Raw genomic sequence first — 57,406 nt, 5'->3', positions numbered from 1 at the left:
GGCCGGCCACGACACCACGAAGAACCTCATCTCCAATGGAATGCTCGCGCTCCTCGAGCACCCCGACCAGCGCCGGCGCCTGCTCGACGATCCCTCGCTCCTCCCGACCGCCATCGAGGAGATGCTGCGCTTCACGCCGCCGGTCTATTACTTCCGGCGCTCCGCGGTGCGGGACACCGAGATAGGCGGGCAGCGGATCGCGGCCGGGGACAAGGTGGTGCTGTGGTACGTCTCGGCCAACCGCGATGAGGCGGTCTTCAGCGATCCGCACAAATTCGATGTCGGCCGGACGCCCAACGAGCACCTCTCCTTCGGCATCGGCCCCCACGTGTGCCTGGGCCTCGTGCTCGCGCGCCTGGAAGCGCGGGTCGCCTTCGAGGAGCTCCTGCGCAGGCTCCCCGATCTCGAGCTCGCCGGCCCGGCGGTGCGGCTCCGCTCGAACTGGGTGAGCGGCGTGAAAGCGATGCCGGTCCGGTGCGCGCGCCCCGCCAGGTAGCGCGCGGCGGCGAGAAATAGGCGTCCCGTGCTGGGAATGGGCGCGAGCGACGGCGAACGAGCACGTCTCCGCGATCGGTGCGTCGGGGAATGCCAGGGCCGGCGGTCGGCCGAATGCCGTAGCCGGCACCCGTTGCGCCGGACGCCGAATGGAGAGGCTTCCTTGCTTGTGCGGCGCGGCCGCCGCATCGAAAAAGCCCCCGGGCCAGCGATGAGGAGAAGGCCATGGGAGACCAGGTGTACCCGCTGCAATCGAAGGAGACCTCGCAGAAACGGCACGATCTGGCGCCCGAGCCGGACGAGGCCTTCCGCGAGTTCAGCAAGCGCGTATTCGCCGAGGGCGCCCTGCCGGCGAAGGTGAAGCAGCTCATCGCCGTCGCCGTGGCGCACGTCACGCAGTGCCCGTATTGCATCCGTGGCCACACCCAGGGCGCGCTTCGACACGGAGCGAGTGAGCAGGAGATCATGGAGGCCATCTGGGTCGCAGCCGAGATGCGCGCGGGCGGCGCGTTCGCGCACTCGGTCATCGCGATCGCCGCGATGGGGGAGCCGCCGACCCGATAGGCCGGCGTCCAGGCCCATGTTCGAAGGAGGAGGGCCATGAGCACCGGGAAGGCGGAGTCCACGAATCACCGGCAGATTGGCCGGGAGTCCGTCGTGCAGCGCGAGGGCTTGGAGGATCTTACGCTCGTCGTGGTCAAAGCGCGCCTCGCCTCGTAGGGTTTGCAACGAGAAGGGAAGAAGGGGGCGTGGCCAACGTGAGGCGACGAACGGCGACGGGGAGGGCGCGGACTGCGCGCGTCGGTGCCGAGACGGCGGACGCGGTGCTCCTCAAGAGGGCTTACGAGCAGCCCGAAGCGGCCGACGGGTACCGTGTGCTCGTGGACCGGCTGTGGCCGCGAGGCGTGCGCAAGGACACGCTCGCGATCGACGCCTGGATGAAGGAGGTCGGGCCGAGCGACGAGCTCCGCCGCTCGTTCGGTCACGACGCTGCCCGATGGGAGGAGTTCGCGGCGCGCTATCGCGAGGAGCTCCGCCGCCAGCCGGCCTCGGGGCTCGTGGACGAGCTCGTCGCGCAGGCGAAGCGCGGGACGCTCACGCTCGTGTACGGAGCAAAGGACGAGCTCCACAACCAGGCTGTCGTCCTCCGCGAAAGGATCGAGCAGCGGTTGCGCAGGGCTCGCATCCGTGCACCGGCCGCCCACGTCCCGGCAGAGGCCGCCCCCTGGGCGCGAGATCGAGCCCTCGCGGCGCAACACCCTATCTCGTCGAGGGGGCGGGCCCTGGGCGCGACGAAGGCGCGTACGTCGCCCGCGCGGCGCACCGGCCCACGCGTGCGCTCGCATTGAGCTCGGCACGATGTCGCACCGAACCGCGGCCCGAACGATGAGGATCACCGTTCAAGTGAGGACGCCCTTCCGCCTCGCGCTCACCGTTGCCGCGCTTCAGAGGCGCCCCGAGAACCCGGTCGACACGTGGTCCGCGGATCGCCGCTACCTGCGGGCGTTCGACACCGCGCGCGGCCCGGTGGCCTGGGCGGTGACCGAGGAGGCAGGCGGGACGCGGCTCCGCGTCGAGCTCTTCGGGGACGTCCACGATCCGAGGAGGTGGCGCGGCCTGGTTACCCGGCTGCTCGGGACCGACATCGATCTGGTGCCATTCTACGCGCGAGCGGAGTCCGGGCCATCCCGCCTGGCCAGCCGGATGGCCCGCCCGACGTCGCAGTAGACCGGCCGCGCGCCAGGTGATGACCCGCAGGCCAGGTGCAGAAGAGCGAGGTAGGGAAAGAGCGTCTTCGAGAACGTCCCGGAGAACCGCCGGATACTCGCTCTCGCCCGCGAATGGATCGGTGAGCGAGACGGTGGATGAAGCTTACAGCTCGCCTCGATCCGCCTGACGCCGGCCCCGCCCGCCGCCGCGTCCCGCGCAACCCTGGATCCGCGCCCTGGCGACGCGGTACGGTCACCCGTGACCGAGACCGTCCTGCTCATCGACGACGATCCGGGGTTCCGCGACGCCTACCGCGAGCTCCTCGCGCTGGAGGGCTACGCCGTCGCCGAGGCCGGGGCCGCCCCGAAGGCGCTCTCGGAGCTCCGCCGCACGAGCGCGCGCCTCGTCGTGCTCGACCTGATGCTCCCGCCGTCGGGCCGCCCCGAGGAGGGCGCGGCGCTCGCGGACAGGCTCCTCGCCGAGCGGCCCGCGGCCAAGGTGATCGTCGTCTCGGGCGCGGGCGAGACCCCGCTCGCCCTGCGCCTCGTCGAGCGCGGAGCATACGACTTCCTGGCCAAGCCCGTCGACCCGGACGTGCTGCTCTCCGTGGTCGCTCGCGCGGCCGCGCGCCTCGCGCTCGAAGATCGGGTGACGGAGCTCGAGCGCTCGCTCGCCGCCCGCGAGGGCGACGCCTCCGCGATGCTCGGCCAGTCGCCGGCCTTCCTCGAGGCGAGGACGCTGTGCGAGCGCGCGGCGCCGACCGACGTGCCAGTGCTCATCACCGGCGCGTCGGGCACGGGCAAGGAGGTGTTCGCCCGCTACCTGCACGCAAGGAGCCGCCGGAAGGACAAGGCCTTCATCGCCGTCAACTGCGGCGCGCTCGCGCCGACCCTCCTGGAATCGACGCTGTTCGGCCACAGGAAAGGCGCCTTCACGAGCGCGATCAAGGACGCTCCCGGCCTGTTCGTCGAGGCGGACGGAGGGACCCTGTTCCTCGACGAGATCGGCGACATGGAGCCGGCGCTGCAGGTGAAGCTCCTGCGCGTGCTCGAGACGGGCGAGATCCTGCCGGTGGGCGCGGCGCGCCCGCTGACCGTGGACGTCCGTGTCGTGTCCGCCACCCACAGAGCGCTCGAGTCGATGGTGGCGGACAGGACCTTTCGCGACGACCTCTACTGGCGCGTGCGCGGGATCGAGATCGCCTTGCCGCGGCTCGCGGATCGCGTGGGCGATCTGCCGCTCCTCGCGCAGCACTTCCTGAACCTGTCGCGGGCCCTCGTGCCGCGCTCGCCGGTGACCGCGATCTCGCCCGGCGCCATGCGCCGGCTCGAGGCCTGCGACTGGCCCGGCAACCTGCGAGAGCTCCGGCACGAGATGCAGCGCGCGCTCGTGATGGCCGGGGGCAGGGGGGAGATCCTCGAGGAGGACCTCTCGCCGGCCCGGCGAGGCAGCGGTCCCGCGGCGCTGGCAGGCGACGACGAGCCGGCCGAGGGGGCGACGCTGGAAGAGAAGATCGCGGCGCTGGAGCGGCGCGAGATCGCCGCCGCGCTCCGGACGACCCAGGGCAACAGGAGCCAGGCAGCGGCGCGGCTCGGGCTGTCGCGGCAGGGGCTGCTCAACAAGATGGATCGTCATGGGCTGAAGTGACCTCGGTCACTCGTGCGCTGGTGAAGGAAGAATTTGATCGAACGAGAATGATACGGGATCTCACGAGCTGAAGTGGTCTCGACCACTCATGTGTTGATGAAGGAAAAATTCAATCGATCAAGAACGACACCTGACCGGAACGCACCCCCAAAAACATGAGCCGCGCCGAGCGCAGGCCGGCACTGAAGGAACCGAGAGCGCGGCTCCTCATGAGCTGCAGCTGGGGCGGGTGGATCGAGAACCTGGTCCCGCCGGCTCGGGGTCGCCTGTGCACCCCGATCCGGCGCGATGCCCGCCGCCTGGCTCGCGCGATGTCGCTCGCTCCTCGCGAGGAGCGCCCATCGCACGACGCGCAACTTCAGGAGGAATCATGATGCTTGGCAGGTTGATGCTCGTGGGGTGTCTGTCGCTGGTGGGCTCCGCTCTCGTCGCCTGTGGGAACGGCGACGCGGATCGCTTCGGCGAGGGGAGAGGCAACGTGGTCGAGACGCCGCCCGCGTCCGACGGCGACGGCTGTACGCTCACCCAGGGCTACTGGAAGAACCACGAGGAGAGCTGGCCGACATCGACGCTCACCATCGGAGGAGAGGTGTACTCCCAGGCGGAGCTGCTCGAGCTCTTCCAGACGGCGCCGCGGGGCGACACCAGCCTCATCCTGGGCCACCAGCTGATCGCCGCGCTGCTGAACGTGGGCAGCGGCGCGAGCGACGCGGCCCTGGGCGGGGCGCTCGCGGACGCCGAGGCGTGGATGGCCGACAACAAGGACGCCGATGGCCGGCTCCCGTACGGCATCAAGAAAGGCGGCGCGGCCGAGCGTGCCGTCGCGCTGTCCGATGCGCTTGCGGACTTCAACGAGGGCGGCATCGGCCCCGGCCATTGCGACGGCGGCCCCGGCAGCGGCTCCGACGACCCCGGGGACAGCAGCTCCGGCGATCCGGGCGGCAGCGACGACGGCGGGCACGATTGCCCCGGCGATGGGAGCACGGGCGAGAGCGATGGTGGCGGCGGCTCCGATCCCGGCGGCGGCTCCGATAGCGGCGGTTCCGACCCCGGCGGCGGCGAAGGCGGGTCGGCTCCGACGTGCTCGGATCCTTGCAGCGATGGGTGCGCCGACGGCTACATCTGTGTCGCCGGGTGCTGCGCGTTCATCGCCAACTGACCCGACGAAGGGCCCCTGCGCGTCGAACTCCCACGGATAGTTGCCGTGGGAGTCGACGGAGGCGCGGCTGCGGTCGCTGCGCACCGGCCGGGATCGAGGACGGCGTCGCGCCGGTCCATTTTGATTGACGCCGACCATGTGAACGCTCACAGTCGATTCGTCGATCCTTCTTCCGCTTTGCCACGGAGAGGCGCGCCATGCGCACCGGACCTTTCGTCCTTCTGCGCAGCCGCCCTGACGGACTGGCTGGTGCCTCCAGGTGAGGCGTATCATCGCCCGAGATCATCGCGGGATCGGCACGGGGCGAGCGCGGAAAGACGAATCGGGCGATCACGAGAGGGTCTATACGATGCCGAGACCAGGTGCTTATTCCGCTTTCCCCGCAGTCGCCTTGCTGTTCCTCGCTTGCTCGTCCGAGACAGGCTCACCCGGTACGGGAGGTGGCGGAACCGGTCAGGCCACGGGCGGCGAAGGCGGAGCCCACACGTCTGCGAGCGCAGGGGAGACCACCTCGACAGGGGGAACGAGCGATGACGCCAGCGCCTCCAGCGGTGGCACGACCAGCGGCGGCACGACAGGTGGGTCGACCGGGGGCGGACCGCAGGCCGGGGCCGGCGGCACGGGGACCGGCGGCACGGAACCGCCGGCGGGCAACCCGAGCCCAGGCTGCGGCAAGTCGGGGCGGCCCGCGAGCGGAACGGTGAAGGTCGACAATGATCACATCTACACGTTCCCGGACAGCTACGATGGCAACACCCCTCTCCCCCTCCTGGTGGGGTTCCACGCCTGCGGCAACCCGATCGACCAGTTCATCAACCTCACGCGGGGGTCGGATTTCGAGAAGGAGTACGTGCGCGCCGTGGGGAGGTCGTCGGACGGAGGTGGATGCTGGAACTACAACAGCGATATCGCCAAGGTCCTGCGGATCTACGACGACCTCATGGACAACTACTGCATCGACATGGACCGCGTGTTCGCCACCGGCCACAGCTCCGGCGCACAGATGATCGTGCAGATCTTGGCGCACAAGTCCGATGCCGAGCACTTGAACTTCAGGGCGGTCGCGCCTGTCGCGGCCTCCGATTACGGCGCGCTGCAGGTGTCCGTGCCCGTGATGTACATCCAGGGCAAGAACGACACCGTCCGCGGGGGAGACGGGGCGAGCACGGTCGCGAGGTTCCGTACCGCCAACATGTGCGAGATGAGCTCGACGCCGTATTCCCAGGTGATGGGCTGCCAGAGCAGCGGCAAGACGGTGAACCCCGGCTGCGTGTCCTACAGCGGCTGTTCGGAGCCGACGATCTGGTGCTCACACGACGACCCCTCGTACAGCAACACGAGCCACGGCGTGCCGTGTTTTGCCATCAAGGCAATGTACGACTTCTTCACGGGCATGCCGTAAGGACGCCCCGAGCTGCGATCGCGGGCGCCGCCTGCGGGCCGTCGCCCTGGGCTCACAGGGTCGGGGCAAACGCGACGCGGACCGTCACCGTGGCGGTGACACGGAGCTTGCCGGGCTCGACGGCGAAGGCGCCCGCGCCTCCCATTTCAGCCTTCATCTGCTGCGCGTAGGCGAAACGCTCCGGTTGACCGACCGAGATCGACCGCAGCTCGACGATCCTGATGTTCGCCGCCTTGGCCACTGCCTTGGCGCTCGCCTGCGCGTCCTGCACGGCAGCCGCGAGGGCCGCCCGGCGCGCCTCGGTGGGGTTGCTCAGGAAGAACTCGAGCCCGCCGACGTCATTGGCGCCCGAGGTCAGCGCGGCCTGGAGGATCTTCGAGCCCGCGGCCTGCAGCTCGGCCGGCGACGCGCCCCGCAGCGCGACGGAGAGCTGGTTGGAAGCCGAATAACCGATGATCCTGGGCTCGGTTAATTCCACGGGCGCCAGGCTCGACTCGTGGATCGGCGAGAGCGAGATATCGACCGTGCGGATCTCCAGCCCTGGGATGGCGAGGCCGCGCAGGGCGGCGAGCACGGCCTGCGACCTGGACGCGGCCTTGTCGCGCGCGGCCTCGAGCGTCTTTTCGCGGGCCTCGACGCCGATGCTCGTGCGCATCGAATCCGCAGGCCTCGTGACCTCGCCGACGCCGTCGATCGTGATGGTCCGCTTCTCGGCGTTCTCCGTCGCGGCCTCGGGTTCCTCGGCTGCGAGGCTATCCGCTGCGACGCGCTTGGCGACGGGGCGCCCGGCGAGCGCGATCGACGAAATGCATGTCATGAGCCCGAGCGCGAGCCCCGCGATGAGGCTTTGCGTGAGGGTCGGCATAATAGGACGCATCGCGATTCTCCTCCTTCGAGCGGATCGGCTGCGCCCGGCAGCCGAGTTGCTGTCAGCGCACCGAATCTAGGGCCGAGGAGGCTCGACCGCGAGGGGCGGGCTCAAGGGTCCTTCGCGTCTGTAAAGTACGGCGTCTCCCCCCGAGGCGCCCGCGCCGGTCAGGGCAAGGCGGTGGTGATCACCTCCTTCGTGGTCGCGGTGCTCTGGCCGGGGCGGTCGACGCAGGACGGGTAGTACTGGCCTGCCCCGTTGAGGTTCTGGCAGACCCCGCTGCATGGTCCGACGATGTGGATCACCCCGCACTCCACGATCTGGCCCCCCGAGATCAGGTGGCCCGCGGCGCAGTCGCGCTGGTAGGCGCGCGAGTTGTCGACCGTCGCGCTGTTGTAGCAGGCGTTGATGTAGGGCTGCGCCGCGAACAGGTTGCCCCAGAAGGCCCCCTCGACGTCCGCATAATCGATGAGCTCCTGGCTGGAGGAGAGCGTCTTCAGCGGATCCCGCAGCGAGCGGGCGGAGAGGAGGACCGGTACTTGATAGTAGTTCACGCGCGCCGCCACGCAGCTGGAGACCATGCGCTGCCCGATCTCGTCGAGCGGTCCGCTCGCCCAGGTGGGCGCGACGCCGAGCAGCCCGGGGTAGCCCTCGTTGTGGATGGTGCCGCTGGAGTCCGTCCACGAGAAGTTGAACGACGCCGTGCCGTTCAGGGCGCAGCTCGTCGCATAACGCACGAACTCGCGCGCCAGCGCGCCGCTCGGGCCGGGATCCTGGAGCGCGGCGAGGTTTTGCGCGCTGAGGCCGTTGAGGTTCAAGGCGTTGAGGTTCAAGGCGTTGAGGTTCAAGGCGTTGAGGTTCAAGGCGTTCGCGCTGAGCGCGTTGCCGCCCAGGAGGGCCCCCTGGGATTCCCCCACGGCCTCATCCCAAGCACCGATGTCCACCGCCTCGGCGGCGCAGCCCGACAGCACCCCAGCCCAGCCCAGCACGATCAATGTCCGCTCGAAAGACATGGTTCCCCCCCATTTCTGGCGCATGACCCGGCCGCTCCCTGCGCGCGGCGCGCGGCGCGCGGCGCGCGAGCGCGGGCTCACCAGCGATCGCCCATGAATTTGCCATGGGCGCGTTATTCCAAGATTCCCGCATTGTCGCCTCCGTGCAAGGTGATTCAGCGGCGGCGAGGGTGGGTGTCCGGGGCGTCCGGTTCTGTCGGCTTCGACAGCTCCGCGTACCAGCGACGGAGGCGACCGCCCATGACGGTCGGAATGGTGGAGGCGGCCGCGAGGGCGCGCTCGAGCTGCGACCGGGCATCGACGTGCCGGCCGCGAAGGAAGGCGGCGGTCGGGTCGGGGCACCACCCTTCATGTGCCGGAGCGTTCACAGCTCGCTCGCTGGCTCAATCGAGACCGGAACCGGCCGAAATCATCGCGGGGGTGATTGGGCCGTGTGCCTTCGCAGCGCGCTGGGTGCAGCGAATTGTAGTATATGCCGCGTTCGATTGGGTGTAGATCCTCGGCGACGACGAAAGTCGGTGCGCTTTCATGACGTTGCGCGGCAGGTGCGGTCCCAGGGGTAGCGGTCGCATTTGCCCGGAGAGAGCTCACATGAAGGCGGGAAGGGTGCGACCAGGCAAGGCTGGTCCCGAGGGAAAGGAGCGGGCGGTAGCTTCTGAGATCGGGTATGTCGTCCAGCGGGTGCGAATCCCGCCCGGCGAAGGTCACGCCCGACCAGCCGGAAGCCAGCCTTGCGACGGACCCCGTGAGGGGCTCGGCGATGCGTCGCACCACCGCGGGAGGTCGCCCCGAGAAGCGAACCGCCAAGCCGCCAAGGACGCCAAGAGACCAGGGGAATAAGAGGGGGAATGCCGGGACGGCCCTCCCCTTCTTCTCTTGGCGGCGTCGGCGCGTGGGCGGTTTCCTGCTGACCGGGGGCAACTTCCCGCAGTAGTGGTAGGCAGGCGAGCGAGCCGCAGCGAGACCGCGTGAACGACTTGCGCCCTGTGCATGACGTCGCGGCCCAGCGGCCGCGGCCGGTGAACAAGCGGGTCTGGGCGAGCGTGGAGAAGTCATCGCGGGAGGTGATCGCGGCGGCGTTCGCTGAAGGCCTGCGTCGCGATCCGGAACGCCTTCGGCCGTGGGGGGTGCTGGTCGACGGCAACAAGGACCAGAGCACCCTGGTCAGGCGCGCCGCGAAGAAGGCATGCGTCGAGATCGCGATCGTCCTCGAGATCATCCACGTGCTCGAGTATCTCTGGAACGCCGCGCACAGCTTCTTCGGCGACGGGACCAAGGAAGCCGCGCAGTGGGTGACGTCCGGCTGCACGAGCTGCTCGCGTGGCGCACGGCCGGAGCCATTGCCAGCGCCATCCGGCGCCATGCCAGCAGCCGCGTGGTGGACATGGGGACAGAGGTGACGCTCGATGCCTGCATCGGCTACCTCGTGAAGCATGGGACGCTCTTGCGCGGCGATTGCGCGCTCGCAGCGGGGCTGCCCGTCGCAACGGGGGTGATCGAGGGCGCGTGCCGCCATCTCGTCAAGGACCGCATGGACCGCACCGGGGCTCGCTGGTCGCTCCGAGGCGCAGAGGCGGTGCTGCGCCTCCGCTCGCTGCGCTCGAGCGGCGACTTCGAAGCCTGCTGGGCGTTTCACCGGCAGCAGGAGCATGACCGAACGCGCCGTGCACGTTATGCAGGGGGGGCGATGTCCCCCCACGGCCGCCGCCGCCTCGACCCAAGCTGCGCCGGGTGAAACGAGCAAAACGCCCTCGTTCCAGAAGAGCCGCACCCATCAGGCTCGCCCGAGCTCCAGGCTTCGTGCCCATGACCGCGGGCGCGGACCTTGGCGGGCGCCGCGCTCATCGGGCCCCGGGCCGCGTGTTTTCGATGACGACGATCCGATCCGCCGAGCGGATCGTCTCCGGACGGTGCGCCACGATGATGCGCGTGAGCCGGGTGTCGCGGACGGCGGCGTTGACGGCCCGCTCGCGGTCGACGTCGAGGTGGCTCGTCGCCTCGTCGAGGAGCAGGATGCTCGGCTGTCGATAGAGCGCGCGGGCGATGAGCACGCGCTGCTTCTGCCCTCCGGAGAGCACGGTCCCCATGTCCCCTATCAGCGTCGCATACGCCATCGGCATCGCCATGATGTCATCGTGGACCGCCGCCATCCGGGCGCACTGCTCGACGCGACCCAGCTCGGGGCGCTCGGCGAAGAAGCAGATGTTGTCCGCGATGGATCCAGCGAAGAGCTGATCGTCTTGCATGACGACCCCGATCATCGACCGGTAGCGCTCGAGCCCGACGTGGCGAAGCGGCCGCCCGTCCACGAGGAAATCTCCTTCGGACGGCTCGAGCAGGCTCGCCAGCAGCTTGAGCAGCGTGGTCTTGCCGCAGCCCGAGCCGCCCACGAGCGCCACGGATTCGCCCGCCTCGATCCGCAGGTCGAGCCCGTCGATGATCCAAGGATCGTTCGCGCTGTAGCGAAAACGAAGCTTGCGCAGCTCGAGCGACACCGGCCTTGGCTCGCCCGGGCTCGCGAGGCCCGAGAGCGCGTCGCGCCGCTCGGGCTCGGTGAGCGCGATGTCTGCGAGCCGCTCCGCGTGGAGCCGGAGCATCTGCAGGTCCAGCGCCTTGTTGATGAGCGCGCTCACGCGCTCGAGGAACTGGTCCTTGTACGCGATGAACGCGAGCAACATTCCTACCGAGAGCGTGTTGTCCAGGACCCGCTGCGCGCCGAGCCACACCACGGCCACCGACAGGCCGGAGACCAGGGCGGAGTTGACCGTCCGAAGCTGGAGCTGCAGCTTCTGCGTCGTGAGCTGCCGGTTGATGGTCTCGACGAGCAGATGGAGCCAGTGGGCGCGACGCTCCTCCTGCGCGTTGAAGAGCTTGATGGTCTTGATGCCGCGCATCGTCTCGAGGAAGTGCGTGTCGCGCCGCGCTGCCCAGGTGATCGCCTCTGCCGACGCCCGGCGCAGCGGCGCGTAGGACGCCCAGCGCACGAGCCCGTAGAGGAGCGCGCCGGTCAGCGCCACCGCCGCGAGATCCGGCGCGAAGACCACCATGACGACCGCCGTGAGGCCGGCGAGGATCCCGTCCAGCAACGCTTCCACGAGATCGGTGGTGATGGCCTGCAGGATGGTCTCCTGCGAGCCGAAGCGGGACATCACGTCGCCCAAGTGGCGCGCCTCGTAGAACGACGTGGGGAGACGGACCAGGTGCGAGAACAGGTTCGCGCGGCCCTGCACCTTCACGGCGGCGCCGAGCGCGATCAACATCCATCCTCGCATCGCCGACAGCATGATCTTGATGGCGAGGAGCAGCGCGAAGCCCACGGCCAGCGTCGCCAGCAATCCATGGTCCCCCGTGGTCAGAGCGCCGTCCACGACCCCCTGCATGAACAGGGGGCTCGCCGCCGCGCACACCTCGATCCCCAGCGCCAGGAGGAACAGCTCGGCGAGCGACCGATGGACGCCGGCCATCTGGCCGAAGAGGCTGCTCATCCGGATCCGCGTCGGCGAGAGCGCCGGCTCGAACCCGCCGATGGGCGTGAGCTCGAGCGCGACGCCGGTGAACTGCTTGGAGAGCTCGGAGAGAGAGAGCTTGCGAGCGCCGACGCCCGGATCGTGGAGGACGGCGCCGCTCCGGCGAGCGCTCTTCAGGACCACGAAGTGGTTCAGGCCCCAGTGCAGGATGCAGGGTGTCTGGAGCTTGGAGAGCTCCTCCAGCTCGAGCCGTAGAGGACGCGCCGCGAGCCCGAGATGCTCGGCGATGCGCATCAGGTCGGAGAGCGTCGCGCCCCGGAGCGACATCCCGAAGCGGCGCCGAAGGGCGATGAGGTCGGCCTCTCGTCCGTGGTAGTCGGCGATCATCGCGAGGCACGCGAGACCGCACTCGGCCGCTTCGGTCTGGAGCACGACCGGAAGGCGGCGCCTCCAGCCGAGGTTGAGCCGGTCGAGCGGGTTCATCGCCTCCAGGCCCCCGCCAGCGTGTAGAGAGGCTCAAGCACCCACTCGAACAGCCGGCGTGTCTCGATGACCACGTCGGCCTCTACCTCCATGCCCGGTTGCAAGGGGACGAGCTTCCCATACGCAGTCACGTCCTCGCGCGCGAGGCGCACCGTGATCGGATAGACGGGCTCTCCGCCGCCGGTCAGGCCGGTCAGGCCGGCGAGCTCAGGCGGCAACTCCGCGGGGCTCACGGCCGAGCGGGAGACCGTCGCGACCACGCCCTCGTAGTGACCGAACTTCTGGTACGGATACGGCTTGTAGCGGAGCAGCACGCGCTGCCCGCCACGGATGAACCCGATCGCGCGGCCGCTGCCGAACATGCGCGCCTCGAGCCTCGCGCCCGCCGGCACCACGCTCAGCAGAGGCATCCTGAGACCGGGGCGGTCGCCCTGCGCGACCTGCACGGCGGTGACAGTGCCGGCCTCGGGCGCCGTTACGACGACCTCCCGCCGCGCCTCGACCTCCGCGAGCTCCTGCTCCAGCGCCGCCATGCTCCGCTCGACGTCGGCGATGTCGGCCTGGGACTTGAGCGGCAGCTCCTCGAGCGTGCTCTTCAGCTCGATCTGCTCGCGAGCCTTGGCGAGCAGGTCGCGCTCCATCGCCCGGAGCGCCGACGCCTGCTGCAGGCGACTCTCCTCGGCTTCTTGCGCTTGCTCCTGAGACGCGACGCCAGCGAGCTGCATCGCGCGCTTGCGCGCGACCGAGCTGTCCGCGAGCGCGAGGCGCGCCCTTTGAAGCGCGATCTCGCCTTCCAGGCTCGACCGCTCGAGCGCGAGGGCCGAGATGCGCGCGTCGAGCGAGCGGCGCTGCTGGTCGAGGAGCAGCTCGAGCGAGCGCCTCTGCGCCTTCAGGCTGTCGCGCCGCGCCGAGAGCTTCCGGGCGATCTCCTCCAGCGTCCTCCCGAGCGCCGTGCTCTCGAGCTCCGCCGAGAGCGACACGAGGCGATCGCCCTTCCGCACCTCCGAGCCCTCGCGCACGTAGATCCCGGTGATCACGCCAGCCTGAGGAGCGAAGACGCGCACGAGGCCGTCTTCGGGCACGAGCCAGCCTTGGATGCGCGCCTTTCGGGGGTACTCGCCGAAGAAGAAGACCCCAAGGATCGCTGTCGTCGACAGGACGGCGCACGCCGCGAAGACGCGGTGCGAGAGGCGCGGCGCGAGCACGACCGAGCCGAGCCGCTGCGCGCCGCGCTCCGCGAGCGCCTCCTTCCGGAAGAGCGCGGGGGTCGTCATGCCGCGGCGCGCGCTCGCGGGAAGCCTGCGCGGCCCTGCGCCCGCGCGCCGCCGTGATACGGCTTTTCTACCGGGCTCATACGTACTCCAGGTGATCGCGCACCTCGAAGCTCACCTCGACGACGCGCTTCTGCTTGCGGATCCGGAGCACCTTGCGGATCTTCGGGTCGAAGAAGTCCTTCAGGAGGGGCGGTCGAGCGGTGTTGAAATAGAAATCAGGGTTCGCGGACACGCTGGCCTTGGCGGCGATCTCGAGCTCGTCGATGCGGGTCACGGTCTGGATGACGCAGGGGGCGTGGGTCACGCCAAGCGCCTTGAGGGCGCACGCGCGGTGATAACCGTTGTGCAGGACGAGGCGCCCGCCCACCCGAATCGCGTTGAGGAAGCTCGCGCCGAACCCGACGACGATCCCCAAGGCGCCGGCGATGGGTCCGAACGAGCATAAATCACGGGTCTGGCCCGGCGTGAGCAGGACCGCGTCATGGAAGCGGAAATCGCTCGACGCGCATTCGAAGACGTAGCGGCGCGAGCCGGCGCGCCGCATCGCGACGGGCGCGCACGCGCGCCCGAGCGGGAGCGCGAGGCGGAACAGCGCCTCCGCCGAGGGGGCCGGGCCGAGCCTCGACTGGAGCTCTTCGACGAACGGCTTCGTCACCGACTTCTGGAAGACGACGAGCTTGTCGAGCTCGACCATCCCGAAGCTGGTCGGCAGGGTCCTGAACACGCGGCGAAACGAGGGGTCGGACTGGACTTCTTCCACGAGCGGGGCCAGCGCCGGATCCAGGTCGCGGCACTCCACCGTGTCGGCGATGCCGACCTCGCGCTGCTCGAGCTCGTGGTAGTAGTCGTTCGCGGCGCGCCACTCGTCGACGATGGCGGAAGGAGGCATGTCCGCTCCGCCCACCACGGCGTCCCGCACGAAGTCGAGGTAATCCCGCAAGGGCGGCTGGCCCAGAAGCCAGGTCTCCTCGTCGGTGCGCGCGTCGCGTCCTTCCGTGCTCTCGAAACCGTCCTGCCCCATGCTGCCTCCGTATCCGCTCCACTCAAAGCGATCTTGCGAGAGATCGCGCCACCGGACGCCGGCATGTGAACGACAGGCCGGCGCCGGAAAGAAGGGCGCCCCGACTCCCGCGCGGGCGCTCGTGGTCAAAGCTCGTCGTCGTACCCGCAGCGCGGGCTGGATCGGTCCACGGCGTCGCCGCCGGAACGCGCTAGGAGCAGCCGCAGTGGCCGCGTGAGCTGGAGCGGCTGCTGTGCTTGCGCGACCCGTGATGGCTGTTCTTGTGCGAGCCGCAGCGCGAGCTCGAGCCGTGATGGCTCTGCGAGCACGAGCCGCCGCCTTTTTTTCCGCGCGGCGAGCACGAGCCGCCGCAGCCGCCGTACACCTGGATGAGCTCACCCTTCGTCAAATTGCGCATGATGATATCCCCCTTCTTCGTCCTGGCGACTCTTTCGTCCATCGCCAGCGAGCGTGGTTGTCGAGGCCACGCCAGGCCAAAGGTGCGCTGAGCGGTCGCGAGGCTCCCTCGCGCGAATAGCGCGCGTTGAAGGCTCGCGCTCTTTCGCGCGACCTGCCTGCGAAAGGGAGAATTAGCAGGCGAGTTCGGAGAGGCAAGCCCGCATCGCGTCCGGCCCGGTGACGCCTGCGTTCGCGACAGCTCTTCTGATAATCGAGGCGCGTCAGCGCCCCTCCGAGCCCCACGGGCTGCGGTGTTGTCTGCACGGCGGCGTCTCCAGCGTGCACGCACACGTTGACGTGAATGTTCGGGGCGGCCATGGGTCGGTCGTCGATCCGGCGGCGCAGGGCGGAGGCGGCGGCGAGCACGTCCGCCCGCGCGGCGATGTCGCGCGTCGGCGCGCGGGGGAGCAGGGCCACGCCGAGGATCCGCGTGCCGGTCGTGAGGGCGAGGATGACGCCTCGTGCGCGGAGCGTCCCCTCGGCGTGATCGAGGATGGAGCCGTCGCAGATCGCATCGTCCATCTCGTCAGCCTCAGGCGGAATCTTGATCTCCACATAGATGGCCACGCAGCGCGCGGTGCGCGACGGGGGTGCCTGCGCCGCGCGCCGTCCGCGTCTCACACGGCGCGCCGGAGCGCCTCGATGAACTCCGAAGCGGAGCCGTAGCGCCGTTGGGGCCGCTCCTCGAGACAGCGCATGACGATCGCGTCCAGCGCGAAAGGGACCGAGCGGCGCTCGCTCGGACGCGGGGCTGGCTCCTCGATGTGCTGTTGCGCGATCGCCTGGGGGCTGCTCGCTTCGAAGGAGTGCCGCCCCGTGAGGAGGCGGAGGAGCAGCGCGCCGAGGGCATAGCTCTACTGCGGGAAGTAGGACGGGGAAGCGAACCGCCATGACGCCAAGGGCGCCAGGAAACCAGGGAACTGGGAGGGGAAGTGCCGGAACCGCACCTCCTCTCTCCCCTTGGCGACCTTGGCGGTGTGTAACCGTTCACGGCCCGGAGACACCGTTCACCGCGACGATACCCATCTATGTCTTGCCGACGACGTCACCCCTTATCGACGATGTTGGGGTGCCCGAGCAGGTGGACCACGTGCACCTCGCGTGTGAAGCGCTGCACGATGTTGGGCATCGCGGCGAGCCGCTCGTGCAGCACCTTGACCGCCGCGGGGCACTCAGTATGTCGTTGGCAAGCCCAGTAGACCGAGCCGCAGCCGGCGCGCGCCAAGAGTGCGCCGAGCACGTAATCGCCTGCCAGCGTGCCGCGGGGCAGGCTGCTCGTCGCCAACGTCGCATGTCGTTCCGCGAACGCCGACGTCCGAGCATCATCTGCCATATGATCCTCGCCCCCCAGTGGTGATGTTGCCCCGGGCCACTAACAACAATGCGAGGATCGCGACCAGAAAGGCGTATGGGGTTCGGACCTGCGAACACGCGGAGATCGCCCTCTACCACGCGCTCGGGAACCTGCCGGAGCCCGAATGGCTCACCCACGAATTTTTCTGAGGAGGCGAAAAGATCGATGATCTTCCCGTCTTCATGTTCACTCTCGCCGGGCAGATGGGAGCACCGCCTCGCGGCGCGCGTCCTCACCGAGGACAGGGCGGGCCGCGCGGGGTACCGCCACGCCCTCGTGCGCGAGGCGATCGCGCGATCGGTGCCCGAGGCGGTTACCCCGACTCCGACCCTGGCCGAGGTGGCCACGGGCCCGCCGGGGAGGCGCCGATCGGGAGATCGGCGCTTCTGCCTGGACGTCCCTTACCGAGAGCTCGAGGAGGGGCGCGGCGTCACTTCTCGAGCGTGATCAGACCCAGCTTGTACGGCAATCTTTCGTAAGCCCCTCCGGCGTTCGGATCCCTGCCCTGGTAGAGGAACTGCATGTTGCACGCGTTGATGGTCATTCGCTCGTCGCTCCCGGAGCGGACCATCTCACCATGGCTGATGTCGTCGCTCCAGTCCCCGCCTTCGAACGTCACGTTGGCAGGGCCGGCGAAGGGCTTCTGCTTGGTGTCCGCCAGGGGAGCCCAGGGGCCGTCGAGGCTCTCGGAGGTCCACGACCTGAAGAAGCGAGGGCTGTTGTCGAACGCCTCGACCATGAGCAGGTACTTGTTCGTGCCATCCACCTTGTAGACGTTGCTGGCCTCGAACAGGAGCCCCGAGCTGGGGGCCGACATGACGGTTTCGTACCCATCGAAAGCCGGGAATTTATCGATGCTGACCTTGGAGCGGTAGAGCTTCCCGTCGTCCCGCGAGAAGAACAGATGGCAGTTCTTGTCGTCGCAGATGTTCCAGAAGTCCAGCGCGCCAAGGGTGTTCCCCATCTGGCCTGGCTCGCCCTTGAGCAGCGCCTGGGGCCGGCTCCAGCCGTTGACGTTGTTGATGTCGTCGTTGGTCGAGTACCGGCCGTTCCACTGGAAGATGAGGTACCACTTGTTGTGCGGCCGGAAAAAGAAGACCTGGGGCGCGACCGTGCCGCCGGTGGGCCAGTTCGCCATGTGCTGCTGCTGCGCGGAGCTCGCCTGAGCGAAGTCGGTGAAGTTCAAATACACGGAGCTCCACCCCCCGTTGCCCGTCGTGTCGTACACGGTGGCAAATACGTGGTACTTGCCGTCGTGGAACACGATCGTCGGGTCCTTGATGGAGGCGAAGGTGCGACCGGCAGGCGGCTTGGGGCTGATCACCGGAGGCCCCGACTTCCACTTGAACGAGGTGGGCAGGTCGCAGGTCACGGGCGGCGAGCCGCCCGCGCCCGCGCCGCCGCCGCCGTCCCCCGGATCGCCGCCGCTCCCCCCGGCCCCGGACGTCGGGTCGCCGCCCGTGCCCGGGTCGCTTCCGCTGCTCGTGCTCGTGCTCGTGCCGGGGCCTGATCCACCCGTGCCGCTTGTGCTCGTGCTCGCGCCCGCGCCTGTCGTGCTGCTGGCGCTCGTCGTCGGGTTCTCCGAGCCACCCGTACCACCACTGGACGGCTGGTCGTCCCCCGTGTCGCTGGCGCAACCGGCGAGCGCGGCGAGCACACAGCCGAGGGCAGACAAACGAAGGAGGGAACGGGACGGAGTCAAAGATTGGCGAGGCAAATCGAAGGGAGTGATCATGCTGGTCTCCAGAGGGATGCCCGATCGGGCGGCGAGCTCCTCAGAGCCCGACTGTCAAGGTTGGCGCGCACGAGGACGAGGACGAAGGGCCCGGTGCCGCATGGCGGCCTACCCAGGGCAAAGCGGAGGAATCTCCGAGCCAAATTGTGAGCGCTCACATCTGCGGCGTCAATTGAAAACCGGCGCGCGGGACTCGCCAGCCACGATGCCGATCGCCGGAAACTCCTCGGAACGCGCTCCCGGCGTCGCTCTGCCAGGCGTCGACGATCAGGGCGATTGGCTCGCCCGGTCCGTGCACGCCCTGAATCAGGATGCCCTCCACGTCGGTCGTCTTGGATGGCCCCGTACACCTGACCACGTAGGGGTCGCCGCCGAGCGCGGAGATTTCGGCGCAGAGCGAACGGTGGATGTCGGCGCGGCGAACGATCGCCACGTGGATCCAGGGGGCGAGCGCGCTGAGGCGCGTCGAGGTGGTCGCGTCGTCGAGGATGACGGTGCCCGTCTCGGCGATCGCGCCGGCGGCGCGCGTGATGCCGAAGTCATCGGCGTCGATTCGAGCGCGGCGGGGCCGCCGTCATTCACGCTTCCCCTTCGGAGACGACGTGGTTTTCGAGCACGCCGATCTTCTCGATCTCGATCTCGACCCGATCTCCCGGGCGCAGCCAGCGCGGCGGTGTTCGGGCCATGCCGACGCCATGCGGCGTCCCCGTGAGGATCACGGTGCCCGGCAGCAGCGTCGTGCTGCCGCTCAAGAACTCGATGAGCTCGGGCACGCCGAAGATCATGTCGCCGGTCGTCCAGTCTTGCACGCGCTCGCCGTTCAGGAGGGTGGCGATGCGGAGCGCTCCTGGATCTCCGACCTCGTCCGCGGTGACGAGGCGGGGGCCGAGCGGGGCGAACGTGTCGAACGTCTTGCCGCGACACCACTGCCCGCCGCCGCGCCGGAGCTGCCAGTCGCGAGCCGACACGTCGTTCGCGCACGTGTAACCGAGCACGTGCTCGAGCGCGCGCGCGCGGCTCACGTTCTTGCACGCCTTGCCGATGACCACGGCGAGCTCGCACTCGTAATCGACCTCCTCGCTCGCCAGCTGACGCGGAATCACGATCGGCGCGCCAGGATCCTGGACGGCGTTCAGTCCCTTCATGAAGACGATCGGGTGCTCGGGGAGCTTGGCCTTGGTCTCTTCGGCGTGCCGGCGGTAGTTCAGGCCGATGCCGAGGATCTGCGTGGGAGCGATCGGGGCGAGCCGGCGCGCGACCTCCGCACGTTCTTGTGTGACCGTGTAGTGATCGAAGAGGTCGCCTTCGATGCGCAGGGCCGTGCCATCGCCCTGCTCGCTCGCGTAGCGGGCGCGTCCGTTCGTGTCCAGGTAGCGGATGATTTTCATGAGCGCTCCGAGAGGTCCTGCCAGACCTGCCCGCCGGGGAACGTGTGCGCCGCGAGCGAGTCGGCCTTCATGGTGATCGATGTGCCTGGCGCCGTGGGGGCGAGGTAGCGCCCGCCGCGCACCACACAGGGGTCGACGAAGTGCTCGTGCAGGTGACAGTGTTCGCCGCTCGCGACGCCGATGCCGAGCGGCTCGAGCGCTCGAGCGATCGCGGCATGCCCGAGCGGATCTTCTCGTCCGGATAGCCGAGCCAGCCCACGGGTCCGCCTGGCGGCCCGAGCGGCCGCCAGGCTTACCGGGGTGGTAAAACCACAACTGGAGGGGAGCGGAGCTACTTCTGGAGCGTCAACATCCCGAGCCTGTAGGGCAATTTGCCGTAATCACCCCCGACTTTCGGATCTCTGCCCTGGTAGAGGAACCGCAGGTCGCACGGGTCGATGGTCATCTTCTCGTCGTGCCCGGAGCGGATCAGCTCGCCGTGGCTGATGTCGTCGCTCCAGTCCTGGCCTTCGTATGTCACGTTGGCAGGGCCGGCGAAGGGGTTCTGCTTGGTGTCCGCCAGGGGAGCCCAGGGGCCGTCGAGGCTCTCGGACGTCCACGACCTGAAGAAGCGAGGGCTGTTGTCGTACGCCTCCACCATGAGCAGGTACTTGTTCGACCCATCCACCTTGTAGACGTTGCTGGCTTCGAACAGGAGACTCGCGCTGGGGGCCGACATGACGGTCTCGTAACCGTCGTAATTCGGGAACTTGTCGATGCTGACCTTGGAGCGGTAGAGCTTTCCGTCGTCCCGCGAGAAGAAGAGGTAGCAGTTTTTGTCGTCGCAGATGTTCCAGAAGTCCAGCGCGCCGTTCGGCTCGCCTCGGAGCAGCCCTTGGGGCCGACTCCAGCCGTTCATGTTGTTGATGTCATCGTTGGTCGAGTACCGGCCGTTCCACTGGTAGATGAGGTACCACTTTTTGTGCGGCTGGAAATAGAAGACCTGGGGCGCGACCGTGCTGCCGGTGGGCCAGCTCGCCATGTAGTGCTGCTCAGCGGCGTTCGCCTGAGGGATGTCCGTGAAGTTCGAGTACATGGACTGCCATCCGCCGTTGCCCGACGTGGTGTCGAACACGGTGGCAAACACGTGGTACTTGTTCTCGAAGAACACGATCGTCGGGTCCTTGACGGATGCCCAGCTGCGGCCGGCAGGCGGCTTGGGGCTGATCACCGGAGGCCCCGACTTCCACTTGAACGTGGTGGGCAAGTCGCAGGTCGGCGGGGAGCCGCCTGCGCCTCCACCACCGTCCCCTGGATCGCCGCCGCTGCCGCCGGTCCCCGAGGCCGACGTGCTCCCGCCGGTACCCGTCGTACCGCTTCCCCCGCTCCCGACGGAGCTCGACGTACCAGTGCTCCCGCCGGTGCCCGTCGTACTGCTGGCGCCCGTCGTACTGCTGGCGCCCGTCACCGGATCCTCCGAACCACCCGTCCCATCAGGGGAGGGCTGGTCGTCGGTCGTGCCGCCGCTGCAGCCGGCGAGCGCCGCGAGCACACAGCCGAGAGCAGAGAGACGAAGGAGGGAACGGCACGGAGCCAGAGCGTGGCAGGGCAAATCGAGGTGAGTGATCATGCTAGTCTCCAGAGGGATGCCCAATCGGGCCATCGAGCTCCTCAGAGCCCGACCGCCAGGGTGAACGCGCATGAGGACGAGAAGCCGGGGCGCATGACGGCCTACCCAGGGCAAAGCAGAAGGATACCCGGAGACCAAATTGTGAACGTTCACATTGTCGTCGTCAATCAAAAACCGGCGCGCGGTCCATCCTCGATCCCGATGGGGGCGCAGCGGCGGCCGGCGGCGGTGTCACAGGGACGCAGACTGGATTCTTCCCGTCACGCCGCCGCGCCGGCCATGCCGGGGAGCAGCGACGGCCAGCTGCGGGGCGGCTTGAACCGGTAAGTCGGCGCGGGCCCGTCGACGACGTGCTCGACCTCGTCGAGGCGACTGCCAGGGAGCAGCACCCCGCCCAGCGACTCCCGCACGAGCGGTATCCGCGCCGGATCGAAGCCCATCGCCTGCGAGGCGATCGCGTCGACGAGGCCCGGATCGAACCCGCCGATCAGGAGCCCTGCGCGCACCGGCGTCGCCCCGAGCGGCCCTTCGCCCTCGCCGGCGACGATGCCGTCCACGATCGTCAGGTACCGCCGCTGCGGCTCCCCGCGCAGCGCGCCGCCGCGGTCCGCGAAGAACAGGATGCGGTTGAGATCCAGGATGGTCCGCCAGAGCGTGTCGTTCCCCTCCCAGCTGCCGTCGATGACCTTCGGCGGCGCCCCGAGCCGCGGCGCGCGCGCGACGAGCGAGTGATCGCCGGGGAGCGGGAGCCGGCTGAGCTTGTTCTCCACCGCTTCTCCGAGGCCTTGAGGCCGATCGAACTCGTCGCCGCCGATCGATGGATCGCCCTCGGTGAAGTGCGGGAGCCAGTACTTCTCGTTCGTCAGGCCGATCACGCTCTTCAACGACAGCGTGATACCCGTCTTCTTGTGCGTCTTCAGCTTGGGGAGGTTGATGACGACATCCGCGTCGAGGAGCGTCTGGGGAATGCTGTACTCGTGCCGCTGCCCCGTGTGGTGCGGCACCGGCGTCGCGTAATGGCTGCGGTGGAAGCGGAGCGCAGCGCCGCGCGGGGCGCCCGCGCCGGCGAAGAAGCTGCTCGAGCCCAGATCGACGACCCGGTAGCCCCGCGGATCGCCGGGCAGGCGGCGGCGGAGGAGCAGGCCGAGGTTCCACGAGCGGCCGAAGCGGCGCACGTCGTCGAGCGCGAACACAGGCGCGATCCGGAAATACCGCAGGTCGATGAAATCGACGTCGTGCCCCTGGGCCTTCAGGTGATCGATGACGTCGAAGATGCCGAGCGGGCCGGCGACCTTCTCGATCTCGCAGCCCTCGACGGGGGAGTCGACGACGCGCACCCTCCCGCGCGGGCCGGCGGCGCGAAGGGCGTAGTCGAGCACGGGCCGGAGCAGCGAGCCGTGGGTGCTTGAGGCGGCGAGCCGCTCGCCCGTGATCTTCTGGTGAAGGTTCTTCGAGGAGACGAGGTTCGGCTTGACGACGACGCGGTCCCCCGGCGCGATCAGGTCGCCGAGCGGGTTCCACGCGGGCGTGCCGGCGCGGGCCGCGTCGAGGCCGAGCCGGCGGAAGAGCGCCTCGACGGCCTCGTAGACGGCGCCCGGCGGGCCGTAGGGCGCGCTGCCCCCGTAGCTCACGCCCGGCCGAGAGACCGTCACCACGCGGCGGCTCGTCGCTGTCATCGGGGCCCCCGGTCAAGCGCCCGCGCCGTTCGGGCCGGGCGAGAGGATCTCGGCCGGCGCGGCGCGCTGGAAATCGACGTTGAGGCGCGAGACGCTCGCGAGGTGCTTGCCCGTGCGGACGAGCGCGATGTCGTCGGCGAACTCGACGTCGATGCGCATCCGCTCGCCGAGGTGATGGCGGAACGTCGCGAGCACCTCGTCCAGGACCTGCTGCGAGAACCGCCCGCCCTTGACCACGCGGAACGTGATGGCGTCGCGCTCCTCCTGCACCACCTGGAAGCGCTTGATCGCGTAATCGAACTCCTTGAGGTAGTGCGCGAAGAACGTGCCGGGCAGATAGCGCCCGTCCGTCCCCCGGATGATGGACTGGACGCGCCCCTCGATGCGGCCGACGCGCGTCGCCCCCCGGCCGCAGGGGCACGGCGCGGACGGGGACATCGCCTCGGCGAGATCGCCGATGCGGTAGCGGACGAACGGCATGCAGAAGTTGTTGAGATCGGTGATCACGACCTCTCCGATCTCCCCCGGCTCGGCGGGGCGCCCGTCGCGCAGGACCTCGACGATGTACCCCTCGGCCACCACGTGGTGGCCCTCGTGCGCGTCGCACTCGTACGCGATGCCCGAGAACTCGCGGCTGCCGTACTTGTCGAAGACCTTGCAGCCGAATGCCTCCTCGATGAGCCGGCGGCTCGGCAGCGGCAGCGTCTGCGCGCTCGACATGATCGCGCGCGGCCGGGCCGCGACCTTTCCGGTGCTCTTGACGTAATGGGCCAGGAAATCGAGCGCCTCGGCGTAGCCATCCATGAGCACAGGCCGCGCGCCGGCGATCCTCGCGATCATCTCTCCCAGGTTGTCGTCGGAGAGCTCGAAGATCGGGATGAACGTCCGGTTCGACAGGACGGCGTCCGCGCGCTCGCGGGCAGCCTGCCACTTCGTCATGCCGATCGTCTGGTGCCAGAGCCGCACCGTGGGGTCGCCGAAGCGGTAGCCCGTCCACTCCTGGGCCCGGAGCGTCGCCGCCCAGCGGAACTCGAGCTGAGCCCGGTCCGCGTAGCAGACGAAGGGCTCGCCGGTGGAGCCGCTCGTCGTGATCTTGAGGACCTGCGACTTGTCGTGGTTCTCCGACATGATGTCGAAGTAGAGGTGGCGCCGGATATCCGCCTTGGTGAGGAACGGCAGCTTGTGGAGGTCCTCCTGGCCGCGGATGTCCTCGGGCCGGAGCTTGAGCTCCTGCATGCGAGCGCGGTAGTAGGGCACGTTGCGGTAGCAGTGGCGGAGCAGCCGCCTGAGCTTCTCGTCCTGGAGCTCGCGGGTCTGCGCCGGCGTGAGCCACTGCGTCCTGCGCAGCGTCTCGTAGTAGTGCTCGACGTCGCGCGTGATCATCCAGTGGGTGTGGTTGAACGCGGCCAGGTACGCGCGCCACCTCGCCGTGGAGAGCGGATCGCGCTCCGGCGAGCGGTCGACCACCGGATTGCGGCGGAGATACTGCGTGGCCACGTCCGGCGGGATCCGGTCCACGCGGTACTCCCACGCGGCCTTGCCGAGGTCGTAGAACGACTTGACCACGGCGCGCGCCGCCGCCTGATCGAGGAAGGAGACGCCCTGCCGCCGCTGCTCGAAGAGCGTCTCGACCTCCTTGTAGGAGTAGCCCTTGGCGTGGGCGGCGACCAGGATGAACGACTGCCAGTAAAAATAGCTGCCCTTGTACGTCAAGAGATCCTGGAACACCTCCCGGGCGCACATCACGAAGCCGCTCTTGTTGTCGTGGAGCGACATGCCGAAGGTGGTGTTCAAGAGGTGGTTGAGCCCGCGGCTCAGGTGGTACCGGCGGTCCCTGCGGCGCCCGACGGCGCTCCTCCAGCCCTGGACGACATCGACGCTGTGCTCGTAGAGCTCGCGCCGGAGGCGCAGGAGGTCCTCGGGCTGGTACTGGAGATCGGCGTCGATGGTGGCGACGAGCTTGCCGCGCGCGGCGGCGGCGCCGGTGCGCCACGCCGCCGTGATGCCGCGGTTCTGCGGGTGGAAGCACCCCACGACGAGCCCGGGGTGCGCGGCCATGAGCGCGCGGATCGTCGTGGCGGTGCCGTCGGTCGAGCCGTCGTCGACGAGGATGAGCTCGCCCGCGAGCGCCCCCTCGCGGAAGACGCCGAGGACGCGGTCGGTGAGCTCGGGGATGTTCAGCTCCTCGTTGAGGCAGGGCACGAGGACGGAGAGCTCGATCGGCGCGTCCGGAGCGAGCTCGGTTCGGGGTTCGGACATGGTGTGTTCGCCTATCTTGCCTTGAAGGAGACACCGCAGCAGGGCGAGGGGCGGCCCGGGCGCGCGGGAGCGGTCACCGGGGGACGCAGCGGAAGCACGCGCGGATCGGCAGCGCGCCGTGCGGCGCCGCGCGGCGCTCGGTCACGCGGAAATGGCGGTCGAGGAGGCGGACGAACTCGTCGGGAGTCCACTGGTGCAGGTGGTACGCGTCCCCGCCCCACTGGATGCGATCCCGCAGGAGGTAGCCGACGGGCGTGCGGCGGACGATGCCCTTCAGCCGCGCGATGAGCGGGTCGTTCGGCACCGTGATCGCGGCCACGCCGCCGGGGCGCAAGAGGCGCGCGATGGCCGCGAGGACGGCGGCGGGATCCACGGTGTGCTCCAGGACCTCGGTGCAGACGATGCGATCGAAGCTCGCGGCGGGGAGGTCGAGCTTGTCGACCTCGCCCTTGAGGAAGCGGGCGTCGTAGCCCGCGAGGTTATTGCGCGCGGTGCCGAGGAAGACATCGGAGACGTCGATCGCCGTGATGCGGGCCCGCGGGAACATCCGGAGCACGTGCCCGCCGCCCGAGCCGACCTCCGCGAGGTCGAGCCCGGCGCAGTCGCCGAGCATGCCGCGGATGATGGCGAGCCGCTCGCGCTCGATGAGCCGGATCGGCAGCGGGGCGCGGTCGTAGTAGTCGTCGATCGGGTGCTCTCGGGCGAGGCGGTCGTTCAGCGCCTCCACGTCGATGTCGCCGGCGGCGTTCGCCATGGCCGGGCCCATAGCACGGGGGCGGCGGAGCCTCACCCCGGCGACCGCTCGGCGCCCGCCGATGTGACCGCGCGGTCATCCTCCGACGTGAACGTCGAGGCGGCGATCCGCCTGGTCGCCGCCGTGGTGGCTCCCTAGTCGTGTGAGAGGCCGCTGACGGTGCGGTGCAGCGCGCATCGAGCAGGTCCGCCGGGAGACGCTGTTGAGCACCCCCGGACGCCTCGCGTGGTCGCGTGGTCGCGTGCTCGCGCTGGTTGCCGCTGCGGGCGGAAAGAAAAAAGATTGCGGAGACACTCCTTGCTGTTGGTGCCCCAAGGGAGTAGCTTGGGCCCCTCACGACGTCACTGGCTCTCGACACGATGCGTTCTCTCTCCCTCCACGCGAGGGAGATCGTTGCTCGCGCGGATGACTGGACGACGCACCGTGTGCCTGCGCGGGTTCGCTGCGCGGCACGCCTCCGTTCGAACCGCGACGGCTTCATCGAATGGCAGGCGAAGAGCGCTCACGAGCGCAGCTGCAAGCCGTGAAAGTAACGTGTCATGGGTAATCGTCTCTATGTCGGCAATCTCTCGTACAGCACCACCCGCGAGTCCCTCGAGGCCGCGTTCGCCGGCAGCGGCGAGGTCCGCGAGGTCTCGATGCCGACCGATCGGGAGACCGGCCAGCCGCGCGGGTTTGCGTTCGTCACGATGGGCTCGGCCCAGGCGGCGAACAGCGCCATCTCGCAGCTCAACGGCATGATGCTCGATGGGCGCTCGCTCAAGGTGAACGAGGCGCAGGAGCGTCCGGCAGGCGGCGGCGGCGGCGGTCGCGGTCGTTACTGATCGCCCCTTCGTCGCGTCGTAACATCGCGGCGGGCCATGAAGGCCCGCCGCGTTTATTTTGTCTTCGAGACGCCCGGGCCGCACGCCGGTGCGCGCGAGCGCCGCGCCAGGAGAGGGGGCCGCTGGACCATGGGCCGCCGCGCGGCGCCATCGTGAGCTGGTGCGGCCACCGCTGCGGCGACGGTGGCTTCAACGACGACGACGGCTCGCGCGACACGCTGGCCCTCGATAGCGTGATGCTCGGCGAGCTCTCCCAGGACGACCGCCACGAGCCCTCAATGAGCCCGAGCTTGCCGGTGCGTCGCGCGCGCTGGTCCGAGGTCGACCCGAGCTATCAGGCCGCTCGCCTGGAGCCCGCGGCCGCGCCTGCCGCGGGGGCACGGTCGTCTCTGGCCGCTGATACCTGAAGCGCAGGATCGCGAAAAAGCCCCCCATTGACGAGATCGACCTCTGGTTTATCGACTTTCGTGGTGCCGCGGCTCGTTCTCTGGTACATGATGACTCTCGCGCAGTGAAAGCTGATCGCGAAGTCGATAGAGATGCCGCCTGGACCCGTTGGGCTCGAGCGACAGGCTAGGCTGTAAAGAGCGGCTCGAAGCAGCTCCTGCAAGCACATCCGGAAGCACGCGCACGGCGTGCCTCCCGCGTTCGTGCGGCTGAGCGCGAGGAAAGTGGTCGCCATGAAAGCGTGTTTATCGCGGGTCGTGGATGGCGTGGAACAGACGCTCTGCTGGCGCTTCCAGGTGCACGGGAGGAGCGAGGCCAGGTACGAGCCGGCGGACGGCCCTCACGGCCCGTTCGATCGCGACCGCCAGCGGAACCTCAAGCTGGGCGAGACGTTCCAGCGGCTGGACCGCTCGGGATCTCCCCGGAAGTACGATGGACTCTTCTGGCAGCCAAAGAGCTCGCCGAAGAGTTCGGGCGACGGGTTCGGTCCGTGAGAGTGAGAGGCTGGACCGTGGCGGCCGGAAGCGAGGACAGCACCCATCTCCGGCATGACGCGGGACCGTGAACTTGTCGCAGAGCTAGCAACCGAGTCGTGCAACACAGCTATGTATACCTCCCAGAAGCCCGTCACCTCCGCCGCCTTGCTCGCCACCGCTGCCCACCTCAACTTCCGCGCGACGTCCCGCGACCGGAGCGGCTCGACGCTCGGCGTGCTCGTCGACGCGTCCGGCGCTCAGCAGTACCTCGTGATCGCCTCTGGCGGCGCGGAGGGCACGTGGACGATCGCTCGCGAGCTGCCCGTCGGCCTCGCGCCCTTTCTTCTGTACGAGAGCGCCGCCAACGTGCTGCGCGGCGGGAGCTTGAGCGAGGACGGGAGCATCTCCTTCCATGGAGCGCTGTATACGATCGAGTCATCGTTCGACGGCAGCACCCGCGCTGCGAAGGTGAGCGGTAGTGTTTGAGCGCCGTCGCGCTCGGATGCCAATCCGAGGATCCGGCTCAGCGCGGCTGCAGGGCTGAGGCCCGAGCTCGCCTCCCGTCAAGGCTCGACGCGGCACCTCGCGCTGCACCCGTCGCCACCCGCCGTGTTGCCGTCATCGCACGTCTCGAGCCCCGCGACGTCGCCGTCGCCGCAGACGATCGCGGGATCGACCAGCGCGCGTCGCAGCTTCAGATCGCTGCGCAGGGCGCCCACGTGCGCCTTGAACGCGCTCAGGTCGCCTCGGGTCGCGGCGCCGGCGCCGGCGACGGCCTTGCCGAGCACCTGCTCCGCCCGATCGATGGCCGCGAGCACGGCGCCCTCGTCCCACGCCGCGCTCACGACGCGGGCGAGCTCGGCGCGATACCGCTCGTCGAGCGCCGGGATCTCGCGGATCCGGCGCGGGAGCACGGCGACGGGCTCCGTCTCGGTGTCGAAATGCGGGTCGTCCAGGATGCGGTCCATCCCGTGGGCGATGAACACGAAACGCCCGTCGGCCGGGTTCTCGTAGAGATAATAGTTGTTCGCCCGGTAGGCATAGCCGTCCCAGTGGCCGAGCAGCGCCTCGAGGGCGTAGCTCGTGAGGAACCGATCCAGGTCGAGGCGCTCGCTCACCTCCGCGGCGAGCTGCTCGTCCGGCGCGTCCTGGATGGCGGCGGCGAGAGACCGGAGCTCCGCCCCGCCGCCGTCATCGCCGCTGTCGAGCTCCACGGCGTCGACGTCCTCGGCGAAGTCGCCGCAGCACGGGCCCTCGTAGAGCACGCCCTCGTCGTTCACCTCGCCGAAGTGCCGCCGCAGGAACCGCTTGTCGATGGCCTCGGTGACGACGTAGATCCCCTGGTCCACGCCGTTGAGGCTCACCACCGCGTGCGCGGTGCGCGCCGCGGGCACGCCGGCGCGGTCGTGCAGCTCCTCGCCGATCTGCTCGCGCAGGAACGTCGGGTCCTGCTTGGAGTTGTTCAGCAGGAGCTTCTTGAGCCCGTGTAGGTTCGCTTCCTCGTCGAACTCGTCGAGCTTGACGCTGAAGCTCGGCTTCTCGGACAGATCCACGGCCGAGTTGCCCTTCTGCCGGATGCCAGCGCCGCTGACGACCTCGCCGTCGTAGACGATGGTGCACGGGGCGCGGTCGTCGAGGTTCGTGCGGAGCTGCCCCAGGTGGGCCTCATCGACGGTGATCGCGATCTCGTGCAGCGCCGCCCGATCGAAGACGACGTCGCTGCCCGGGTCGAGGGGCACACAGCCGCCCTGGCTCGCCGCGACGAGCGCGAGGACCGCGGACGCATGAAGGGATCTCATCGATCGCGGCCTACTGTTGAGCATCGCTCCTGGACTCCGTAGTCCGGCCAGGGTGGCCCGCCTCGGCGGGGAGCCGGCCGCCCACAGCGTGGCGGAGCTCGCCGACCGCGGTCCAGTAGCGGCGCACGAAGCGCATCAGCCGGAGCTCCAGGCGCACGCGGCGCTCGTCGACCTCGAGCGCCCGCCCCACGTCGACGTTGCGGCCCTCGATCGCCCGCTGCGCCTCGGCGCCCGCGCGCTCGGCGGCGGGGGTCATCCGGCGCCGGAGCTCGGTCACGAGCGCCCGGGTGGCCTGGGCCTCGCTCAGGCTCGTCCGCACCTCGCGCGTCACGAGCTCGACCGCGGCGCCGAGCGCGCGCTGCTCCGCCTTGCGGGCCGTGTCCGCCGCCACGGTGGCCGCGCGGTGCGTGTCGAACACCGGCAGCTCGACGCCGAGCCCGAACGTCCACGCGCGGCCGAGCACGCTCTCGGGCCGGAACTCGTAGCCGACCTCGACGAAGGAGAGCCACGGCCACCGCGCGGCGCGCTCGGCGTGGAGCGCCGCGTCCGCCGCGTCGCCCTGCGCCGCCGCGAGCTCGATCTCGGGCCGGCGCTTGAGCGCGAGCTCGACGGCCTCCGCCTCCGTGGGGAGCTCCGGGGGAGGCCACGCGCCCTTCGGCGCGCCGATGAGGCGCACGGGCACCGCGGGATCGAGCCCCATGCGCGAGAGGAGCGCCGCGAGCGCCGCGCTCCGCTGCGCGCGCAGATCCACGCCGTCCTGCTCCGCGTCGACGGCGGTGAGCTCCGTCATCGCCTCGTCGACCGCCGTCGTCCGCGCGGCGGCGAGCTGCCCCTTCATCCAGGTGGCGAGCGACCGGCGCGCCTCGGCCACCGCGTCGGCGGCCTCGATCTCGGCGTCGAAGAGGAGCACCTCGTCGAACAGCGACCGGACGTCGGCCTCGAGGGCGATCTCGACCTCGCGCGCCTCGGCGAGCGCCTTGGCCTCGTCCACCCGCGCGGCCGCGACGTTCGCGTCGACCTCGCCCGGGCGGGTCACCGGGAAGCGGAGCGCGGTGCTCACCCTCGGCCGGCGCTCGAGGATGCGCTCGAGATCGACGTTCGTGATGCGGAGCTCCGGGTTATCGAAATGGTCCTCCGCGTCGACCTGCGCCGCGGCCGCCTCGGCGCGGGCGCTCTGCGCGGCGAGCTCGGCGCTGTGGTCCCTCGCCCAGGCGACGGCGTCCTCCACGGTCATCGCGAGCGGCGCCGCGCTGGACGGGCCAGGGCGCGCGCCCGGGCCCGCGCGGCCGGGCGCCGGCGGGCCGGCGGACGCGCGGCCCTCGCGGTAGAGGGCGATCGCGCGGTCGGACGCCGCCGGCCTCGGCGGGGCAGAGCAGCCCGAGAGGGCCGCGCAAATCAACATGACGGGGATCGCCGCGCGGCGGCGGCGCTGGCTCACTGGCCCCACGAGAGCTCCTGGAACGAGGGCGTGGCGGCGTCGAACACGATCGTCAGCGCGCCCGGCGTGAGCGACGGCGTGATCCCCTCGGGCTTGAGCCCCGGGAACCGCTGGACGAGGCGCGGCGAGAGGACGCCGCCCTCGGGGCTATCCACGCGCCACAGCGCGCCGGCGTCGCCGTCCGCCGTCGAGGGCGTGGACGTCATGGCGAGCGCGCCGTCCGGCATGAAGACGAGCTCCGAGATGCCGCCCGGCGTGGGCTTCCCGGCGACCTCCACGTCGACGCGCGCGCGCGCCCACAGCGCGACGCGGGCCGCGTCGAAGCGCGCCGCCTCGGCCGCGGTCCGCTCCTTCTTCTTCGCGCTCGCGGCCTCGACCTCCCCGCCGAACAGCGCGCCCGGGGAGCCGACCCGCCAGATCATCGCGTTGCCCTGAGCGTCGAGCGGCGCCTTCAGCCCGAGGTACAGGGCGCCCTGCCGGAAGGCGAGGCCCTCGATGTCGAGCGCCCGCGTCCCCTCGGGGAGGCCGAGCGCCGCGGCGCGCGCGGGATCCGCGTCGAGGACCTCGGCCAGGTGGATCTCGCCGTCGACGCGGAAGCCCTGGCCGTCCTGGCGGACGCGGAGGAGCGCGGTCCGCTCCGGCTTGCGCTTCCCCTTCTTGCTGTAGCTCTGCGACGACAGGAGGTAGATCTCGCCCGCGTCCCCGGCCGCGATCCCCTCGAGGTCGTTCACCTCGTCGACGCCGCTCACCGGCACCGGCTCCGCGGCGACGGCGCCGCTCGCGGACATCGCGAAGAGCCACGGCACGCCCTCGTTCTGCTCGTGGCCCGTGTCGTCGCTGACGATGAGGTACCGCGACTCGCCGGGGCGCGCGAGGACGCCGGACGGCTCGAAGCGCGTCCGGCTTGCCAGGGTCGGGGGCACCTTCATGGGGGACTGCGACGCGACCGCGCCGGCCTTCGGCGCGGCCCCGGCCTTCGGCGCGGTGGAGGTGGGCTTCGGCGGCGGCTGGGCGGGGGCCGCGCCGCGGCGCGCGTCGAACGTGATGTCGAAGGCCTGACCGGGGACGAGCGCCATCGGCGCGTCCAGCGCGATGGTGACGACGCGGCCCCACGCCGGCAGCTCCGGCGTCGGCCAGCAGCGCGGGGGGAGCTGCGCGACGAGCGGCCCCACGGCGACGACCGTGCCCGGGATCGCGTCGCCGAGCTGGCCCCGGATGTAGAGCTCGGCCGTGTCCCCGTCGTTGACGCCGAGGGCGAAGCGCTCGGGGACGCAGGCCAGCGCGCGCGCGCCCGTGCGCGCGCTCAGGAGCTGCACCAGGGGCATCCCGGCCGGGACCACGTCGCCGGGCTGCCTGTCGATGGAGATGACGCGCCCCGCGTTCGCGGCGCGCAGCACGTAGCTCGCGCGCCGCTGCTCGAGCATCGCGATGTTCTCGGTCGCGACGCGCACGTCCGCGTCGAGCTTCGCCGCCAGCCCCGACGTCCGATCCCGGAGGCCGTTCCGCCGCCGCTCGGTCGCCTTGAGCTGCTCTGTGAGCATGCTCAGCGTCCGCGGCTTCTCGCTCGCGATCGCCGTGACCGTCGCCTGCTGCAGATCGAGCTTCGTCAGGTCGTCGAGCACCGCCTGTCGGTTCTCGACGAGCGCCTTCACCCTCGATATCTCGCTGTCCAGCACCTTCGCCTCGGCGACCGCCCGGCGCTGCTCCTCGCGGTGGATGGCGAGGTGGCGCTCGACCGTCTCGCGGTTCGTGTCGAGCTCCTGCTCGAGGACGGCGAACTCCATCTGCAGATCGGCCTCGACCTGGGCCTTCTCCGCCTTGGCGACGGCGATCTCGGCGTCGATCACCGAGGTGTCCAGCGTCGCGATGATCTGCCCGGCCTCGACCTCCTCGCCGACGCTCACCTCGACGGAGGCCACCCGGGCGGTCTCGACCGGCGAGAGCACCTCGGGCAGCGCCTCCGCGAAGCCGAAGACCCGCCCGCGCGGGCCGCTGCCCAGGTGGAGCCACAGGGCGGCTCCGAGCGTGAGCACGAAGGTGATCGCGGGGGTGGCGTCCTGGAGCGCCGAGCGGAGTCGCTGGTAGCTGTACATCGATGATCCTTGCGCGGTGATGACGACGGCGGCTGTGTCAACGAAGCGAGAGGGCCCGCGAGGGCGTGACCGACAGGCATCCTCCGCGATGGACCTCGGCCGCTAGAGATCCAGCGTCGGCTCCTGAAGCATGAGAGAGACGTCCTGCACGCCCGGGATGGCCTGGAGCTTCGCGACGAGCGCCGAGCGCAGATCGGGCGCGAGGACGGTGATCTGGTAAGCATGCTCCATCGCGGTCCCCTGCGCAGCCTCCCGGAGGGTCACCAGCGAGAAGGTCCGGCAGTGCGCGCGGAGCACCTTCGCGAGCGCGTCGTCCACCTCGGGCCCGACGGGCGCGGTGAAGCGGACCAGGCCATCCGGCTGTCGTCGCGAGCCCCAGCCGGAGAAATGGAGGAGCACGCTTCCGGCGGCGAAGATCGCGGTCCCGCCGAGGGCCGCGCCGACCGCCTGGAGCCCGCAGGCGATGCCGACGCCGAGCGCCGCGAAGACGAACATGATGTCGCGGGGATCGCGCATGGTCGTGCGGAACCGGACCGCGCTCAGGCCCACGGCGACGCCGATGCCGGCGGCGATGCTGCTGCCGACGGCGAGCATCAGCATGCAGGTGATGACGCTGCCCATCGCCATGCTGTGCACGGATGAGCGGGAGTAGGAGAGCCCGCGAAATGTGGCCATGTAGACGAGCGCGACCCCCTGGCCGAGCCCGAACGCGAGCAGGAGCGCCACGACCGCCTTGCGGAAGTCCATGGCGCTCCCCTGGGTGACCCATCCGAGCCAGTCTATCACGGCGAGCCGCTCTTTCCCGGGGCGATCGCCGGGCGCGGCGCGCGCCGATCCCCATCCACGCAATCCACGCGCGTCCGCGTCATGGCGCCTCGGAGGCGGCGCCGCGGCCAGGGTAGGGGCGCGCTTGCTTGATGTAGAGCGTCGGCGGCTCGTCGGGGTTCGCGTCGTCGTCGAACTTGAACTCCACGTCCATCGCGTACCAGCCGTCGTTGCCGCTCGCGGGCCCATAAGCGGGGGAGAACCGCTCGTGGATGGCGTCGAGCGCCACGCCGAGCTGATGGACCTGCGCCGTCGAGAGGACGGTCTGGCCCTCCGGCATGAGGCTCGAGTGGGTCAGGTAGGTGACCGGCTGGTTCGGCTGGTTGAAGAAGTAGAGGAACGCGTCGTTCGTCACGCCCGCGGGCGGGGCGACCACCTCCACGTCACCGCCGCTCTGCACGTTGACGTAGAACGCGGGCTGGACCCCTGCCGTGTCGAACGGGTTGTTGGTCACGGCCACGCCGTTCGCCTCCTCGGACGGGAAATTGTGGTGCACGAGCAAGGCCATCCCGATGGTCCGGTGATCGATGCCGTAATAGGTGCGCTCGTCGAAGGTGCGCAGCTTCCAGGCGCTCGCGTAGGTCTTGCGGATGGCGTCGAGGACATCCTCCCAGTCCGTCGGATCGCCGGTGTTCGAGTCGTAGCAGCCGGCGCACGGGAACCCGTCGAGATCCTCGCTGTTCGTGCTGGTGCGGAAGCGCATCGGGTGCCCGGGGTAGTCCGCCTCGATCTTCGCCCTGAGGAGCTCCTGGAACTCGGCGTCGATGGGCGCGCTCTTCATGGCGTCGCGGAGCGCCTTCAGCTGCTCGTCGCGGGCCGCGGCGTCGGTGTTGAACTTCGGGTCGGCGAGCAGCGCGTCGATCTGTTCGTAGAACCCGTTCTGCTTCATGAACTGGTCATAGTAGTACACCGGGATCGCGAAGGCCTTCAGGATGGGGACCTCGGGGAGCCTGGCCAGGATGGAGTAGTGGGCCGCCTTGCCGCCGAAGGCGAGCACGGCCTGCTTGATCGCGTCCCGGAGCGGCTCGCCCTCCGGCGGATCGGGGGTCACCTCCTCGATGTCGCGCAGATCGGTGACCGTCAGATCCAGCTCGGGGAGCGTGACGGGCGTGGGTTTGTGCGCCTCCCAGAACGTCTCGGCCTCCGCCTCGGTGACCTCGCGGACGCTCCAGGACAGCGGCCCCGCGGTGAGCTCGACGAGCTTGTCCTTCAGCGCGAGCAGCTCGGGGCGGCTCATGGCGTTGCGCAGCCCCATGTTGGGGGTGCGCCGGTTCTGGGAGAGCACGTTGACGTGCGAGAGCGGCGTCTGGAACTCCTCGGTGATGATCCCCTGGACGACCGAGATGTCGTTGGGCGCCTCGTCGAGGACGACGATGTCCTGGTGGGACAGGTACTCCGAGTCGAGGTCCGCCGCCTTCGCGAAGTGGAGCCGACCCACCGCCGTGCCCAGCGAGAGCGGCTGGTAGTCGATCCCGGCGTAGAGATCGCCGGTGCTGACCACGGGGATGTCGGAGGGGAGCTTCTTCGCCTCGGCCGCGACGGCCTCCGACGTCGGGTGGAAGGCGAGCTTCGACCCGAAGAAGGAGGCCGCCTTGACCGCCTTGAACAGGGTGGTGATCATGTCCGCGGACGCGGTGTCGTAGGGGGAGAGCTCGAGGGCCCACACGTCTGGACCCTCGTAGTGCGTCACCGCGCCGAGGACGAAGCGGCGATCCGGCGTGAAGTACTCGGTCGCGTTGAACTCGGCGAGGGGCGGGACGAGGGGCAGCGCGTCGCCGGAGAGGTGCGATGACACGAAGTCGTAGTGGATCAGGTAGAGAACGCTGTTCTGGAAATACAGCGCGTTCTTGTCGGCTTGATCCAGCACGACCTTGACCGATCGCGCGCCGGGCAAGGTGGCGTCGATGGGCTGCGACGCGAGGGCCTCGAAGTCCGCGGCGCACCCGATGCGCTTCAGGAACTCCGTCGATTCATCGGCGTTCTTGCGTTCGCAGACCTCTCCGGTCACGCCGGGGTCGTCCGTGCCGCTGCCGCCACACGCGCCCGGGAGCGCCGCGGCGAGCAAGGCGAGCGTGACGATCGACGTGATGCGAGTGCCTTTGTACATGATTCCTCCTGAGACAAGTAAGCTGACCGCGCAGCGGCGCGCGCCGGTCATCCCGCGTCAATCCCGCGTCAAGGTGTCAAGGTGTCAGCGCGAAGCAGTAGAACCCGCCGTAGCCGCCGCCGGACCCGACGGTGACCGCGCCGGGCAGCGGTCCCCCCTGCTCCAGGAGGTTGATGCCCGGCGCGCACCCTGACTCGTCGAGCGACGACATCCAGTTGGCCATGTTGATGTTGCCGCCGGGGCCGGCGCCGGTGCTGCCGCCGCCGGTCGGGAAGCCGCCGCCGGCCGGGGAGCTGCCGCCGGTCGGGAAGCCGCCACCTCCGAAGTTCCTGGGCCACGAGTGACCGACGCGCGGCCGCCCCTCGCTCGAGTCGCCCGACTTGGCCGTCCAGTCCTTGCAGGTCGCTGTCGCGCTGTAGAGCTGTCCCTTGTCGTTCGTCCCCGTCAGCATGTCGTGGTTGTCCACCTCGGACTGGCTCGGATCGGGCTGGTGGTTGGGGACGCCGTCCTCGTTCGGAAAGTCGTCGATGATCGCAGGGTCGGCCGCGGAGGGGCGGTCGTTGAGCAGCTCCTCCTTGTTGTTGGCGAGCAGCCGGCCGAGCCGGTCGTACCAGGGACCGTTGCCGATCCGATCGATCGCGTTGACCTGCTTGCCGTCCTCCCCTGCGACGGCGCTCAGGAAGGCGCGCCACTGCTTGCCCCCCGCGCCGGGCATGCTCTTCTCGGCGATGGTCGCGCAGATCTTGTCCGCGCCGCGGAGCCCGGCGCCGGGGCCCGTCTCTCCGAAGCGGAGATCGCCGCCGAAGCCGTCCTGGGAGCCCGACAGCTCCTGCAAGGCGACGAGGCTGGTCACGAAGAAGCTGAATTTCTCGGTCGTCCCGCCGCCGGAGCTGGAAGAGGTGGCGTTACCGCCGGAGGTCGACGAGGTGGTGTTACCGCCGGAGGTCGACGAGGTGGTGTTGCCACCGGAGCTGGACGAGGAAGTGTTGCCGCCGGAGCTGGACGAGGAAGTGTTGCCGCCGGAGCTGGACGAGGAAGTGTTGCCGCCGGAGCTGGACGAGGTGCTTGTCGAGCTGTCGCCCGAGGAACCCACATCCGAGTCCGAACCGGAGCAGCCGACGCCGACCACAGGGGCGAGCAGAGCGAGGGTAAGGGGCAGCAGCAAGGGACGATAAGTGCGTGTCATGGTCTCTGTGTCCTTTTCCTTGTTAAGCTAGACGGTCGGCCGCGCCGCGGATCGGCGAGGCTCACTTGCAGGTGAGATCGCTCTGGCACGTCTGGCCCTCGGGGCACTGCGAGTCGTCGTTGCACGAGGTGAGCCCGGCGATCGCCACCGCCTGCTCGATCTGGGACGAGACGACCAGATCGACCCGGCCGGGCGGGATCGTCGTGGAGCCCACGGACTTGCGCGTGACGATGATCGTCGGGAAGCCCGCGACGCCGAGGTCAAGGAGCTGCTTGACGAGTGATGCCGGGATATCGAGCGAGCCGGTGTCCTCGACGTTGCACTCGATCATCCCCTTCGTGCCCCCGTGATGGCTGATGTCGAGCTTCACGTGGAGCTTGGCGATGTCGGCCTGCCCCGGCGGGGTCCACGTGAGCTGCAGGGGCTGATCGGGCTCGAGCGCTATCGTCTCGTTCAGGAGATCGAGGGGGCTCACGCCCTTGGCCTCCACCGTGAAGGCGCTGAAGAAATCGCCGCTCGCGTCGAAGCGGACCACCTGGCCCTCGTCGGCGGGCGGGTAGCCGAGCTTCGTGCCGGCGGGAGGCTGGTAGTTGTTCGCCGTGGGGCTCATGACGAGGGACGCCGCGCCCGACTCGAGGTTCAAGCCGGTCACCGTCACGTCGCCGGCGCTGTGCGCGGCCGGGTAGGCCTGGCACGTGTCGTCCTCCACGCAGACGGCGCTGCCTCCGCAGGGTTCGTTGCAGAACGGGACGCGCGGCGTGAGGAGCTGACAGCCCCCCTCCTCGGCCTTCATCTCCCAGACGATCTGCGAGGGCGTGGGGCCGTCGTAGATCTTCCCGATCACCGACGTGCTGCCCGCCGCACCCGGCTCGGCAGCAGGCAGCGAGCGCACCTGGAAGGCGCCGACGAGCTTCGTGGGATCGCCGGTCGGTTCACCCGACCCTGTGGAGCCGCCGGAGCCGCCCGAGCTGCCCGAGCTGCCCGAGCCCCCCGAGCCCGACGTGTCGTTGGTGCCGTCCACGGAGCTCGAGCAGGCGAGCGAGGCGAGGGCCACGACCCCACCAAGGACGCTGGCGCGCCATGCGCTTCGTGAAGGTAATTTTTCAATTCGGCAAAGGTTTTGCGACATCTCGATGGCCAGGTGGCGACGCGGCGGGATCAGGGGTCAATCTTTTTTGAAGAAGCCCCACCGCGCGGACGCCGGCGATCCGGCGTCCCACCGCGCGGACGTCAGCGAGCCGGCGCCCCACCGCGCGGACGCCAGCGAGCCGGCGTCAGGCCCCGGCGCTCAGCCGCCGCCGAGCTCGGACAGGCGCGCGCGCAGCCGCGGCGCGTGGACGCTCTCGCCGTGACGCGCCAGGAAATCGGCGATGGCCGCGCGCTCGTCGGCTGCCCGCCCGAGCCGCCGCAGGCACTGCACCCGGCCGACCCGGGCCTCCGCGGCGAGGGGGCCGCCGGCGCCGGCGAGGTAGCGATCGAAATAGCCGAGCGCCTCCGCCGCCTTGCCCTGGTGGAGCGCGATCTGCCCGAGCGACACCAGGGCCGCGCGCGCCTCGGGGCTCCCCGGGTACTGTGCGAGCAGGGCGCGGTAGGCGGCGTTCGCCTCGGCGCTCTTCCCCTGCCCGAGCTGGGCCTGCGCGCGCAGGAGCAGCGCCTGCGGACCCGTCGCGGGCTCCTCCGCGCGCGGCCTGGGCGGCGGCTGCGCGCGATCCCGGGCCCCGACGGCGCTGGCGGCCGCGGGCTCGCCGGCGCCGGGCGAGGGCTCGGCGGTGGGCGCGCCGGTGTCGGGCGGCGGCTCGGCGCCGGGCGGCGGCTCGGCGGTGGGCGCGCCGGCGCCTGGTGAGAGCGCGCCGGCGCCTGGTGAGGGCTCGGCGGTGGGCGCGCCGGCGCCTGGCGGAGGCGCTTCCGGCACCGAAAGCGTGGGGAGGCTCAGGACCGTGCGCCGCGCGCCGCTCGGATCGAGCGCCTCGTTCCCGCTCGGCGCCGGCGGGGGCGCGTGCGCAGGCTCATCGAACAGCTCCGCGGCGAGCGCGGCCAGGAGCGTCGCCGCGACGGCGACGCCCGCGAGCGACCCGGCGATCCCTCGCCGCAGCATCGGCCGAGGCGCCGTGCGCGGCCTCGCGGTGCTCTCGGGCGCGGACTCGATCCGGGCGCCTCTGGCGTCGACGCGAGCGCCTCGGGGCTCGAGGCGGGCGCCCCCGGGCTCGAGGCGGGCGCGCGCGAGCACCTGCTGCAGCATGGCGGCGTCGCTGAGCTCGCGGCCGTCGTCGCGCGCGTCGCCGAGCCTGCCGATGGCGGCCCAGAGCGGCGCCTCGCTGCGGAGCTCGGGGTCGTCCTGCTCGGCGCGGCGGAGGAGCTCCGCGTCCTCGGGGCGGATCGGCTCGCCGCGCGCCTCCGCGGCGAGGATCGCGGGCACGAGGTCCAGATCGATCTCGGACTTCTGCGTCCCTGTCATGATGCTCTCTTCCGGCCGACGGCGAGGTCCTGTCGCACCTGCTTGCGGAGCGCGCCGATCCCGAGGCGCAGCCTGCTCTTGACCGTATCGGGGCTGACCTCGGTCATTCCGGCGATCTCCTCGATGGAGTGATCGAGCGCGTGGTGCAGGAGGATCGCAGTGCGCTGCGCCTCCGGCAGCTCGTCGAGGTACGCGCGCGCCTCGCGCGGGAGGGCCTCGAACGGGGGTTGATGTGGCGCCAGGGCGATCTCGTCGTCGATAGCGCTCTCCGGGGCCACGGGCGCGCCTTCCCGGCGCTGCTGCCTGGCGTACCGGAGGATGGTCCGGACGGCGACGCGCCTGGCCCAGGCCTCGACGGTGGCCTCGCCGCGGTAGCTCGACGCGCTCTCGAGGATCGCGAGCAGGCCGAGCTGCGCGGCGTCGTCGGCGTCGGCCGCGCTGCGGAGGAACGTCCGCGCGATCCGGCGGACCCGCGAGATCACGTGGGTCATGAGCCAGGCCTGGGCCTCCGGGTCACCCGCGCCGGCGCGGCGCATCCGTTCGAGATCAGACGGCACGGGCACAGAGGGTGACGAGGCAGGCGGCGGGGCGGGGACGGGGCGCGTCATGGCGCTGGCCAGGAGCGGCTCGGGCAGTGGGCCGAGGCGCCTGGAGAGAGCTCGCGCGTGCTCAGCGTCCATCGCTTCGACCTGGTGCGATGCACGGTCCGAAGCGGGTCAATTTTCCTTTCGTGTCGGGTCATGCGGCGCGGATGGTCATTTTCTGACCATGCCCGCGGGGGCCGGCGAGGCCGGCAGGGCGAGGCCGAGCTCCAGCCCGACGCCGGCCAGGATCCGCACCGGATCGGCCGAAAGCGCGAGGGCCGGGTGTACGGCGGCGTCTGGCTTCGTCAGGAGCACGTCCACACCCACCGTCGTCTTGAGGCGGAGCCACCCGGTGAGCGGGACTCCGAGCTCCGCGACCGGCGCGACGCTCACGAGCACGTCGGTCCTGGCCTCCGGCGGCGGCAGTTGCTGCGGAAACATCCGTGGCCACCGCCACGGGGGCGGCGGTGGCGGGCCATGACCGGGAGGCGGAGGGAACGGTGGTGGCTCCGTGAGCGCCTGCTGGGTCGTGCCTTCCTCGGGGACGCGCTCGACGATATCGACGGTGGCGCGCGCGCCGAGCTGCAGGTCGAGGCCGAGGGGGAGCCTGAGCCGGACCTGGCCGGTCGTGATCACCGGGTGGCGCGAGAGCTCGAACGTGGACTGCTCGCCGCCGACGGAGGTGGAGGGCATGAGCTCGTACCCCAGGCCGAGGACGGCGTAGTCCACCGGCGCCCAGGAGGCGCGGACCGCGGCGGCGCTCTGCCACGGCGCTTCGCTGCTGAAGTTCGCGCCGGTGTAGCCGGCGAGGACGGCGAACGTGGGCAGCGGGCTCGCGTCGCGGCGGGCGCGCATGGATGGCGACGGCGGGCCCGCGGGCGTCTGCAGGTCCAGCGCGGCGTCCGTGGGCGCCGCGTTCGCGGGCCCCGCAGGGGACGCGGCAGGCTCGGGGGCAGCGGCGGGCTCGGGTGGAGTCGCCGGGGCCGGTGGGCCCGGGGCGACCTTCACCTCGGCCAGACCGGCGACGTGGCCTTCGCGGAGCTCCTCGGCGACCGCGCCGGCGATGTTGGCGAGCGACTCGAGGGCGGTCGCGCTCTGCCCGGGCAAGATCGGGATGCGGCGGCCGTAGATCTGCTCGCCGTCGCGCTCGACCACGTACAGGGCGAGCTCGTCGCTCGACCCGGCGTCGATCCAGAGCACTCCCCGCGCGTCCCATGTGTCGGCGAGCGCGTTGGCCTCGGGGAGGAGCGTTTGCAGCACGGGTCTCGGCGTGCCGGGGCGGACGATCTGAAGGCGGACGCCGACGGGGCGGATATGGGCGACGACGAGGTCGAGGGCGCGCTTGTCGATGCCGCCGGCGCCCGGGAAGGCGGCGAGGACGAGCACCGGCTCGCCTGCGGCGCGAGGCTCAGCCGCTGCGGCGGGCAGGGCGACGGCGGCCAGCAGCGTGCCGGCGACCGCGCTCGCGGCCGTTCGGGCAGCGCGGAGGGCGAGCGCGAGCGACGCGGCCGGCACGGGCACGGAAAATTATCACCCTTCCCCGCGGGGCACCATCCCCCGTCGTGGTCCGGCGGGATGGCCGCGCCCGCGCCTCAGCGCGCGCCGGTCGACCGCGGGTAGCTCCCGAGCACCTTCACCATCTCGCAGCGCGCGCGGAGCCGCTCGATCGCGTCGGCGACGCGCGGATCGCTCCGGTGGCCCTCCAGATCGACAAGAAAGACGTAGTCCCAGTGCTTCTGCCGGCTGGGCCTCGACTCGATCCGGGTCAGGTTGATGCCCGCGTCGTCGAAGATGGCGAGGACCCGGCGGAGCGCGCCGGGCTCCTCCTGCACGGAGAAGACGATCGAGGTCTTGTCCGCGCCCGTGGCGGGCGCGTCGCCCGCGGCGATGACGATGAAGCGGGTCGCGTTCTCGGCGCGGTCGTGGATGCGCTCCCGCAGGAGCGGCAGCCCGTAGAGCTCGCCCGCCCCGCGGCTGCCGATCGCCGCCGCGGCGGGGTCGCCGAGGGCCTCGTGCGCGGCCGCGGCCGCGGACACGGTCTGGACGATCTGCGCGCCGGGGAGGTGCTTCGCGAGCCAGAGGCGGCACTGCGAGAGCGCGTGCGGGTGCCCGTGGACCCGCGCGACGCCGCTCAGCCCCTCCGCCTTGCTGAACAGGCAATAGGCGACGTCGAGCACGAGCTCCTGCCGGATCTGGAGGTCGCTCTCGATCAGGGCGTCCGCCGTCAGGGTCACCGAGCCGTCGGTCGAGCTCTCGACGGGGACGACGCCGCAGGCCGCCTCGCCCGCGCGCACGGCGTCGAAGACGCCCTCGATGGTGCCCGTCTCTCGGTAGAGCGCGGCCAGCCCGAACAGGTGCCGCGCCGCGACCTCCGCGAAGGCGCCCTCCGTCCCCGGAAAGGCCACCTTCATGGGCTCCTCCAGCGACAGGCAGGCGCTCATCACCTCCCGGAAGAGGACCCGGATGGCGTCGCGCGGGAAGCGGCCCGCGCCCTTCGCCTGCAGGCGGGCGAGCACGCGCCGCTCCCGCTCCGGGTCGTGAAACTGCGTGGCGTTCGCGGCGCGCTTCGCGTGAGCGACCTCGAAGGCCACCTCGGCCCGCTCCGCGAGGAGCTCGAGGATCCGGTCGTCGATGCTGTCGATGCGCTCACGAAGCTCGCCAAGGGTCGCCATGAACTGTTTCACCTCGGAAGGGGCAGGGCGGCCATCAAAGCGCAGGGGGCGCCGCAGCGCAAGGCTCGCCGCGGAGCCGGGAATGCGCGCGGAACGCGCGCGACGGCGACGCACGTCAGGGGCGAAGCGGCACCCGTGCGAGCTCGACGCGTGGAGCGGAAGGGCGAGAGAGGACCGGTGAGGGAGCAGAGGAGAGGAAGAGAGAGCTCTTGGCGCGGGAGCGAGAGGATCGGCCGGCGGAGTGGGAGGATCGGGCGCGGGAGCGGAAGGATCGGCCGGCGGAGTGGGAGGATCGGGCGCGGGAGCGGGAGGATCGGCCGCCGGAGCGAGAGAACGGCGCCCGTAGGAGAACTTATGCTTTCGGGCTCAGCTGCCGAGCTTGTCGAGACGGCTGCCTGCACCGGCCCGCAACAGCATGGACGCGCTCTGGTCCAAGGCGATTGATGCCGGTCCCCGTCAGGATCCAATGATGACGTTGCCTGCGAAGCGGTATACTGTGCGGTGACAATGCGGCACTATCGAAAGGATCACGCGGGAAACGACGATCTCGTCAGCTTTGCCGGCTTCACGCCCCCGAGAGGATGACCCACCGTGGAAACATCGTTTGCTCCCTACAAGATCCAAACGAAACAAATCAAACACCCCCGGGCCTGGGATGGAAAGGACCTGACCAAGGACGAAGTCGCCTTCGATCTCGGGTCCAGACACCTGGAGGCCTTCGACCGCGTGATCCAGGAAGTCCGGAGACGCAGCGTCACGCTCGAGAGCGCTTCGAACGAGGATTTTCAGCTCGAGGACATCCAGGACGATGTGCAGCTCATCGCCGACAGGATCCTGAATGGCCGCGGCGTGGTCATCGTTCGCGGATGGCCGATGGACCGTTATACGGAAGCGGAGAACGCTCTCCTTTACTGGGCATTGGGCAAGCAATGGGGCCAACCCATCGTTCAAAGCTGGAAAGGGGATCGTCTCACGGAGCTGCAGCGCGAGGCGCTCGAATACTTTCATACCGTCGGGGATGAACTGAAATTCACCTTCATGCTGGAAGCGGGCGAGGCGTTGTTCGTCAACAACTACGCCATTCTGCACGACCGCGCTCCCTTCGAGGACTGGCCGGAACAGGAACGCCGCCGTTTTCTCCTGCGGATGTGGCTGAGGACTTCCCAGGAAAAGCAGCCGGTCCATTCGAGCGTCCGTCGGTTTTACGACACGATGGCTGGAAATTTCTCCCCGTCGCCGGCGAAAGTGATCTAGTAGCAATTGGCCCCCTTGCCTGCAACCCTTCACGCGGGAAATCGACATGTCCAACAGCCTTGCAAGGTACACTGGCCATCCCGGGGCCTGGAGAGCCTCGGACCTGACGAAAGAAAAAATCTCCTTCGATCTCGGGCGCCGGCACCTGAGAGCGTTCGAAAAGATCATGGATGAGGCGCGGAAACGCAACCTCACGCTGCGGACCGCTTCCGAGAGCGATTTTCCCCTCGCCGAGATTCATGACGATATCCGCCGGATCGCCGACGAAGTTCTCCACAAGCGCGGCGTCATCGTCATCCGCGGCTGGCCGGTCGAGACCTATACGCCGGAGGAAATCGGGTTGTTGCTCTGGGCCGTGGGCAAGCAGCTCGGAGTGCCAATTGAGCAGAGCCATCACGGCGATCGGCTGAACCAGGTCATCGATCTCGGGGGCGGGCGGGCCTACAACTCCAATATTCCCCTGGACATGCACAGCGACTTCGGCGCGCTGGTCGGCCTTCTGGCGGTCCGCAAGGCCAAGCTGGGCGGCCACAGCGGAATAGCGAGCGCCCTCGCCATTCATGACAAGATCGTCGAGACCCATCCCGAATATCTCGCCCCGCTCTATACCGGTTACTACGTCCACTGGCAGGGAGAGGAGGCGAAGGGCGAGCGGTCGCTGATAACCGATTACCGCGTTCCGGTCTTCAGCGAAGTCGAGGGCCAGCTCAGCGTCTTCATGGTCAAGCCGTTCGTTGAGCAGGCCGCGAGGAACAAGGAAATGACCCAGCTTCAGCGGGACGCGCTCGACTATTTCCAGCAAGTCGCCGACAGCGACGAGTTCGCCTACAAGTTCATGCTGGAACCAGGAGAGGCCTCGTTGATGAGCAACTACACGGTCCTTCATTCGCGCTCCACCTTCGAGGATTGGCCCGAAGTCGAGCGGCGCCGGCTCCTCCTGCGGCTCTGGCTCAAGCTGCATCCCGGGGACCGCCGTCCGCTCCATCCCGATTTGCAACGCTTGCAGACCCATGACGGGTTCTACGTGTCGGCCAAGAACGGCGAAGCGCCGCAGGTATCGGCCGCGTGACGGAACCTCTACCTGGAAGGCATCGATGATCGACCTGGCAATCGTCGGACTTGGGCGGTGGGGCACCTTCCTCGTGGATGCCGTGCAGGGCGTCAGCCCCAAAGTCCGTTTTTCCGCCGCGGTCAGCCGTACTCCCGGACGCATCGAACAGGCGGCCTCCTCGCGGGGAATCAAGGTCCTCGCCTCGCTGGAAGAAGCGCTGACCCAACCGACGATCGCGGGCATCGTACTCGCCACGCCCCATTCCCTCCATGCCGCGCAGATCGAGGCCTGCGTCCGCGCGGGGCGCCCCGTCTTCGTCGAAAAGCCGTTCACGCTCACCTCCTCCAGCGCGGTGCAGGTCTCCGCTGCCGCATCGGCGGCGGGAGTCGTGGTGGCCGCGGGGTTCAACCGTCGGTTTCTTCCCGCGATGCGCAAACTGAAGAGCGTCGTCGGGGAGGGCGGCCTGGGCACCCTTCGTCACATCGAATGCAACTTCACCGCGAACCTCATCGGGCGATTTTCCCCCGGGCAATGGCGCTTGACAGCGGAGGAGAATCCGTCGGGCGGCTTCGCCGGGGGTGGCATTCATATGATCGACGCCATTATCCATCTCGGCGGACCCGTCACCGGCGTGTTCGCGGCGGGCTCCTCGCGCATCCCGGCCCTGGGGCCTCTTGAGGACACCGTCTCCGCCCTCCTCACCCTGGCCTCCGGCGCCACGGCCTCGGTGACGACGATGATGGCCACGGCGCCGAGCTTTCGCCTTCAGGTATTCGGGACCCAGGGTTCCGCGGAGATCCGTGGCCCGGACACGCTCGAGATCGTCGACCTTGCAGGCAAAGGCGGTCCCCTCTCCTTTGAGGCTGTTTCCACGGAGCGCGCCGAGATCGAGGCTTTTGCCGACGCCATCTCCGGAGAGGCCCCGTATCCCATTCCCATGGACGAGGTGCTCAACGGCGTGGCGGCTTTCGAGGCCATTGGCCGATCCCTCTCCACGGGCGGCCCTGTTTCCATTGCTGAGGGTGGGCGCCTTGAAATTGGAGTGAAGCGCCGACACGATCACTACCTGCTCACGCCGGGGCCCCTTACGGTGCCGACGGAGATCCGTGAGACGATGCTGCTCGACCGGAACCCCTACGCGGGCGACTTCGTCGACATGAACGCCGCGATCCGCCGCTATCTGCTCGAGATCGCCAACGGCACGGAGACGCATGCCTGCGTTCCCCTGCAAGGCAGCGCCAGCTACGCCATCGAAGCGGCCATGCAGACCCTGGTTCCGCGTACCGGCACGATCCTGATCGTGCAGAATGGCTTCTACGGAAGCCGGCTCAGGGAAATCGCCGAGGGCATTCGCCTCAAGGTCACGACCCTCGACCTTCCGATGCTGCCGCTGCCAACGCGCGAGGATCTCGAGAGAGCCCTCGACGCCGACCCCGCCATCACGCACATCGCCATGTGCCACGCGGAGACCGGCACGGGCGTGCTCAATCCGATCGAGATGGTAGCGGAGGTGGCCCGGTGCAGGGGCAAGCGCCTCATCATCGATGCCGTCGCTTCCTTCGGCGGCTTTCCCATCGACGTGGCCACGCTCGATCTCGAGGCGCTCATCATCTCTCCCAACAAATGCCTGGAGAGCGTCCCGGGCATCGGCCTCGTCCTCGTCAACAAGGGCGCCCTGGCCGCCTCGGCGGGCAGGGCCATGTCGCCTTCGCTCGATCTCCATGCCCAGTGGAGCACGATGGAAAAGAGCGGCACCTGGCGCTGGACGCCGCCAACCCACGTCGTCGCGGCCCTGGCCAGGGCCTGCGAACGACACCGGCGGGAAGGCGGCGTGGCCGCCCGCGGGGCACGTTACCAGCGCAATTGGCGCATCCTGATCGACGGCTTCCGCCAGTGGGGATTCCGGACCTTGATCCCCGACGAGGTGGCCATCCCCATCATCGCGACCTTCCATGTCCCCGAGCCGTTCGCGCATGACTTCCGACCCTTGTACGAAGCGCTGGAGCGGCGCGGGATCACCATCTTCCCGGGACGGCTGACCGCCGCCGGAACGTTCCGCATCGGGGTCATGGGCGATCTGGTCGAATCGGACATCCGCATGATCATGAACGTCATCCGCGAAGTCCTCGGCGAGATCGATTCGCGCTACAAGGACCTGCCGCGGCTCAGCTAGGACGTATCGCCGCCACGATGGCGTCCGCCAGCGCATTGGCCGACGCGGGGACCATGTCGAGATACAGCGCGGGATCGATGACCTCAATCTCCATCAGGACAAACTGGCCACCGCGCAGGATGCCGTCAATCCGCGCGTAAACGGGACGACCAGGGACATGCCGCAAGATCTCCTCCGCGGCCGCCACATGCTCCTTCTCGGGGACGACGGACACCGGAGCAAGCGGGCGGTAACGCCCGTTCACCCGAAAATCGTCGGGATTGGGACGCTTCCTCACGCCATGGGCGAAGTGTCCGTCGATAAACACGAGCGATAGTTCGCCTTCGCGGATTTCCGGCATGAATTCCTGGAGCAAGAGATCGTTCCGGCCCGTTTCGGCGCGCAGGGCCTTGGCCTGCGCGGCCACCTGGTGGCGCTCAACGAGGGTCACGCCCACGCCGCTCTCCCCGATGCAGGGCTTCAAGACGAGCCGATCTCCAGGAATTTCAGACGCCGTGGTTTCTATCCCTGTATTTTGATCGACGATGCGCGTGACCGGGCAGGGTACTCCGTGGGCGATGAGGTCCAGCAAATACCGCTTGTTCAAGTTCCACAGTAGCACGTCGACGTCATTGATCACGGGAATCGCCTCGTCCCGCAATTCATGGAGCCATCGGGAAAATTTCTCACTCTGTTCCGTGTAGTCCCATACGGAGCGGACCACCACGCCCGCCGCGTGGCCTTTTGCCTCCTGCGGTTCGATCCGGTCCCAGGGACGCAAGACGGTTTCCACGCCCCGCTGTTCCAGGGCCTTCTTGAGCGCCAGATCGCATCCGATTGCCTCGGGAGGGATCTTTGCGCAGGTCGCCAGTAGGAGCTTCACGGCACACCCTGTGTCTGGTCGACGGCGGCAACCACGCCCGCCTCGCTTCCAGCGTGTCGCTCAAGAAGCACGGCGTCATAGACCGCACCGGTATGGATGAGCGGGGTGACGTGCCAGGACCCGGAAAGCTCCTTCTCGAACGGATAATTGCAGAGCGATTTGATGCCGTTGCCGTAGCGAAGGATGATCTTCGCCTGCCCGTGCATCTGGCTGCCTAGTTGCCGAAGAACGGCGGCCTTCTCCTTGACCAGTGCGGCGATGATGAAATGGCTCGCCTGTCCGACCCAAGGGATCGTTTCGAGCGGACGGCAGCTACACCGGATCCGCTCCGCCAGACCCTGATGCATGACAAGCTTTTTTGCGAGGCGGGTCGCTTCAGGATCGATATCGTGACACAGCAACTCCGCCTCACTTTCCCGGGCGAAGAGCAGCGCCGTGACGGGCAGCGCGCCGGCCCCTATGAAGACAATCCTCGATTTCGGGCCTATCCCGGAGGCCGCCAACTCCGCCCGGAACGACGTCCGAAACTCCGTGTAAGTCGCATCCAGATAGGCTTCCAAAGGCAAGGTTCCCTCTGCCGGTCTCTGGCAAAGGTGGCGGGAATGGCCCTTTTCCAGGTCGCAGAGAGCGCGATCCAGGACATCGCGAAGCATCGTGGCCTCGTGAAGAAGCTCGAGATCGCCTTCCCAGCGCCGCCAGCACGAGGCGTTCTCCGCATCCATGACGAACTGGCGAACGGAGCCCAGCTTCTCTTCCAAGGGATCGAAATTGCCGCAACGGCCGGCTTCCTGGCGAAGCTCTTCAAGCTCGGAGCTCAGGGCGCGTAATTCAGTCAAGAAAAAATGCTTGTTTGATTGCATGAGCCTTCTCGCTTGAAACCGTGCTGGGGAGATGTGTCGGAGGCTGGGCATCAACGATGTGGTCTACGACTGGGGCCGCCTCGGCGCCCATGGGCGTTGACCGTGGGGGTCCGGATTAGCTTTGGGTGCGGCTCCTCTGGAACGAGGGCGTTTTGCGTGGTGCACTCGGCGCAGCTTGGGTCGAGGCGGCGGCAGCGGTGAGGGGACATCGCCCCCTGCATAACGCGCGCGGTGCGTTCGGTCATGCTCCTGCTGCAGGTGGAACGCCCAGTAGGCTTCGAAGTCGCCGCTAGAGCGCAGCGAGCGGAGGCGCAGCGCCGGCGCGGCGAGCGCCTCCGGTCCGGGGAGGTGATCGCGCTCGCGGATGGCTCGGCCGGGGAGCCCGGGGTCGCGCCCCCGCCGCTGGACCCCTGTCTCTGTCGAGGAGACACCTGGTCCTCCCGGGGCGACAGCTCGCTCGAGGCGACGGGCTCGCGAGGGGGCCGGAAGAAGCGCCCCTCCCGCCTATGCGCGTCGACGATCCGCCGGGGCGAGCGCCGCCCCGACCCGGCACGTGCGTTGCTGAAGGCTGAAGGCTGAAGAGCTGAAGAGCTGAAGAGCTGAAGAGCGAAGCGTCGCTGACGAGGCCCGCTGAACGCTCTCCGACGACGGAGGGCGCGAGCGCGCGCCAGCGCAAGCGATGCATGTCCCCTTCGCGCGTCACTGCGGCGGGCGAAGCGAAAAGGAGGGTAGCGGAATGAGGATTGAACCGATGACTCAAAAGCATGTTCGCCGACGGCGCTGGCTGTGTCCCTTGCTGGCGTTGCCGCTGGCCGCCTGCGCGGCCGACCCCGGCGAGGCGGGCGACTTCGAGGAGGCGGCCGACGTCGCATTGCCGATCGTCGATCCGACGCCGGCGGGGCCCGGCGATCTGCTCGCGATGGTGAAGGTGTCGACCTCGCAGGGGAGCTGCTCGGGCATGGTCATCGCCGCGGACACGGTCCTCACCGCCGCGCATTGCTTCTGCGAGGAGGGCTACGTCGGCGACAACGCCTGCTCCACGGACGCGACGGTGACCTTTCGCCCCGACCCGGCCACGCCGGGCGCGCGCCCGCGCGTGCTGAGCGGCGTGGCCGAGATCCAGCCGGACTACAACCCGTCCTGGACCGAGAGGCAGATCGAGCATGACGTCGCGGTCATCAAGCTGAATGGCGTCGCGCCGGCACACGTGAAGCCCTTCGTCGTGGCCAACGATTACCCCGCCGAGGGATCGCGCGTCACGATCGCCGGCTTCGGGCGCACGGGCGCCGACTGCAGCACCCCCTTCGGCACGCTGAACTTCGACGCCGCCGTGGTCGGCGGGTACGAGGACGGCCACGACATCCTGCGCTTCAACGACCAGGTCTTTTGCAGCGGCGACTCGGGCGGGGCCGTCTTGAACGTCGAGGCGAGCCGGCTCTACGCCGTCCACTCGATGCACACGTGGACGGTGAGCCATGGCTGGGTCAGCAAGGGGGTCACGACGGGCTCCGAGTTCGACTGGATCAAGTCGCACATGTGCCCGTCGTCATCCTCGAACCAGTGCAGCGGCCACGGCGACACGTGCGACTGCTCGGCCAGCACCAACTTGCTGTGGCGGCACACCAATGGCCAGGTCGCCATCTGGTTCATGGATGGCGGCGACATCGTCGGCGAGGCCTACCCCGGCGGTCAGGACCCGAGCCTCTCCTGGAAGATCCAGGGCTCCGGAGACTTCGACGGCGACGGCCAGAGCGACGTGCTCTGGCGGCACACGAACGGCCAGGTCGCCATCTGGTTCATGGATGGCGGAGCCGTCGTCGGTCAGGCCTACCCCGGTGGCCAGGATCCGAGCCTCTTCTGGAAGGTGGCTGGCGTCGGGGATTTCGACGGCGATGGGCGCTCGGACGTCCTGTGGCGCGACGCCAACGGCCAGCTCGCCATCTGGTTCAAGGGCGACGCCGCCCAGGCCGCCTATCCCGGCTACAACAACCAACCCGCGCCGGTCGACACCTCGTGGAAGGTGCAGGGCGTCGGCGACTTCGACGGCGATGCGCGCTCGGATATCCTGTGGCGAAACACGAACGGTCAGGTCGCCATCTGGTTCATGTCGGGCGGGACGCGGGTGGGCGACGCCTACCCCGGCGGCCAGGACCCGAGCCTCTTCTGGAAGGTGCAGGCCATCGGCGACTTCGACGGCAACCTGCGCTCGGACATCCTGTGGCGGGACGCCAATGGCCAGCTCGCCATCTGGTTCGGCGGCGAGCAGGGCTTCGACTCGCCCTCGTACAACAACGCGCACGGGCCCGGCGACCTCGCATGGCAGGTGCAGGGCGTCGGCGACTTCGATCACGATCGACGGGACGACATCGTCTGGCGGCACACGAACGGCCAGGTCGCCATCTGGCTGATGCACGGCGCGCACTTCGTCGGGGACCTGTACCCGCGCCAGGTCGACAGCGGCTGGGCGATCAAGGGCATGCTCCACGACGCCGGGCGGTGAGCTGTCGAGCAGGGGGCCTCGGCCGCCCGGGGCCCCTCTTACAGGTGGGCGGCGCTGACGAGATCGGCGATCTCGCCGGGCGCAAACCCCACCAGATCCGGCTCGGCCGAGAGCGCCACGCCGAACCGATCGAGCACGCCTCGCCGCACGCGCCGCGCGAGGCCGAGCAGCTCCTCCGCCGTCGCGCCGCCGCGGTTCACAAGCGCGAGCGTGTGGCGCGTCGAGATGCCCGCGGCGCCGTGGCGCGTCCCCTTCGTGAAGCCGGCGCGCTCGATCAGCCAGGCCGCGGACAGCTTCACCCGGCCGCCGTCCGCCGGATACCGCGGGATCGCCTCGCCGGGCGCGAGCACGCCCGCCGCCTCGATGCGCGTGAGGACGGCCGCCGCGGCGTCGGGCGCGAGCGTCGGGTTCATGAAGAACGACCCGGCGCTCCGGCGGTTCTCGTCCGCCGGATCGAGCACCATCGACTTGCCGCGGCGGAGCGCGATCACCGTGCGGCGCACCTCGCCGAGCAGCGGCGCGGCGACCCCCGCGGGCACGGCGAGCGCCCGCTGGAGCTCGGGGTAGCGCACCGTCGCGGCGCCCCCCGGGCGCAGCGCGAACGTGACGGCCGTGATGACGTACCGCCCGCGCCACGCGCGCTTGAACCGGCTGTCGCGGTAGCCGAAGCCGCAGTCCGCACCGGAGAGGACCACGGCCGCCCCCGTCGCGCGATCGATCGCCCGGACCTCGACGATCGTCTCCGCGACCTCCTGGCCGTACGCGCCCACGTTCTGGATCGGCGTCGCGCCGACGTCGCCCGGGATGCCCGACAGGCACTCGATACCCGCCCAACCCTCGGCGACCGAGCGCGCCACGAGGTCGTCCCATGCCTCGCCTGCCCCCGCGCGCACGAGGGCGCGCCCGGCTTCCTCGCCGCCGCCGGTCTCCGCGCCGCCGGCCACCCCGCGCCCGCGCAGCAGCTCGATCCCGCGGACGCGCACGCGCAGCACCAGCGCGTCGACGCCCCGGTCCGCGACCAGCAGGTTCGAGCCGCCGCCCAGCACGAAGAGCGGCACGCCGCGGGCCTCGGCGAAGCGGAACGCGTCGATCACCGCGGCCTCATCCGCGGCCTCGGCGAAGTAGCGCGCAGGCCCGCCCACGCCGAGCGTCGTGAGCGGGGCCAGCGCGACCGACTCGCGGACGTCGAGGCTCACGGCTTCTTCTCCGGCGCCTGCTGTCGCGCCCCGCCGCGGACAGCGCCCGGCCCCTGCGCGCCGCTGGCTTGCCGCGCGGGCGCCGCCGGCCGCGCCACCCGGATGCCGGCCATGAAGCCGCTGTCGACCGCCTGCACCCGCTCGACGAACGCCTTGTACTCGTCGATCGACACGGTCCCCGTCGGCAAGCTCAGCGCGAAGTCCTCCTCGATCGCCGCGCCGTAGCTGCCCTTGCGCGACGCAGCGAGGCCCGCGTGCTCGACGCGCACGCCCTCGGGCGCGCGCGCGACAGCGTAGCCCTCGGGCAGCTCGATCCTGCGGCGCACGTGGTACTGGAGCGCGGTCTCGATCGCGAGCGCGCTCTTCCGGGCCCCCCGCGAGGCGTACGAGGCGCCGAGCGTGCTCGTGTACGCGCGCGGGAACACGAGGTGCACCGGCTCGAGCCCCGGCAGCGTCCACGCCGCGGCGTCCTTGCCCGCCGGCTGCGCGAAGCCGTGGATCGTCACGGCGGCGCGGAGCGCGACCTCCCACGAGCCCTCCGTCGACGAGACGACAACGTCCTCGACGTCGGCCCACGGGAGCCAGCCGAGCACGACGCCCCGGAGCATCTCGCGCCGCGCGGTGCCGACCACGGTCTCGAACGCCTCCGAGAGCGCCTGCGCCGCGCGGCCATGCAGGAGAATCGTGAACGTTCCCGTGGCGTTCCCCTGCGCGTCGACCGTCAGGCGCAGGTCGACCTCGTCGCCGGTCTCGCCGCTCGTCCCGGCCACGGTGACGAGCTCGCCGCTCGGCAGCATGGCGGCGCGGCCGCGCAGCTCGGGGCTGATGCGGCCGGGGGGCAGCGGCGGGCCCTCGACGTCGGCGTCGATCCACACGTCGCCGCCCGGAAGGCGGGCGATCACGAGCGGGTGGCGGAAGCGCCCCGCGTGCGGCGGGAAGTCCGCCGACGAGCTGAACGGCTCGGTCTCGGCGATCGCGAGATCGGCGCGCACGCCGAGCTCGCGCAGCGCGCGGTAGATGACCCACGACCGGCTGCCCTGGCCGAGCTCGATCATCGCGCGCGCCGTCGTGCGCTGCGGGCCGCCGCCGAGGAGCGCCGCCATGTCCGAGAGCTCGGCGCCGCCGGCGACCTTCACCGCCTTGCCCGCGGCCGCGACGACGCGCTCGAGCAGCGCGGGCGACGGCGTCCTGTCGGCGCCCGCGGCCTCCCGCGCCCAGCGGGTCATGGTGGGATCGCGGTCCTCGAGCGCGCGGATGTTCTCGTCGAGCGCCGCGGCCACGTGGTCCCAGGTCTGCGTCCCCAGGCTGACCCCGACGCCCATCTCCACGCGAGGCACGCCGTCCTCCATGCGCCGCGGCGGCTGATCCTTGATGCGCCAGACGCTGACCGTGGAGGCGCCCTCGGCGCGCTGCTCCGCGGCGCCGAGCAGCGGGTGCGACCAGAGCGCGAGCGGGAGCGACGTCGGGCGGCTGACCTCGATCGTCGCCTCGCGGACGCTCGTGCGCTCGGGGAGCAGGTCCCACGTATCGATGACGAGCTGGCCGCCGTCGCCCGGCAGCGCGTAGCCCTCGGTGACCTGCTCGACGTAGTCGCCCTGCTCGAGCTGAGAGAGGTCGCTCTGGTCCTGCGCGGCGTTCGAGGCCGCGTCGGGCGCGAGGATGCGGCCGTCGCGCTTGTGGATGCGGCGGCGCAGGAGGCGCGGCATGGCGCGGCCCTCGATGAGCGGGCCGTACGTGGCCGTGCCCTGGGCGACGTCCGTGGTGCCGGAGACGCGGCGGAGGTCGTACGTGACGTAGTGGACGAGCCCGTCGGGCGAGATCGTGAACCGCTCGACGTGGCGGAGCACCGCTGTCGCGGCGCCGGGGAGGAACGCCTTCTGCTGGTCCTCCAGCACGAGCTTGCGGCCCTCGGCCTCGAGCGCCGGCGCCGGATCCGGCGCGAGGCCGAGGGCGCGGGTGATGGGGCCGATCCCGGCGGGGGTGTCGCGCGCCGTCGTGCGGTCGCGGGCGAGGCGGCCCCGGACGGCGCGGGCGTCGCCGCGGCCGGCGGCGAGGCCGAGCGCCTCGAGCATCGCCCGCTGCCCCGGCGGCATCGCGTCGTAGACGGCGAGCGCGCCGCGCAGGTCGCCGCGGGCGACGCGCTCGCGGAGCTCGACGTCGCGCAGGGCGTCGGGCGCGCGGCGGAGCCGGCGCAGCCGCTTGATCTCGGCGAGGACCGCGTCGCGATCGCTCGCGCCGAGGAGCGCGCCGAGGCACGCGGCGCTCGAGCGATCGAGCCCGCCCTCGCAGGCGGCCTTCACCGCGTCGACGCCGGCGCGGCCGTGGATGCGGTCGTCGACGACGGCGAGCAGCGTCGAGCCTGGCGCTGCGGCGGCGAGCTTCGCGTAGGCGGCCTCGGCGACGTCGGTGACGTTCGCGCGGTGGGCGACCGCCGCGAGCTCCGCGAGGACCATGCGATCGGCGTCGGCGACGGCGGGCGCGCTCGGGCCGGTCGGCCCGGGGGGCGCGACCCGGACGCCGAGCTCGCGGAGGGCGTCCATGGTGCCCTCGCCACGGCCGCCGCGGCGCTCGGCGAGCTCCGCCTTGTAGAGGTGCGCCTCCCACGAGGCGGGCCACGCGGCGAGCACGCGATCGACGGCGGCGCGGATGCGCTCGACGACCTCGGCCTCGGGCAGATCGCCCACGCGGCGGATGGCCCTCGCGTAGAGCAGGTCGAGGCGCGGCGAGCGCGCGTCGCTCTGGTGGAGGCGGCCGTCGCCGTCAGGATCGAGGAGGTGCTCGGCCGCGCGCGCGTCGCCGAGGGCCAGCAGGGCCGTGGCAGCGACCTCGATGCTCGCCGCGCCGGGGCGCTGGCCGGCGGCGCCGCTCGACGCCGCGGCCGGCGCAAGGCTCACGGCGGCGGGCCGGGACGCCGACGCGGTCGCGGCGGCGCCGGGCCGCGGCGCGCGGGCGCGGAGCGGCAGGCCGTTCTCGCCCCACGCGGTGAGCTCGATGGCGTCGCCGTCGCCCTTCTGCGCCACGCGCACGACGACGCGCAGCGTCCCCGGCTGGGCCTCGACCGTCGCGAAGCGCGTGACCTGCGCGCCGCCCGCCGCGTAGTCGCGGTGGAGGGCGGGAACGCCGCCCACCTCGAGCACGGCGGCGGACGACGAGGCGAGCGCGAGGCTCACCCGCTGCGCGATCGGGTTGTGGAGGTCGACGACCACGGCGCGCGTCCCCTGGAGCGCGCTCACCGCGTCGATGTCGATGGCGCACGCGTCGGCGCGGACGACGATGGGCGAGGCGCTCTGCGCGAACGGCGCGAGCCCCGGGTAGGCCCTCGCGAGCGGCGCGCCCGGCGCGGAGCTCACGGGGGACGGCCGGGCGAGGCCGTGGAGGGGCGCCGCGTCGAGCGGGCCGACGATGGCGGCCTCGCCCGCGCAGCCGCGGCGCGCGCTCCAGGTCGCCGCCGCGGCCTCGTCGCCGACGAAGAGAGCGATGCGGTGGAGGGCGCTCGCGAGGGCGCCGCGCACGAACGGCATCTCCGGCGCGCCGCGGCCGGAGACGTCCGCGAACGCCCAGGCGCGCTGGAGCCGCCGGGCGACCTCGGGGAGCGCCTCGCGCGAGCGGAAGGCGATGGCCGCGGCGTCGGGGTCGGGGCCGCCCGCGGTGCCGGCGCCGAAGACGAGCGCGTCGAGGGACGCGATCACGGTGGCGAGGGCGCCCTCGGCGCTCGGCGCGTCGACGGCGCGGTCGAGGGCGTCGAGGTACGGCGCGGCGGCGGCGGAGCTCGTGATCTCGGCCTCCAGCGCGGCGGAGAACGCGGACGGGAGCGGCGCGTCGGCGGGGAGCGGCGACGCGGCGCCCCGAGGGGCACACGCGGCGGGCGCGGCGGCGGCGAGCGCGAGGGTGAGCGCCAGGGCGGCGCGGCGAGCGACGAGGAGGGGGCGGCGGGCGACGAGGGGGCGCTCGGCGGGGCGAGGGCTCCCGGGGCGCTGGCCGGCGCTCGTGGGGCTGCGGGGGTGGGTGGTCACGATCGGCGTCTCCACGGCGCCGCGCGCGCGGTGCCTGTCCGCCGTTCCTTACGGGCCTGGGATTGCCGACGCAAAGGTGAACTTCGGCGGGCCACCGCGATCTCCCCGACCTCGAAGGCCAGCCTCGTGTCCTGGACCTCAGCGCCCGTCGCTTCCCGGGAGCCTCGGCGCTGCGCCCCCGGGGGCGCGCGGCGGCGCTCCGGGCGGCGCCGCGCCGTCCGCTGCCACGCGCCGCATGCAGAGCTTCAGGCCCGCGCGGAGATTTCCGACGGTCGCGATGCCCGACAGATCGAGCCCGAGGGAGACCATCGTCTGCGCCACGTTGGGCCGGATGCCCGTGATGACCCCCTCGGCGCCCAGGAGCCGGATGGCGCGGATGAGCTCGATGAGATAACTCGCTGTCTTCGTGTCGACGACCTCGACGCCGGTGAGGTCCAGGATCGCGAAGCGGGCCCGCTTGTCCACGATGGCGGCCAGGAGGTCGTCCATCACGTCGGCGGCCCTCCTGCTGTCGACGACGCCCATCATCGGGAGGGTCAGCACGCTGTCCCAGACCTCGATGATGGGCGTCGACAGATCGCGGATCACCTGTTGCTGGCGCTCGATGACGTCGAGCCGCGCCTTCAGCTCGTCTTCCCTGACCTTCGCCTCGGTCGCGTCGAGCGTGAAGCTGACCGCGCCGTTGCGCTCCCCGCGCTCGTCGGTCAGCGGGACGAGCCACGTCTCCCAGGCCATCCCGAACGCCTCGACGCGGGTGCGGACGAACTCGCCCCGGACCGCCCTTCGCATCGGCTCCATGTCCATCGGCGCGGGGGGGTCGTCGAACACGTTCAATCCGA

The 57,406-nt window shown here is 70.3% G+C and carries 49 protein-coding genes (2 of these 49 only partly in view); 19 read left to right on the top strand and 30 right to left on the bottom strand.

Going from position 1 to position 57,406, the window contains the following annotated elements; genetic code table 11:
• From WMF19_RS44310 to WMF19_RS44280, 7 genes are all read left to right on the top strand, one after another.
• On the top strand, window positions 1–496 hold the 3' portion of the coding sequence (locus WMF19_RS44310) for a cytochrome P450 (protein WP_437895894.1). The gene continues 713 nt to the left of window position 1, outside the view; only the last 496 of its 1,209 coding nucleotides appear in the window; its start codon lies beyond the left edge, outside the window; it ends in the stop codon at window positions 494–496.
• 224 nt (window positions 497–720) lie between these two features.
• Window positions 721–1,059, top strand: coding sequence for a carboxymuconolactone decarboxylase family protein (locus tag WMF19_RS44305; protein ID WP_272102195.1), 339 nt, complete (start codon window positions 721–723; stop codon window positions 1,057–1,059).
• A 194-nt stretch (window positions 1,060–1,253) separates the two neighbouring features.
• Window positions 1,254–1,844, top strand: a complete 591-nt coding sequence (locus WMF19_RS44300; protein ID WP_437895893.1) for a DUF488 domain-containing protein — start codon at window positions 1,254–1,256, stop codon at window positions 1,842–1,844.
• Window positions 1,845–1,899: 55 nt separating this feature from the next.
• Window positions 1,900–2,223, top strand: coding sequence for a hypothetical protein (locus tag WMF19_RS44295; protein WP_437895892.1), 324 nt, complete (start codon window positions 1,900–1,902; stop codon window positions 2,221–2,223).
• Window positions 2,224–2,463: 240 nt separating this feature from the next.
• Window positions 2,464–3,852: a sigma-54-dependent transcriptional regulator gene (locus tag WMF19_RS44290; protein WP_437895891.1), complete on the top strand. Its 1,389-nt coding sequence runs from the start codon at window positions 2,464–2,466 to the stop codon at window positions 3,850–3,852.
• Window positions 3,853–4,222: 370 nt separating this feature from the next.
• Window positions 4,223–5,011, top strand: a complete 789-nt coding sequence (locus WMF19_RS44285; protein WP_437895890.1) for a hypothetical protein — start codon at window positions 4,223–4,225, stop codon at window positions 5,009–5,011.
• Window positions 5,012–5,402: 391 nt separating this feature from the next.
• Entirely contained in the window at window positions 5,403–6,413 is a 1,011-nt protein-coding gene (locus tag WMF19_RS44280) for an alpha/beta hydrolase family esterase (RefSeq protein ID WP_437895889.1), read from the top strand.
• A 52-nt stretch (window positions 6,414–6,465) separates the two neighbouring features.
• Here the strand turns inward: WMF19_RS44280 and WMF19_RS44275 are convergent, their stop codons facing one another.
• Both WMF19_RS44275 and WMF19_RS44270 read right to left on the bottom strand, forming a co-directional pair.
• Window positions 6,466–7,278: an SIMPL domain-containing protein gene (locus WMF19_RS44275; RefSeq protein ID WP_437895888.1), complete on the bottom strand. Its 813-nt coding sequence runs from the start codon at window positions 7,276–7,278 to the stop codon at window positions 6,466–6,468.
• A gap of 170 nt (window positions 7,279–7,448) precedes the next feature.
• Window positions 7,449–8,294, bottom strand: coding sequence for a hypothetical protein (locus tag WMF19_RS44270; protein ID WP_437895887.1), 846 nt, complete (start codon window positions 8,292–8,294; stop codon window positions 7,449–7,451).
• A gap of 968 nt (window positions 8,295–9,262) precedes the next feature.
• On the opposite strand from WMF19_RS44270, the gene WMF19_RS44265 reads away from it, so the two are divergent.
• Both WMF19_RS44265 and WMF19_RS44260 read left to right on the top strand, forming a co-directional pair.
• Complete coding sequence (locus WMF19_RS44265; RefSeq protein ID WP_437895886.1) at window positions 9,263–9,694, top strand: hypothetical protein; 432 nt, start codon at window positions 9,263–9,265, stop codon at window positions 9,692–9,694.
• On the top strand, window positions 9,673–10,029 hold the full coding sequence (locus tag WMF19_RS44260) for a hypothetical protein (RefSeq protein ID WP_437895885.1): 357 nt from the start codon (window positions 9,673–9,675) through the stop codon (window positions 10,027–10,029). Before WMF19_RS44265 ends, WMF19_RS44260 begins: the two co-directional genes overlap by 22 nt.
• A gap of 106 nt (window positions 10,030–10,135) precedes the next feature.
• Here WMF19_RS44260 and WMF19_RS44255 read toward each other — a convergent pair whose 3' ends face one another.
• From WMF19_RS44255 to WMF19_RS44235, 5 genes are all read right to left on the bottom strand, one after another.
• Window positions 10,136–12,244, bottom strand: coding sequence for a peptidase domain-containing ABC transporter (locus WMF19_RS44255; protein WP_437895884.1), 2,109 nt, complete (start codon window positions 12,242–12,244; stop codon window positions 10,136–10,138).
• Complete coding sequence (locus WMF19_RS44250; protein WP_437895883.1) at window positions 12,241–13,518, bottom strand: HlyD family secretion protein; 1,278 nt, start codon at window positions 13,516–13,518, stop codon at window positions 12,241–12,243. The genes WMF19_RS44255 and WMF19_RS44250 overlap by 4 nt, the downstream gene beginning before the upstream one ends.
• 76 nt (window positions 13,519–13,594) lie before the next feature.
• A complete protein-coding gene (locus WMF19_RS44245) occupies window positions 13,595–14,539 on the bottom strand; it encodes a hypothetical protein (RefSeq protein ID WP_437895882.1) in 945 nt (314 codons plus the stop codon).
• Between the two features lie 384 nt (window positions 14,540–14,923).
• Entirely contained in the window at window positions 14,924–15,544 is a 621-nt protein-coding gene (locus WMF19_RS44240; RefSeq protein ID WP_437895881.1) for a hypothetical protein, read from the bottom strand.
• Between the two features lie 478 nt (window positions 15,545–16,022).
• On the bottom strand, window positions 16,023–16,310 hold the full coding sequence (locus WMF19_RS44235) for a hypothetical protein (RefSeq protein ID WP_437895880.1): 288 nt from the start codon (window positions 16,308–16,310) through the stop codon (window positions 16,023–16,025).
• Between the two features lie 186 nt (window positions 16,311–16,496).
• Here WMF19_RS44235 and WMF19_RS44230 point away from each other — a divergent pair, with 186 nt between their 5' ends.
• A complete protein-coding gene (locus WMF19_RS44230; protein WP_437895879.1) occupies window positions 16,497–16,778 on the top strand; it encodes a hypothetical protein in 282 nt (93 codons plus the stop codon).
• Here WMF19_RS44230 and WMF19_RS44225 read toward each other — a convergent pair.
• From WMF19_RS44225 to WMF19_RS44195, 7 genes are all read right to left on the bottom strand, one after another.
• The gene (locus WMF19_RS44225) at window positions 16,762–18,006 is read right to left on the bottom strand and encodes a non-reducing end alpha-L-arabinofuranosidase family hydrolase (protein WP_437895878.1); all 1,245 of its coding nucleotides are present in this window, start codon (window positions 18,004–18,006) and stop codon (window positions 16,762–16,764) included. The two genes, WMF19_RS44230 and WMF19_RS44225, sit on opposite strands and share 17 nt — an antisense overlap.
• Window positions 18,007–18,220: 214 nt before the next feature.
• Window positions 18,221–18,619, bottom strand: coding sequence for an LUD domain-containing protein (locus tag WMF19_RS44220; protein ID WP_437901745.1), 399 nt, complete (start codon window positions 18,617–18,619; stop codon window positions 18,221–18,223).
• Between the two features lie 25 nt (window positions 18,620–18,644).
• Window positions 18,645–19,454, bottom strand: a complete 810-nt coding sequence (locus WMF19_RS44215) for a fumarylacetoacetate hydrolase family protein (RefSeq protein WP_437895877.1) — start codon at window positions 19,452–19,454, stop codon at window positions 18,645–18,647.
• 331 nt (window positions 19,455–19,785) lie between these two features.
• Window positions 19,786–20,985, bottom strand: a complete 1,200-nt coding sequence (locus WMF19_RS44210) for a non-reducing end alpha-L-arabinofuranosidase family hydrolase (protein ID WP_437895876.1) — start codon at window positions 20,983–20,985, stop codon at window positions 19,786–19,788.
• Window positions 20,986–21,323: 338 nt separating this feature from the next.
• The gene (locus tag WMF19_RS44205; protein WP_437895875.1) at window positions 21,324–22,718 is read right to left on the bottom strand and encodes a DUF362 domain-containing protein; all 1,395 of its coding nucleotides are present in this window, start codon (window positions 22,716–22,718) and stop codon (window positions 21,324–21,326) included.
• A 33-nt stretch (window positions 22,719–22,751) separates the two neighbouring features.
• A complete protein-coding gene (locus tag WMF19_RS44200) occupies window positions 22,752–24,998 on the bottom strand; it encodes a glycosyltransferase (RefSeq protein ID WP_437895874.1) in 2,247 nt (748 codons plus the stop codon).
• Between the two features lie 73 nt (window positions 24,999–25,071).
• Window positions 25,072–25,752 carry a methyltransferase domain-containing protein gene (locus WMF19_RS44195; RefSeq protein WP_437895873.1) on the bottom strand — a complete coding sequence of 227 codons (681 nt, stop codon included), beginning with the start codon at window positions 25,750–25,752 and terminating at the stop codon, window positions 25,072–25,074.
• Window positions 25,753–26,291: 539 nt separating this feature from the next.
• On the opposite strand from WMF19_RS44195, the gene WMF19_RS44190 reads away from it, so the two are divergent.
• From WMF19_RS44190 to WMF19_RS44175, 4 genes are all read left to right on the top strand, one after another.
• Window positions 26,292–26,576, top strand: a complete 285-nt coding sequence (locus tag WMF19_RS44190; RefSeq protein ID WP_437895872.1) for an RNA recognition motif domain-containing protein — start codon at window positions 26,292–26,294, stop codon at window positions 26,574–26,576.
• 152 nt (window positions 26,577–26,728) lie between these two features.
• Complete coding sequence (locus tag WMF19_RS44185) at window positions 26,729–26,983, top strand: hypothetical protein (protein WP_437895871.1); 255 nt, start codon at window positions 26,729–26,731, stop codon at window positions 26,981–26,983.
• 273 nt (window positions 26,984–27,256) lie between these two features.
• Complete coding sequence (locus WMF19_RS44180; protein WP_437895870.1) at window positions 27,257–27,517, top strand: hypothetical protein; 261 nt, start codon at window positions 27,257–27,259, stop codon at window positions 27,515–27,517.
• Window positions 27,518–27,628: 111 nt separating this feature from the next.
• Window positions 27,629–27,985 carry a hypothetical protein gene (locus WMF19_RS44175; RefSeq protein ID WP_437895869.1) on the top strand — a complete coding sequence of 119 codons (357 nt, stop codon included), beginning with the start codon at window positions 27,629–27,631 and terminating at the stop codon, window positions 27,983–27,985.
• 77 nt (window positions 27,986–28,062) lie between these two features.
• On the opposite strand, the gene WMF19_RS44170 is transcribed toward WMF19_RS44175, so the two are convergent.
• The 6 genes from WMF19_RS44170 to WMF19_RS44145 all read right to left on the bottom strand — a co-directional run bounded on the left by WMF19_RS44170 (window position 28,063) and on the right by WMF19_RS44145 (window position 36,614).
• Window positions 28,063–29,298 (bottom strand): CotH kinase family protein, encoded by a 1,236-nt coding sequence (locus WMF19_RS44170; protein ID WP_437895868.1) that lies wholly within the window; start codon window positions 29,296–29,298, stop codon window positions 28,063–28,065.
• A 10-nt stretch (window positions 29,299–29,308) separates the two neighbouring features.
• Window positions 29,309–30,700 (bottom strand): TolC family protein, encoded by a 1,392-nt coding sequence (locus tag WMF19_RS44165; RefSeq protein WP_437895867.1) that lies wholly within the window; start codon window positions 30,698–30,700, stop codon window positions 29,309–29,311.
• 32 nt (window positions 30,701–30,732) lie between these two features.
• Window positions 30,733–32,829, bottom strand: a complete 2,097-nt coding sequence (locus WMF19_RS44160) for an HlyD family secretion protein (RefSeq protein WP_437895866.1) — start codon at window positions 32,827–32,829, stop codon at window positions 30,733–30,735.
• Window positions 32,830–32,931: 102 nt separating this feature from the next.
• Window positions 32,932–33,615 carry a DUF4956 domain-containing protein gene (locus WMF19_RS44155; protein WP_437895865.1) on the bottom strand — a complete coding sequence of 228 codons (684 nt, stop codon included), beginning with the start codon at window positions 33,613–33,615 and terminating at the stop codon, window positions 32,932–32,934.
• 79 nt (window positions 33,616–33,694) lie between these two features.
• On the bottom strand, window positions 33,695–35,761 hold the full coding sequence (locus tag WMF19_RS44150) for a PEP/pyruvate-binding domain-containing protein (protein WP_437895864.1): 2,067 nt from the start codon (window positions 35,759–35,761) through the stop codon (window positions 33,695–33,697).
• Window positions 35,762–35,837: 76 nt separating this feature from the next.
• Window positions 35,838–36,614, bottom strand: a complete 777-nt coding sequence (locus WMF19_RS44145; protein WP_437895863.1) for a hypothetical protein — start codon at window positions 36,612–36,614, stop codon at window positions 35,838–35,840.
• Window positions 36,615–36,660: 46 nt separating this feature from the next.
• On the opposite strand from WMF19_RS44145, the gene WMF19_RS44140 reads away from it, so the two are divergent.
• Complete coding sequence (locus WMF19_RS44140; RefSeq protein ID WP_437895862.1) at window positions 36,661–36,936, top strand: hypothetical protein; 276 nt, start codon at window positions 36,661–36,663, stop codon at window positions 36,934–36,936.
• A gap of 72 nt (window positions 36,937–37,008) precedes the next feature.
• On the opposite strand, the gene WMF19_RS44135 is transcribed toward WMF19_RS44140, so the two are convergent.
• The 5 genes from WMF19_RS44135 to pheA all read right to left on the bottom strand — a co-directional run bounded on the left by WMF19_RS44135 (window position 37,009) and on the right by pheA (window position 42,658).
• Complete coding sequence (locus WMF19_RS44135) at window positions 37,009–38,001, bottom strand: hypothetical protein (protein ID WP_437895861.1); 993 nt, start codon at window positions 37,999–38,001, stop codon at window positions 37,009–37,011.
• A gap of 234 nt (window positions 38,002–38,235) precedes the next feature.
• A complete protein-coding gene (locus WMF19_RS44130) occupies window positions 38,236–39,402 on the bottom strand; it encodes a tetratricopeptide repeat protein (RefSeq protein ID WP_437895860.1) in 1,167 nt (388 codons plus the stop codon).
• Window positions 39,399–39,938, bottom strand: a complete 540-nt coding sequence (locus WMF19_RS44125; RefSeq protein ID WP_437796128.1) for an RNA polymerase sigma factor — start codon at window positions 39,936–39,938, stop codon at window positions 39,399–39,401. The genes WMF19_RS44130 and WMF19_RS44125 overlap by 4 nt, the downstream gene beginning before the upstream one ends.
• A 219-nt stretch (window positions 39,939–40,157) precedes the next feature.
• The gene (locus WMF19_RS44120; protein WP_437895859.1) at window positions 40,158–41,507 is read right to left on the bottom strand and encodes a hypothetical protein; all 1,350 of its coding nucleotides are present in this window, start codon (window positions 41,505–41,507) and stop codon (window positions 40,158–40,160) included.
• Window positions 41,508–41,578: 71 nt separating this feature from the next.
• Window positions 41,579–42,658, bottom strand: a complete 1,080-nt coding sequence (pheA, locus tag WMF19_RS44115; RefSeq protein WP_272102225.1) for a prephenate dehydratase — start codon at window positions 42,656–42,658, stop codon at window positions 41,579–41,581.
• A gap of 591 nt (window positions 42,659–43,249) precedes the next feature.
• Between pheA and WMF19_RS44110 the strand changes: the two genes are divergently transcribed.
• Genes WMF19_RS44110 through WMF19_RS44100 form a run of 3 tightly spaced genes read left to right on the top strand, consistent with a single transcriptional unit; the run spans window position 43,250 to window position 47,136 of the window.
• The gene (locus tag WMF19_RS44110) at window positions 43,250–43,912 is read left to right on the top strand and encodes a hypothetical protein (protein ID WP_437895858.1); all 663 of its coding nucleotides are present in this window, start codon (window positions 43,250–43,252) and stop codon (window positions 43,910–43,912) included.
• Window positions 43,913–43,958: 46 nt separating this feature from the next.
• Window positions 43,959–44,981, top strand: coding sequence for a TauD/TfdA family dioxygenase (locus WMF19_RS44105; protein WP_437895857.1), 1,023 nt, complete (start codon window positions 43,959–43,961; stop codon window positions 44,979–44,981).
• Between the two features lie 25 nt (window positions 44,982–45,006).
• On the top strand, window positions 45,007–47,136 hold the full coding sequence (locus tag WMF19_RS44100) for a 2-aminoethylphosphonate--pyruvate transaminase (RefSeq protein ID WP_437895856.1): 2,130 nt from the start codon (window positions 45,007–45,009) through the stop codon (window positions 47,134–47,136).
• On the opposite strand, the gene WMF19_RS44095 is transcribed toward WMF19_RS44100, so the two are convergent.
• Together WMF19_RS44095 and WMF19_RS44090 are read right to left on the bottom strand one after the other, a co-directional pair.
• On the bottom strand, window positions 47,129–47,998 hold the full coding sequence (locus WMF19_RS44095; RefSeq protein WP_437895855.1) for an ATP-grasp domain-containing protein: 870 nt from the start codon (window positions 47,996–47,998) through the stop codon (window positions 47,129–47,131). The genes WMF19_RS44100 and WMF19_RS44095 overlap by 8 nt on opposite strands.
• A complete protein-coding gene (locus WMF19_RS44090) occupies window positions 47,995–48,858 on the bottom strand; it encodes a nicotianamine synthase family protein (RefSeq protein ID WP_437895854.1) in 864 nt (287 codons plus the stop codon). The genes WMF19_RS44095 and WMF19_RS44090 overlap by 4 nt, the downstream gene beginning before the upstream one ends.
• A gap of 751 nt (window positions 48,859–49,609) precedes the next feature.
• Between WMF19_RS44090 and WMF19_RS44085 the strand changes: the two genes are divergently transcribed.
• Window positions 49,610–51,358 (top strand): trypsin-like serine protease, encoded by a 1,749-nt coding sequence (locus tag WMF19_RS44085; protein ID WP_437895853.1) that lies wholly within the window; start codon window positions 49,610–49,612, stop codon window positions 51,356–51,358.
• A 38-nt stretch (window positions 51,359–51,396) separates the two neighbouring features.
• Here WMF19_RS44085 and WMF19_RS44080 read toward each other — a convergent pair whose 3' ends face one another.
• The 3 genes from WMF19_RS44080 to WMF19_RS44070 form a co-directional block, all read right to left on the bottom strand.
• Window positions 51,397–52,554 (bottom strand): UDP-N-acetylmuramate dehydrogenase, encoded by a 1,158-nt coding sequence (locus tag WMF19_RS44080; protein WP_437895852.1) that lies wholly within the window; start codon window positions 52,552–52,554, stop codon window positions 51,397–51,399.
• The gene (locus WMF19_RS44075; RefSeq protein ID WP_437895851.1) at window positions 52,551–56,567 is read right to left on the bottom strand and encodes a hypothetical protein; all 4,017 of its coding nucleotides are present in this window, start codon (window positions 56,565–56,567) and stop codon (window positions 52,551–52,553) included. The genes WMF19_RS44080 and WMF19_RS44075 overlap by 4 nt, the downstream gene beginning before the upstream one ends.
• Before the next feature lie 138 nt (window positions 56,568–56,705).
• Window positions 56,706–57,406, bottom strand: partial view of a PAS domain-containing protein gene (locus WMF19_RS44070; protein ID WP_437895850.1) — the 3' portion only. The gene runs 490 nt beyond the window's last position; only the last 701 of its 1,191 coding nucleotides appear in the window; its start codon lies beyond the right edge, outside the window — the gene reads right to left on this strand; the stop codon is at window positions 56,706–56,708.

It is taken from the genome of Sorangium sp. So ce124 (assembly GCF_051525235.1).
Lineage (GTDB): Bacteria > Myxococcota_A > Polyangia > Polyangiales > Polyangiaceae > Sorangium > Sorangium atrum.
This window is presented reverse-complemented; position numbering and strand designations above follow the sequence as displayed.

What these genes read in the sequence shown, in the direction of transcription:
- WMF19_RS44305 (WP_272102195.1), top strand. Translation starts at nt 721, where the DNA reads ATGGGAGACCAGGTGTACCCGCTGCAATCGAAGGAGACCTCGCAGAAA.
- WMF19_RS44285 (WP_437895890.1), top strand. Translation starts at nt 4,223, where the DNA reads ATGATGCTTGGCAGGTTGATGCTCGTGGGGTGTCTGTCGCTGGTGGGC.
- WMF19_RS44275 (WP_437895888.1), bottom strand. Translation starts at nt 7,278, where the DNA reads ATGCCGACCCTCACGCAAAGCCTCATCGCGGGGCTCGCGCTCGGGCTC.
- WMF19_RS44270 (WP_437895887.1), bottom strand. Translation starts at nt 8,294, where the DNA reads ATGTCTTTCGAGCGGACATTGATCGTGCTGGGCTGGGCTGGGGTGCTG.
- WMF19_RS44255 (WP_437895884.1), bottom strand. Translation starts at nt 12,244, where the DNA reads ATGAACCCGCTCGACCGGCTCAACCTCGGCTGGAGGCGCCGCCTTCCG.
- WMF19_RS44250 (WP_437895883.1), bottom strand. Translation starts at nt 13,518, where the DNA reads ATGACGACCCCCGCGCTCTTCCGGAAGGAGGCGCTCGCGGAGCGCGGC.
- WMF19_RS44245 (WP_437895882.1), bottom strand. Translation starts at nt 14,539, where the DNA reads ATGGGGCAGGACGGTTTCGAGAGCACGGAAGGACGCGACGCGCGCACC.
- WMF19_RS44235 (WP_437895880.1), bottom strand. Translation starts at nt 16,310, where the DNA reads ATGGCAGATGATGCTCGGACGTCGGCGTTCGCGGAACGACATGCGACG.
- WMF19_RS44230 (WP_437895879.1), top strand. Translation starts at nt 16,497, where the DNA reads ATGATCTTCCCGTCTTCATGTTCACTCTCGCCGGGCAGATGGGAGCAC.
- WMF19_RS44215 (WP_437895877.1), bottom strand. Translation starts at nt 19,454, where the DNA reads ATGAAAATCATCCGCTACCTGGACACGAACGGACGCGCCCGCTACGCG.
- WMF19_RS44200 (WP_437895874.1), bottom strand. Translation starts at nt 24,998, where the DNA reads ATGTCCGAACCCCGAACCGAGCTCGCTCCGGACGCGCCGATCGAGCTC.
- WMF19_RS44195 (WP_437895873.1), bottom strand. Translation starts at nt 25,752, where the DNA reads ATGGCGAACGCCGCCGGCGACATCGACGTGGAGGCGCTGAACGACCGC.
- WMF19_RS44190 (WP_437895872.1), top strand. Translation starts at nt 26,292, where the DNA reads ATGGGTAATCGTCTCTATGTCGGCAATCTCTCGTACAGCACCACCCGC.
- WMF19_RS44180 (WP_437895870.1), top strand. Translation starts at nt 27,257, where the DNA reads ATGAAAGCGTGTTTATCGCGGGTCGTGGATGGCGTGGAACAGACGCTC.
- WMF19_RS44175 (WP_437895869.1), top strand. Translation starts at nt 27,629, where the DNA reads ATGTATACCTCCCAGAAGCCCGTCACCTCCGCCGCCTTGCTCGCCACC.
- WMF19_RS44170 (WP_437895868.1), bottom strand. Translation starts at nt 29,298, where the DNA reads ATGAGATCCCTTCATGCGTCCGCGGTCCTCGCGCTCGTCGCGGCGAGC.
- WMF19_RS44165 (WP_437895867.1), bottom strand. Translation starts at nt 30,700, where the DNA reads ATGTTGATTTGCGCGGCCCTCTCGGGCTGCTCTGCCCCGCCGAGGCCG.
- WMF19_RS44160 (WP_437895866.1), bottom strand. Translation starts at nt 32,829, where the DNA reads ATGTACAGCTACCAGCGACTCCGCTCGGCGCTCCAGGACGCCACCCCC.
- WMF19_RS44150 (WP_437895864.1), bottom strand. Translation starts at nt 35,761, where the DNA reads ATGTACAAAGGCACTCGCATCACGTCGATCGTCACGCTCGCCTTGCTC.
- WMF19_RS44130 (WP_437895860.1), bottom strand. Translation starts at nt 39,402, where the DNA reads ATGACAGGGACGCAGAAGTCCGAGATCGATCTGGACCTCGTGCCCGCG.
- WMF19_RS44125 (WP_437796128.1), bottom strand. Translation starts at nt 39,938, where the DNA reads ATGCGCCGCGCCGGCGCGGGTGACCCGGAGGCCCAGGCCTGGCTCATG.
- pheA (WP_272102225.1), bottom strand. Translation starts at nt 42,658, where the DNA reads ATGGCGACCCTTGGCGAGCTTCGTGAGCGCATCGACAGCATCGACGAC.
- WMF19_RS44105 (WP_437895857.1), top strand. Translation starts at nt 43,959, where the DNA reads ATGTCCAACAGCCTTGCAAGGTACACTGGCCATCCCGGGGCCTGGAGA.
- WMF19_RS44100 (WP_437895856.1), top strand. Translation starts at nt 45,007, where the DNA reads ATGATCGACCTGGCAATCGTCGGACTTGGGCGGTGGGGCACCTTCCTC.
- WMF19_RS44090 (WP_437895854.1), bottom strand. Translation starts at nt 48,858, where the DNA reads ATGCAATCAAACAAGCATTTTTTCTTGACTGAATTACGCGCCCTGAGC.
- WMF19_RS44085 (WP_437895853.1), top strand. Translation starts at nt 49,610, where the DNA reads ATGACTCAAAAGCATGTTCGCCGACGGCGCTGGCTGTGTCCCTTGCTG.